The sequence below is a fragment of the Sulfitobacter sp. PS-8MA genome, assembly GCF_040933935.1.
Taxonomy (GTDB): Bacteria; Pseudomonadota; Alphaproteobacteria; order Rhodobacterales; family Rhodobacteraceae; genus Sulfitobacter.
The window spans coordinates 1,201,678-1,256,552 of the sequence record NZ_JBFQYJ010000006.1 but is presented as its reverse complement, the minus strand read 5'-3'; the positions used below and the strand labels follow the sequence as shown (position 1 = coordinate 1,256,552).

56 protein-coding genes and 2 tRNA genes (2 of these 58 only partly in view) are annotated in these 54,875 nt (G+C 62.0%); 25 read left to right on the top strand and 33 right to left on the bottom strand.

Features of this window, described 5'->3' with window-relative positions:
• The 4 genes in view from AB4M76_RS10100 to AB4M76_RS10085 are tightly spaced (at most 36 nt apart) and all read left to right on the top strand, a layout consistent with a single transcriptional unit that may run on beyond the window.
• Window positions 1-1,402 carry the 3' portion of a murein L,D-transpeptidase gene (locus tag AB4M76_RS10100; RefSeq protein ID WP_368442418.1) on the top strand. It extends 155 nt beyond the left edge of the window, so the window shows 1,402 of its 1,557 coding nt (coding positions 156-1,557); the start codon falls outside the window, past its left edge; the stop codon is at window positions 1,400-1,402.
• A 36-nt stretch (window positions 1,403-1,438) separates the two neighbouring features.
• Window positions 1,439-2,545 (top strand): UDP-3-O-(3-hydroxymyristoyl)glucosamine N-acyltransferase, encoded by a 1,107-nt coding sequence (gene lpxD / locus AB4M76_RS10095; RefSeq protein WP_368441709.1) that lies wholly within the window; start codon window positions 1,439-1,441, stop codon window positions 2,543-2,545.
• Between the two features lie 30 nt (window positions 2,546-2,575).
• On the top strand, window positions 2,576-2,833 hold the full coding sequence (locus tag AB4M76_RS10090) for an acyl carrier protein (RefSeq protein WP_368441707.1): 258 nt from the start codon (window positions 2,576-2,578) through the stop codon (window positions 2,831-2,833).
• A gap of 4 nt (window positions 2,834-2,837) precedes the next feature.
• Window positions 2,838-4,046 carry a beta-ketoacyl synthase gene (locus AB4M76_RS10085; protein WP_368441706.1) on the top strand — a complete coding sequence of 403 codons (1,209 nt, stop codon included), beginning with the start codon at window positions 2,838-2,840 and terminating at the stop codon, window positions 4,044-4,046.
• Window positions 4,047-4,103: 57 nt separating this feature from the next.
• Here AB4M76_RS10085 and AB4M76_RS10080 read toward each other — a convergent pair whose 3' ends face one another.
• Window positions 4,104-4,769, bottom strand: a complete 666-nt coding sequence (locus AB4M76_RS10080) for an invasion associated locus B family protein (protein ID WP_368441705.1) — start codon at window positions 4,767-4,769, stop codon at window positions 4,104-4,106.
• A 467-nt stretch (window positions 4,770-5,236) separates the two neighbouring features.
• Here AB4M76_RS10080 and AB4M76_RS10075 point away from each other — a divergent pair, with 467 nt between their 5' ends.
• On the top strand, window positions 5,237-6,766 hold the full coding sequence (locus AB4M76_RS10075; RefSeq protein ID WP_368441704.1) for a helicase HerA-like domain-containing protein: 1,530 nt from the start codon (window positions 5,237-5,239) through the stop codon (window positions 6,764-6,766).
• 80 nt (window positions 6,767-6,846) lie between these two features.
• Here the strand turns inward: AB4M76_RS10075 and AB4M76_RS10070 are convergent, their stop codons facing one another.
• The 5 genes from AB4M76_RS10070 to AB4M76_RS10050 form a co-directional block, all read right to left on the bottom strand.
• On the bottom strand, window positions 6,847-8,151 hold the full coding sequence (locus tag AB4M76_RS10070) for a branched-chain amino acid ABC transporter permease (RefSeq protein WP_368441703.1): 1,305 nt from the start codon (window positions 8,149-8,151) through the stop codon (window positions 6,847-6,849).
• Complete coding sequence (locus AB4M76_RS10065; protein WP_368441702.1) at window positions 8,148-9,158, bottom strand: branched-chain amino acid ABC transporter permease; 1,011 nt, start codon at window positions 9,156-9,158, stop codon at window positions 8,148-8,150. Before AB4M76_RS10065 ends, AB4M76_RS10070 begins: the two co-directional genes overlap by 4 nt.
• Window positions 9,159-9,160: 2 nt before the next feature.
• Window positions 9,161-9,982 (bottom strand): ABC transporter ATP-binding protein, encoded by an 822-nt coding sequence (locus AB4M76_RS10060; protein WP_368441701.1) that lies wholly within the window; start codon window positions 9,980-9,982, stop codon window positions 9,161-9,163.
• On the bottom strand, window positions 9,979-10,761 hold the full coding sequence (locus tag AB4M76_RS10055; RefSeq protein WP_368441700.1) for an ABC transporter ATP-binding protein: 783 nt from the start codon (window positions 10,759-10,761) through the stop codon (window positions 9,979-9,981). Before AB4M76_RS10055 ends, AB4M76_RS10060 begins: the two co-directional genes overlap by 4 nt.
• 389 nt (window positions 10,762-11,150) lie before the next feature.
• Window positions 11,151-12,335, bottom strand: coding sequence for an ABC transporter substrate-binding protein (locus tag AB4M76_RS10050; RefSeq protein WP_368441699.1), 1,185 nt, complete (start codon window positions 12,333-12,335; stop codon window positions 11,151-11,153).
• A gap of 186 nt (window positions 12,336-12,521) precedes the next feature.
• Here AB4M76_RS10050 and AB4M76_RS10045 point away from each other — a divergent pair, with 186 nt between their 5' ends.
• Window positions 12,522-13,610 (top strand): PQQ-dependent sugar dehydrogenase, encoded by a 1,089-nt coding sequence (locus AB4M76_RS10045; protein WP_368441698.1) that lies wholly within the window; start codon window positions 12,522-12,524, stop codon window positions 13,608-13,610.
• Here the strand turns inward: AB4M76_RS10045 and AB4M76_RS10040 are convergent.
• Complete coding sequence (locus tag AB4M76_RS10040) at window positions 13,607-14,611, bottom strand: GlxA family transcriptional regulator (protein ID WP_368441697.1); 1,005 nt, start codon at window positions 14,609-14,611, stop codon at window positions 13,607-13,609. The two genes, AB4M76_RS10045 and AB4M76_RS10040, sit on opposite strands and share 4 nt — an antisense overlap.
• 189 nt (window positions 14,612-14,800) lie before the next feature.
• Between AB4M76_RS10040 and AB4M76_RS10035 the strand changes: the two genes are divergently transcribed.
• Window positions 14,801-16,171 carry a class II 3-deoxy-7-phosphoheptulonate synthase gene (locus tag AB4M76_RS10035; RefSeq protein ID WP_368441696.1) on the top strand — a complete coding sequence of 457 codons (1,371 nt, stop codon included), beginning with the start codon at window positions 14,801-14,803 and terminating at the stop codon, window positions 16,169-16,171.
• A 93-nt stretch (window positions 16,172-16,264) separates the two neighbouring features.
• On the opposite strand, the gene AB4M76_RS10030 is transcribed toward AB4M76_RS10035, so the two are convergent.
• Entirely contained in the window at window positions 16,265-17,002 is a 738-nt protein-coding gene (locus AB4M76_RS10030) for a PAS domain-containing protein (RefSeq protein ID WP_368441694.1), read from the bottom strand.
• A gap of 177 nt (window positions 17,003-17,179) precedes the next feature.
• Here AB4M76_RS10030 and AB4M76_RS10025 point away from each other — a divergent pair, with 177 nt between their 5' ends.
• The 12 genes from AB4M76_RS10025 (at window position 17,180) to AB4M76_RS09970 (ending at window position 28,023) form a co-directional block, all read left to right on the top strand.
• Window positions 17,180-18,058, top strand: coding sequence for a YicC/YloC family endoribonuclease (locus AB4M76_RS10025; protein WP_368441692.1), 879 nt, complete (start codon window positions 17,180-17,182; stop codon window positions 18,056-18,058).
• Window positions 18,059-18,061: 3 nt separating this feature from the next.
• Entirely contained in the window at window positions 18,062-18,709 is a 648-nt protein-coding gene (gmk, locus tag AB4M76_RS10020) for a guanylate kinase (RefSeq protein ID WP_368441691.1), read from the top strand.
• Window positions 18,706-19,227 (top strand): gamma carbonic anhydrase family protein, encoded by a 522-nt coding sequence (locus tag AB4M76_RS10015; protein ID WP_368441690.1) that lies wholly within the window; start codon window positions 18,706-18,708, stop codon window positions 19,225-19,227. Before gmk ends, AB4M76_RS10015 begins: the two co-directional genes overlap by 4 nt.
• A gap of 1 nt (window position 19,228) precedes the next feature.
• Window positions 19,229-20,281, top strand: a complete 1,053-nt coding sequence (locus tag AB4M76_RS10010; RefSeq protein WP_368442417.1) for an ATP-binding protein — start codon at window positions 19,229-19,231, stop codon at window positions 20,279-20,281.
• Window positions 20,282-20,422: 141 nt separating this feature from the next.
• Window positions 20,423-21,463, top strand: coding sequence for a substrate-binding domain-containing protein (locus AB4M76_RS10005; protein ID WP_368441689.1), 1,041 nt, complete (start codon window positions 20,423-20,425; stop codon window positions 21,461-21,463).
• Window positions 21,464-21,531: 68 nt separating this feature from the next.
• Window positions 21,532-23,028 (top strand): phosphate ABC transporter permease subunit PstC, encoded by a 1,497-nt coding sequence (pstC, locus tag AB4M76_RS10000; protein WP_368441688.1) that lies wholly within the window; start codon window positions 21,532-21,534, stop codon window positions 23,026-23,028.
• On the top strand, window positions 23,025-24,380 hold the full coding sequence (pstA, locus tag AB4M76_RS09995; RefSeq protein WP_368441687.1) for a phosphate ABC transporter permease PstA: 1,356 nt from the start codon (window positions 23,025-23,027) through the stop codon (window positions 24,378-24,380). The genes pstC and pstA overlap by 4 nt, the downstream gene beginning before the upstream one ends.
• Window positions 24,381-24,394: 14 nt before the next feature.
• Window positions 24,395-25,192: a phosphate ABC transporter ATP-binding protein PstB gene (pstB, locus tag AB4M76_RS09990; RefSeq protein WP_368441686.1), complete on the top strand. Its 798-nt coding sequence runs from the start codon at window positions 24,395-24,397 to the stop codon at window positions 25,190-25,192.
• 4 nt (window positions 25,193-25,196) lie between these two features.
• Window positions 25,197-25,904 (top strand): phosphate signaling complex protein PhoU, encoded by a 708-nt coding sequence (phoU, locus tag AB4M76_RS09985; protein WP_368441685.1) that lies wholly within the window; start codon window positions 25,197-25,199, stop codon window positions 25,902-25,904.
• A 4-nt stretch (window positions 25,905-25,908) separates the two neighbouring features.
• A complete protein-coding gene (gene phoB, locus AB4M76_RS09980; RefSeq protein ID WP_368441684.1) occupies window positions 25,909-26,598 on the top strand; it encodes a phosphate regulon transcriptional regulator PhoB in 690 nt (229 codons plus the stop codon).
• 241 nt (window positions 26,599-26,839) lie between these two features.
• Window positions 26,840-27,277, top strand: a complete 438-nt coding sequence (gene aroQ, locus AB4M76_RS09975; RefSeq protein WP_368441683.1) for a type II 3-dehydroquinate dehydratase — start codon at window positions 26,840-26,842, stop codon at window positions 27,275-27,277.
• The gene (locus AB4M76_RS09970) at window positions 27,277-28,023 is read left to right on the top strand and encodes a LuxR family transcriptional regulator (RefSeq protein WP_368441681.1); all 747 of its coding nucleotides are present in this window, start codon (window positions 27,277-27,279) and stop codon (window positions 28,021-28,023) included. The genes aroQ and AB4M76_RS09970 overlap by 1 nt, the downstream gene beginning before the upstream one ends.
• 251 nt (window positions 28,024-28,274) lie before the next feature.
• Here the strand turns inward: AB4M76_RS09970 and tsf are convergent, their stop codons facing one another.
• The 5 genes from tsf to AB4M76_RS09945 all read right to left on the bottom strand — a co-directional run bounded on the left by tsf (window position 28,275) and on the right by AB4M76_RS09945 (window position 32,205).
• Window positions 28,275-29,150 carry a translation elongation factor Ts gene (gene tsf, locus AB4M76_RS09965; protein ID WP_368441680.1) on the bottom strand — a complete coding sequence of 292 codons (876 nt, stop codon included), beginning with the start codon at window positions 29,148-29,150 and terminating at the stop codon, window positions 28,275-28,277.
• A 97-nt stretch (window positions 29,151-29,247) separates the two neighbouring features.
• The gene (gene rpsB, locus AB4M76_RS09960) at window positions 29,248-30,126 is read right to left on the bottom strand and encodes a 30S ribosomal protein S2 (RefSeq protein ID WP_368441679.1); all 879 of its coding nucleotides are present in this window, start codon (window positions 30,124-30,126) and stop codon (window positions 29,248-29,250) included.
• A gap of 154 nt (window positions 30,127-30,280) precedes the next feature.
• A complete protein-coding gene (locus tag AB4M76_RS09955) occupies window positions 30,281-31,117 on the bottom strand; it encodes a lysophospholipid acyltransferase family protein (RefSeq protein WP_368441676.1) in 837 nt (278 codons plus the stop codon).
• Complete coding sequence (locus tag AB4M76_RS09950) at window positions 31,114-31,872, bottom strand: GNAT family N-acetyltransferase (protein ID WP_368442416.1); 759 nt, start codon at window positions 31,870-31,872, stop codon at window positions 31,114-31,116. The genes AB4M76_RS09955 and AB4M76_RS09950 overlap by 4 nt, the downstream gene beginning before the upstream one ends.
• Before the next feature lie 147 nt (window positions 31,873-32,019).
• On the bottom strand, window positions 32,020-32,205 hold the full coding sequence (locus tag AB4M76_RS09945) for a DUF3553 domain-containing protein (RefSeq protein ID WP_368441675.1): 186 nt from the start codon (window positions 32,203-32,205) through the stop codon (window positions 32,020-32,022).
• Between the two features lie 30 nt (window positions 32,206-32,235).
• Here AB4M76_RS09945 and AB4M76_RS09940 point away from each other — a divergent pair, with 30 nt between their 5' ends.
• Complete coding sequence (locus AB4M76_RS09940; RefSeq protein ID WP_368441674.1) at window positions 32,236-32,838, top strand: histidine phosphotransferase family protein; 603 nt, start codon at window positions 32,236-32,238, stop codon at window positions 32,836-32,838.
• 3 nt (window positions 32,839-32,841) lie between these two features.
• Here AB4M76_RS09940 and AB4M76_RS09935 read toward each other — a convergent pair whose 3' ends face one another.
• The 8 genes from AB4M76_RS09935 to AB4M76_RS09900 all read right to left on the bottom strand — a co-directional run bounded on the left by AB4M76_RS09935 (window position 32,842) and on the right by AB4M76_RS09900 (window position 39,954).
• Window positions 32,842-34,107 carry a glutamate-5-semialdehyde dehydrogenase gene (locus AB4M76_RS09935; RefSeq protein WP_368441672.1) on the bottom strand — a complete coding sequence of 422 codons (1,266 nt, stop codon included), beginning with the start codon at window positions 34,105-34,107 and terminating at the stop codon, window positions 32,842-32,844.
• A gap of 30 nt (window positions 34,108-34,137) precedes the next feature.
• Window positions 34,138-35,244, bottom strand: a complete 1,107-nt coding sequence (proB, locus tag AB4M76_RS09930) for a glutamate 5-kinase (protein WP_368441671.1) — start codon at window positions 35,242-35,244, stop codon at window positions 34,138-34,140.
• On the bottom strand, window positions 35,232-36,266 hold the full coding sequence (gene obgE, locus AB4M76_RS09925; protein ID WP_368441670.1) for a GTPase ObgE: 1,035 nt from the start codon (window positions 36,264-36,266) through the stop codon (window positions 35,232-35,234). The genes proB and obgE overlap by 13 nt, the downstream gene beginning before the upstream one ends.
• A gap of 30 nt (window positions 36,267-36,296) precedes the next feature.
• Window positions 36,297-36,833, bottom strand: coding sequence for a GNAT family N-acetyltransferase (locus tag AB4M76_RS09920; RefSeq protein ID WP_368441669.1), 537 nt, complete (start codon window positions 36,831-36,833; stop codon window positions 36,297-36,299).
• A 293-nt stretch (window positions 36,834-37,126) separates the two neighbouring features.
• The gene (rpmA, locus tag AB4M76_RS09915; protein WP_067262095.1) at window positions 37,127-37,396 is read right to left on the bottom strand and encodes a 50S ribosomal protein L27; all 270 of its coding nucleotides are present in this window, start codon (window positions 37,394-37,396) and stop codon (window positions 37,127-37,129) included.
• Window positions 37,397-37,408: 12 nt separating this feature from the next.
• Entirely contained in the window at window positions 37,409-38,095 is a 687-nt protein-coding gene (locus AB4M76_RS09910) for a 50S ribosomal protein L21 (RefSeq protein WP_368441667.1), read from the bottom strand.
• Window positions 38,096-38,302: 207 nt separating this feature from the next.
• A complete protein-coding gene (locus AB4M76_RS09905) occupies window positions 38,303-39,115 on the bottom strand; it encodes a DUF2059 domain-containing protein (protein WP_368441666.1) in 813 nt (270 codons plus the stop codon).
• Entirely contained in the window at window positions 39,112-39,954 is an 843-nt protein-coding gene (locus AB4M76_RS09900; protein ID WP_368441664.1) for a DUF2059 domain-containing protein, read from the bottom strand. The genes AB4M76_RS09905 and AB4M76_RS09900 overlap by 4 nt, the downstream gene beginning before the upstream one ends.
• Before the next feature lie 145 nt (window positions 39,955-40,099).
• Here AB4M76_RS09900 and AB4M76_RS09895 point away from each other — a divergent pair.
• A tRNA-Ser gene (locus tag AB4M76_RS09895) sits at window positions 40,100-40,189 on the top strand.
• A gap of 250 nt (window positions 40,190-40,439) precedes the next feature.
• Here AB4M76_RS09895 and AB4M76_RS09890 read toward each other — a convergent pair.
• Window positions 40,440-40,778 carry a hypothetical protein gene (locus tag AB4M76_RS09890; RefSeq protein ID WP_368441663.1) on the bottom strand — a complete coding sequence of 113 codons (339 nt, stop codon included), beginning with the start codon at window positions 40,776-40,778 and terminating at the stop codon, window positions 40,440-40,442.
• A 101-nt stretch (window positions 40,779-40,879) separates the two neighbouring features.
• Between AB4M76_RS09890 and AB4M76_RS09885 the strand changes: the two genes are divergently transcribed.
• Window positions 40,880-41,479: a hypothetical protein gene (locus AB4M76_RS09885; RefSeq protein WP_368441662.1), complete on the top strand. Its 600-nt coding sequence runs from the start codon at window positions 40,880-40,882 to the stop codon at window positions 41,477-41,479.
• Between the two features lie 227 nt (window positions 41,480-41,706).
• Here the strand turns inward: AB4M76_RS09885 and AB4M76_RS09880 are convergent, their stop codons facing one another.
• The 3 genes from AB4M76_RS09880 to AB4M76_RS09870 form a co-directional block, all read right to left on the bottom strand.
• Window positions 41,707-42,171, bottom strand: coding sequence for a PRC-barrel domain-containing protein (locus tag AB4M76_RS09880; protein ID WP_368441661.1), 465 nt, complete (start codon window positions 42,169-42,171; stop codon window positions 41,707-41,709).
• Window positions 42,172-42,368: 197 nt separating this feature from the next.
• Window positions 42,369-42,824, bottom strand: coding sequence for a PRC-barrel domain-containing protein (locus AB4M76_RS09875; RefSeq protein WP_368441660.1), 456 nt, complete (start codon window positions 42,822-42,824; stop codon window positions 42,369-42,371).
• A gap of 345 nt (window positions 42,825-43,169) precedes the next feature.
• Window positions 43,170-44,786: a winged helix-turn-helix domain-containing protein gene (locus AB4M76_RS09870; RefSeq protein WP_368441658.1), complete on the bottom strand. Its 1,617-nt coding sequence runs from the start codon at window positions 44,784-44,786 to the stop codon at window positions 43,170-43,172.
• A 124-nt stretch (window positions 44,787-44,910) separates the two neighbouring features.
• Between AB4M76_RS09870 and AB4M76_RS09865 the strand changes: the two genes are divergently transcribed.
• A complete protein-coding gene (locus AB4M76_RS09865) occupies window positions 44,911-45,270 on the top strand; it encodes a hypothetical protein (protein ID WP_368441657.1) in 360 nt (119 codons plus the stop codon).
• Window positions 45,271-45,403: 133 nt separating this feature from the next.
• On the opposite strand, the gene AB4M76_RS09860 is transcribed toward AB4M76_RS09865, so the two are convergent.
• Entirely contained in the window at window positions 45,404-46,240 is an 837-nt protein-coding gene (locus tag AB4M76_RS09860; protein ID WP_368441656.1) for a methyltransferase domain-containing protein, read from the bottom strand.
• A gap of 298 nt (window positions 46,241-46,538) precedes the next feature.
• Here AB4M76_RS09860 and AB4M76_RS09855 point away from each other — a divergent pair, with 298 nt between their 5' ends.
• The gene (locus AB4M76_RS09855) at window positions 46,539-46,835 is read left to right on the top strand and encodes an antibiotic biosynthesis monooxygenase (RefSeq protein WP_368441655.1); all 297 of its coding nucleotides are present in this window, start codon (window positions 46,539-46,541) and stop codon (window positions 46,833-46,835) included.
• 78 nt (window positions 46,836-46,913) lie between these two features.
• Window positions 46,914-48,383: an aspartate aminotransferase family protein gene (locus tag AB4M76_RS09850; RefSeq protein ID WP_368441654.1), complete on the top strand. Its 1,470-nt coding sequence runs from the start codon at window positions 46,914-46,916 to the stop codon at window positions 48,381-48,383.
• 338 nt (window positions 48,384-48,721) lie between these two features.
• Here AB4M76_RS09850 and AB4M76_RS09845 read toward each other — a convergent pair.
• The 7 genes from AB4M76_RS09845 to AB4M76_RS09815 all read right to left on the bottom strand — a co-directional run.
• Window positions 48,722-48,811, bottom strand: a tRNA-Ser gene (locus AB4M76_RS09845).
• A gap of 74 nt (window positions 48,812-48,885) precedes the next feature.
• The gene (locus AB4M76_RS09840; RefSeq protein WP_368441653.1) at window positions 48,886-49,608 is read right to left on the bottom strand and encodes an alanyl-tRNA editing protein; all 723 of its coding nucleotides are present in this window, start codon (window positions 49,606-49,608) and stop codon (window positions 48,886-48,888) included.
• A complete protein-coding gene (locus AB4M76_RS09835) occupies window positions 49,605-51,926 on the bottom strand; it encodes a DUF3772 domain-containing protein (RefSeq protein WP_368441652.1) in 2,322 nt (773 codons plus the stop codon). Before AB4M76_RS09835 ends, AB4M76_RS09840 begins: the two co-directional genes overlap by 4 nt.
• An 8-nt stretch (window positions 51,927-51,934) precedes the next feature.
• Window positions 51,935-52,969 (bottom strand): cysteine synthase A, encoded by a 1,035-nt coding sequence (locus AB4M76_RS09830; protein WP_368441651.1) that lies wholly within the window; start codon window positions 52,967-52,969, stop codon window positions 51,935-51,937.
• 14 nt (window positions 52,970-52,983) lie between these two features.
• Window positions 52,984-54,117: an NUDIX domain-containing protein gene (locus AB4M76_RS09825; RefSeq protein WP_368441650.1), complete on the bottom strand. Its 1,134-nt coding sequence runs from the start codon at window positions 54,115-54,117 to the stop codon at window positions 52,984-52,986.
• A 3-nt stretch (window positions 54,118-54,120) separates the two neighbouring features.
• Complete coding sequence (locus AB4M76_RS09820; protein WP_368441649.1) at window positions 54,121-54,561, bottom strand: TrgA family protein; 441 nt, start codon at window positions 54,559-54,561, stop codon at window positions 54,121-54,123.
• 33 nt (window positions 54,562-54,594) lie between these two features.
• Window positions 54,595-54,875: the end of a class I SAM-dependent methyltransferase gene (locus AB4M76_RS09815; RefSeq protein WP_368441648.1), read on the bottom strand. 931 nt of this gene lie beyond the right edge of the window; only the last 281 of its 1,212 coding nucleotides appear in the window; the start codon falls outside the window, past its right edge; the stop codon is at window positions 54,595-54,597.

The window sequence follows — 54,875 nt, the reverse complement described above, 5'->3', positions numbered from 1 at the left end:
CCGCCAGCGGCGCGCTGAATTGCTGCGGGCGATCAGTACCGCCGAGGCACATGGCCTGCCGCTGTCGCGCTACGATCCCGATTCGGTTCTGGAGATGCTCCGCAATGTGCAGACGCCGCGCGAGCGGGGGCTGGCCGAGGTCGAGTTGAGCAAAGTCTTCCTCAAATACGCCCGTGACATTCAGACCGGAATGCTGATCCCCAAACGTGTGATCAGCCAGATCGTGCGCGAAATCCCCTACCGCGACCGCAAGACCTACCTTGAAGACCTGCCGAAATCCTCCCCCGCGGCCTTTTTCCGTGCGCTGCCGCCGCGCAGCCTAGAGTATAACGCGCTGCTGAAAGAGAAAATCGCGATGGAAGAGCTTCTGGCGCAGGGCGGCTGGGGGCCGACGGTGCCGGCCGGCAAGCTGGCGCCGGGCGACCGGGGCAATGACGTCATCGCGCTGCGCAACCGGCTGATTGCGATGGGCTATCTTGAGCGGTCCAATGCGGTGGAGTATGACCCCACGTTGACCGAGGCCGTGCGTCAGTTTCAGGAGGCGCATGGGCTGAACACGGATGGGGTCGCCGGGCCCGCCACGATGAAGCAGATCAACATCGGCGTCGAGAAACGCCTGCAATCGGTCATGGTGGCGATGGAGCGGGAGCGCTGGTTCAACACCGACCGGGGCAAGCGCCATATTCTGGTGAATATCCCTGACTTCTCGGCCAAGATCATCGACGATGGCAAGGTCACCTTTCAGACCCGTTCCGTCGTCGGGGCGGCACGCGAAGACCGGCCCACGCCTGAGTTTTCGGACGTGATGGAACATATGGTGGTGAACCCGAGCTGGTATGTCCCGCGCTCGATCGCGACCAAGGAATATCTGCCGCAGCTCAAGCGCAACCCCTATGCGGTGAATCACATTGAGATCACCGACAGCCGGGGCCGCAAGGTGAACCGGGGGGCGGTGAACTTTAACCGCTACAGCGCGCGCAGCTTCCCTTTCTCCATGCGCGAACCGCCCAGCAAGTCCAATGCTCTGGGTCTGGTGAAATTCATGTTCCCCAACAAATACAACATCTACCTGCATGACACCCCCGCCAAGAGCCTGTTTGACCGCGACGTGCGCGCCTTCAGCCATGGCTGCGTGCGGCTGGCCGAACCCTTTGAGTTCGCCTATGCGCTGCTCGCCCCCCAGTCGGATGACCCCGAGGCTGAGTTTCAAGCGGTGCTGCGCACAGGACGCGAGACCCGGGTCGTGCTCGAAGAGCCGGTGCCGGTGCATCTGATCTATCGCACCGCGGTCACCAATGCGCGGGGCCATACGGAATACCGCGATGACGTCTATGGCCGTGATGCGCGAATCTGGTCGGCGCTGTCGAAGGCGGGGGTGGTCTTGCGGGGCGTTCAGGGGTAACCCTCGGGGCTCAACAACCAAAGGGCCGGGCGCGACATGACATATAGTGTTCAGCAAATAGCAGAGGCTCTCGGCGCGCAGGCCGAGGGCGATACCACGCTTCAGGTGACCAGCGTGGCAGAGCCGGCCAGCGCCAAGCTTGGCGAGATCGCGCTGGCGACGGACCCGCGCTATGCCAGCAGTCTCGCCCAAGGCAGCGCCGAGGTTGCGATGCTCTGGGAAGGCGCGGATTGGCGGGCGTTGGGGCTGAAAGCCGCGATCCTGCCGAACCGTCCGCGCTATGCCCTGTCGGGCCTTACAAGGATGCTGGACAAGGGGCAGGGCTTTGCCCCGGGGATACACCCATCGGCCATCATTGATCCGGGGGCGGAACTGGGGGTGGATGTTTCGGTCGGCCCATTGGCGGTGATCTCTGCCGGGGCGCGGATTGGCGCCGGAAGCGTCATCGGGCCGCTTTGTTTCGTCGGTGTCGATGCGCAGATCGGCGAAGGCAGTTTTCTGCGCGAACATGTCAGCATCGGTGCGCGGGTCACCATCGGGCCGCGTTTCATCGCGCAGTCGGGCGTCCGGCTGGGGGGCGACGGGTTTTCCTTTGTCACCGCAGAACTCTCCACCGTCGAAAAGGCGCGCCAGACCCTGGGCGATCAGGGTGATGCAGCGCCGCAGCCCTGGTCGCGGATTCATTCGCTGGGCTCGGTCACGATCGGGGCCGATGTCGAAATGGGCATGGGCTCGACCATCGACAATGGCACGATCCGCGACACGCAGGTTGGCGATGGTACCAAGATCGACAACCTTGTGCATATCGGTCACAACGCCGTGGTGGGCCGCAACTGCCTGCTCTGCGGGCAGGCCGGCGTCGGCGGCTCCACCCGGGTGGGCGACAATGTGGTGCTGGGCGGGCAGGTCGGTCTGGCCGACAATATCACCATCGGCGACCGGGTGATCGCGGGCGGCGGGACCATCGTGCTGTCGAACGTGCCCGAAGGCCGCACGATGCTGGGCTACCCGGCCACGCAGATGTCGAAACAGACCGAGATTTACAAGGCCCTGCGCCGCTTGCCACGGCTGCTGCGCGATGTGGCGGCCCTGCAGAAGGTGGTTTCGAAAACTGACGGTTCAAAAGCCGATAAGGGCGACTAAATCTGCGCCGACCGAGGGGCTGGGGAAGAGATGAGCACAGAAGACCAGGTTATCGCCATTCTCGCCGAGCAGGCCATGGTTGCGCCTCAGGAGGTCACGCCAGACAGCACGCTCGACGCGCTCGGGATCGACAGTATGGGCGTGGTCGAGGTCATCTTTGCCATTGAAGAGACCTTCGACATCGTCGTGCCCTTCAACGCCAATACCCCCGCCGAGAGCGGTTTTGACATCTCAACCGTGCGCAGCATCGTGGCCGGGGTGGCGCGGCTGAAAGCGGAACAGGGCTAAGGCGATGAAACGCGTGGTCATCACCGGCGCGGGCAGTGTGAACGCGCTTGGCCTCACGGTGCCGCAAACGCTCGCCGCCCTGCGCGAGGGGGTCTGCGGCATCCGCCCATTGGCGTTTCGAGATGTGGAACGGCTGTCGATCCGCATCGGCGCGCAGGTGCATGGCTTTGACGCCGCCGCCCGCTACAGCCGGGGGGAACTTGCCCTCTACGACCCTTTCACCCAATTCACCCTCGCCGCCGCGGAAGAGGCGATTGCGCAGTCCGGGCTCACATTCGAAGGCGCATTGGCCGACCGCGCCGGCGTGGTGCTGGGCACGGCGGGGGGCGGGATTTCCACCGGGGATGACAGCTACCGCACGGTCTATGGCGAGGGGAAGAACCGGGTGCATCCTTTCGTGGTGCCCAAGCTGATGAACAATGCCGCCGCCAGCCATGTCAGCATGACATGGAACCTGCGCGGGCCGTCTTTCACCGTCTCCACGGCCTGCGCCTCCTCCAACCATGCGATGGGGCAGGCTTTTGCCATGGTCCGCGCTGGCATGGCGCCGGTCATGGTCACCGGCGGATCGGAATCGATGCTGTGTTTCGGGGGTGTGAAGGCTTGGGAAGGTCTGCGCGTGATGAGCGGTGACGCCTGCCGCCCCTTCTCGGCCAACCGCAGCGGCATGGTGCAGGGCGAGGGGGCGGGGATCTTTGTGTTCGAGGACTATGACCACGCGCGGGCGCGGGGGGCGGAGATCCTCTGCGAAGTCGCGGGTTTCGCCATGACCTCGGATGCCAGCGATATTGTCATGCCGTCGCAGGACGGGGCCGCGCGGGCGATGCGGGGCGCGTTGCAAGATGCGGCGATCAACCCCGAGGAGGTGGGCTATATCAACGCCCATGGCACCGGCACCACGGCCAATGACAAGACCGAATGCGCGGCAGTGACCGAGGTCTTCGGCACCCATGCAAAGGACCTGATGATCTCTTCGACGAAATCCATGCATGGCCATATCATCGGGGGCACCGGGGCCGTTGAACTGCTGGCCTGTATCATGGCGCTGCGCGACGGGGTGGTGGCCCCCACCATCGGCTATGAGGCGCCTGACCCCGATTGCGCGCTCGATGTGGTGCCAAATGACGCGCGCGACGCCCGCCCGGAGGTGGCGCTGAGCAATGCCTTTGCCTTTGGCGGGATGAATGCGGTTCTGGCGCTGCGCCGGGTCTGACCCATGAAAAATGCCGCCCCCGGCGGGAGCGGCATCTCATCTCGATCTATCCAAATCTTACTGTTCGATCACCGAGACTTCGTCATAGCTGGCGGTGAACCCGTCAAGCGACAGGGTCAGATTGACCTTCTGGTCCGGTGCCAACGCCGGCACGATCGTCAGAACCGCTTCGTTGCCACGCTTGAAGGCGGCGACATCGGCATCGGTGAGGCCCATGCGCACATAGCAGCCCACCGGGTTGCAGAAAGCATAGGGGTAACGACGGGCCTTGCCCCCATCAACCGAAAGCGTCAGCTGCGCCGGCAGCGCCGTTTCAAGCGGCACGACCACCGTGGCACCGGCCTTGGCTTTGCCCCCATCGGGCAGACGGAAAAGCGAGACTTCCGCCACCGGCGCGCCTTCGCCATCGGCAAGCAGCTGGTACATCTGGCAAGGGTCGACCTCTTCCTCGGTCTTGATGCAGCGCATTTCCCAGGCACCGATTTCCTTCTTGGTGTAGGGTTTGCCCAGGTCGGGATCCTTGTCGGCGTCTTCGCCCAGGCTCAGCTTTTCTTCGATCTGAGCGGCATTGCCGCTGGTGCCGGGCTGCGGCGCGCTGTCTTCGGTTTGCGCTGTGCCGGGCTCTTGCGCCGTGTCAGACGATGCGGTCTGGGCAAAGGCGGTCATTGGGGCCGAAAGTGCAAGCGCTGCACAAAGCGGCAGGGCGGTCAAATACTTGCTCATGTCATATCCACGTTTGTTGCGTCAGCGCCCCTTAGCATGGCGCGCCGGGATTGTCAGTGGCTCCGGCCCCATTTCAACCGCAAGACACGCGATTTCATGCCGATGGTCACCGCCCGCGAACCTAATCATGTCAATGGGTTAGCCCGGCAAAAGCAAAAAGGGGACGCAGCGCATCCCCTTTTCGTGTTCACTCTCCCCGTCGGACTGGGCCGACTTATTGATGCCACGTTAGGCAAGCCGGTGAGTTCGGTCAACTAGAAATATCAAAGGCGTGCAGAAAGCGAGCCCATCTCGCGATGCTAGAAAAAGGGCCGCACCCGAAGGCGCGGCCAGTCTGACAGGGAGGAAGTCATCCCGCCACAGAAGGACATGAAGGGCGGGACAGGATGACTATGGCGCGCAAAGGTTAAGTTTGTATGCTTTTGTGGAACGGACAGATTTGTAGAATTGACAGGAAGGCCATTGGCGTGAGCACAGACATCTTTATCGGCGGCGGCGGGCCGGACTATGGGACAAAGCAATGTCTCGATCTCGGCTATGCCAACCGGCACGGGCTGATCGCGGGGGCCACCGGCACGGGCAAGACGGTGACGCTGCAAATCCTCGCCGAAGGCTTTGCCAATGCCGGGGTGCCGGTGTTCCTGTCGGACGTGAAAGGCGACCTGTCCGGCCTTGCGGTCGCGGGCAGCGAGACCGCGAAACTACACGCTCCCTTCAGCGAACGCGCCGCGAAAATCGGCTTCGATGACTACGCCTATCAATCCTTCCCCGTGACCTTCTGGGATCTCTTTGGGGAGCAGGGCCATCCCGTCCGCACCACCGTTTCCGAGATGGGGCCGCTGCTGATCGCTCAGCTGCTCAGCCTCTCTGAAGCGCAGGAGGGCATCCTCAACATCGCCTTTCGCGTGGCCGATGAGGAAGGCATGCCGCTTTTGGACCTGAAAGACCTGCAAGCGCTGCTGGTCTGGGTGGGCGAGAACGCCAAGGATCTGGCGCTGCGCTACGGCAATGTTTCCACCGCCTCGGTCGGCACGATCCAGCGGCGGCTGCTGGTGCTCGAAAATCAGGGCGGCGCAGAGCTCTTTGGCGAGCCAGCACTGGCGCTCACGGACCTCATGCGCTGTGATGCCGAGGGGCGCGGGCGGATCAACATTCTGGCCGCCGACAAGCTCATGGCCTCGCCGAAACTCTATGCCACCTTCCTGCTCTGGCTGATGTCCGAATTGTTCGAGGAACTGCCCGAGGTCGGTGACCCCGACAGGCCCAAGCTGGTGTTTTTCTTTGACGAGGCGCATCTGCTTTTCGACGACGCGCCGAAGGCGCTGGTCGACAAGGTCGAACAGGTCGCGCGGCTGATCCGCTCCAAAGGGGTCGGCGTCTATTTCGTCACCCAGAACCCCGCCGATGTGCCGGATGACATCCTCGGCCAGTTGGGCAACCGCATCCAACACGCGCTGCGCGCCTTTACCGCCCGCGACCGTAAGGAACTGCGCCAGGCCGCGCAGACCTACCGCGAGAACCCGCGTTTCGAGACCGAAGAAGCGATCCGCGAGGTCGGCGTGGGCGAGGCGGTGACCTCCATGTTGCAGCGCAAAGGCGTGCCGGGCGTGGTGGAACGCACGTTGATCCGCCCGCCGTCGTCACAGCTTGGCCCGATCACGGTTGGGCAGCGTGCGTCGATCATCGCGCAATCCGATCTCGCCGGGAAATATGAGGCGGTGCAAGACCGCAGATCGGCCTATGAAATGCTCAAGGCCCGCGCCGAAGCGGCGGCCAAGGAAGCCGAGCAGGCCGAGGCCAAAGCGGAGGCCGACAGCGAAACCCCCCGTGAATTTCAAAAGGCCCGCCGCTATGGCGGCGCGCGCAGCCGTTCGCGCGCCCCGAAAGCCGATGGCTTTGGCGATGCCATCGCAACCGCCGTGATCAAAGAGCTCAAGGGCACCACCGGGCGCCGCATCGTGCGCGGCATCTTGGGCGGGCTCTTCAAGGGGCGCTGACCCGGCAGGACAAACGAAAGGGGCGCGGCTCAAACGCCGCGCCCCTCTCTTTTAAAGTTTGGCATCTTGAGCGCCGCGTCTTACCGCTCCGGGATCAGCCCGCGCGGGCTGAACCGCAGCACCAGCAAGAGCACCATACCCATCGTCAGCAGACGCATATGCGCCGCACTTTCGATCAGATGCGCTTTCAGGGCAGAGGTCTCGGCCATGCCCGCGGTGATGAGGTTCATCAGCCACAGCCCCATCGGCTCGACCTGCACCCAAAGGAACCAGATCAGAAAACCGCCAAGGATCGCGCCGAAGTTATTGCCAGACCCGCCGACGATCACCATCACCCAGATGAGGAAAGTGAACCGCAGCGGCTGATAGGTGCCCGGCGTCAACTGGCTGTCCATCGTGGTCATCATCGCGCCCGCAATGCCGCAGATCGCGGAGCCAAGGATGAAGACCTGCAAATGCCGCGCGGTGACATCCTTGCCCATCGCCTCCGCCGCGACCTCATTGTCGCGAATGGCCCGCAGCATCCGGCCCCACGGCGAATGCAGCGCCCGCTGGCTCATCCACAGCAGGATGATCAGCACCACGGCAAAGAGCGCAATATAGAGCAGTTTCACCCAGAGCGTCGAGGCTTCGACCGGGTCAAAACCAAAGCCCGCCGCCCGCTCTACAAAGCTCGGGTCATTTTGCAGATCGATCTCGTAAGGCACCGGGCGCGGCAGGCCGATGACGTTCTTGACGCCGCGGCTCATCCAATCCTCGTTCTTCAGGACGGCGATGATGATCTCGGCAATGCCCAGCGTGGCAATCGCCAGATAATCCGAGCGCAGACCCAAGGCCGTCTTGCCAATCAGCCAAGCCGCGCCGGCGGCAAAGAGACCGCCCACGGGCCAGGAGATCAGCACCGGCAGACCAAGCCCGCCGAGGTAGCCGCTCTGCGCCGGGTTGATCGCCTCCACCGCTTCGACCGCCGGGTCGAGCACGGCGCGGAAGACGAAAAAGCCGACGACCAGCACCGCGATCACCGCAAGGGTGCGCGCCAGCCCGGGGGCCATGCGCTTCATCAGCATGACCGCCGCGCCCACCGTGCCAGCGCCGAGCAGAAGCGCGCCGACGATGGCGAAACCGCCTGTGGTCCAGGCGCCTTGGGTGGGCGGCATGGAGATCAGCACCGCCGCGAGACCGCCGAGCGCCACAAAGCCCATGATGCCGACGTTGAACAGCCCCGCGAACCCCCATTGCAGGTTCACCCCAAGCGCCATGATCGAGGAGATCAACCCCATGGCGATGATCAAAAGCGCCGAGTTCCAGCTTTGGGCAAAGCCCGTGTAGATGATCATCAAGGCGATGATCGCGAAAAGGATCGTGTTTTTCACAGTCTGGGTCATACCGATTTCCCCTTGAACAGCCCGGTCGGCTTGATCAGCAGAACGATCAGAAGAATGACGAAGCTGACCGCAAATTTGTAATCCGTGCTCATAAGTTGCACGAGCCCGTCAGGCTCCAGCCCTTCGGGCATGACGTAGCCCAGCACTTTCTTCCAGGCATAGGTGATCGTCACCTCGCTGAAGGCGATGACAAAACCGCCCGCGATGGCCCCCACCGGGCTGCCCAGCCCGCCGACGATGGCCGAGGCAAAGATTGGCAGCAGAAGCTGGAAATAGGTGAAGGGTTTGAACGATTTATCAAGCCCGTAGAGCGTGCCCGCGATGGTCGCCAAGGCCGCCACGATCATCCAGGTGATCATCACCACACGTTCGGGGTTGATCCCCGAGAGCAGCGCCAGATCCTCATTGTCCGAATAGGCGCGCATGGATTTGCCCGCGCGGGTCTTGTTGAGGAACCAAAACAGCAGCGCCACAACGATGATCGCGGTGACGATGGTGATGCCTTGGGTGGTTTTGAAGGCGAGACCTTCGCGCAGGCCCGTCATCTCCTTGAAATCCCGCGCCGACATGATGAAACGCTGGCCGTCGAGGAAGTTCTGGTCATCCGCGCCGATGATGAAACGGGTCAGCCCGTTGTAGATGAAGGTCACCCCAAGCGAGACGATCACGAGGATCACCGGCTTGGCCTTTTGCTCGCGGTAGAACTTATAGACCACCCTGTCGGTGCCCAAGAGCAGCAGCATGGTGAAAGCGATGCCAAAGGGCAGGGCCAGGAGGGCGGTGGGCAGGAAGCCAAGCCCGATCCCCATGGACTGGAACAGCCATGTCATCAGAATCGTCGCCATGGTCCCCATGGCCATCGTGTCGCCATGGGCGAAGTTGGAAAACCGCAGGATGCCGTAGACCAGCGTCACGCCAAGCGCGCCGAGGGCCAGTTGCGATCCATAGGCGATGCCCGGAATCAGGACATAGTTCGAAAGTGCAATAAAAGCGTTGAGCAGATCCATGTTCAGCCCCCCAGAAACGATTTGCGGACTTCAGGATCGGCCAGAAGCTCTTTGCCGGTGCCGGTATAGGCGTTGCGCCCCTGCACGAGCACATAGCCCTTGTCGGCGATCTCAAGCGCCTGACGGGCGTTTTGCTCGACCATCAGGATTGGGATGCCGGTGCGGGCAACCTCGATGATCCGGTCGAAAAGCTCGTCCATCACGATGGGCGAAACGCCCGCCGTGGGCTCATCGAGCATCAAAACCTTGGGCTGGGTCATCAGCGCCCGGCCCACGGCGACCTGCTGGCGTTGACCGCCCGACAGCTCGCCCGCGGCCTGCAGCCGCTTTTCCTTGAGGATCGGGAAGAGGTCATAGACCTGTGCCATCGTATCGCGGAAATCATCGCGGCGGATAAAGGCGCCCATCTCAAGGTTCTCTTCCACCGTCATCGAGGTGAAGATGTTGGAGGTCTGGGGCACGAAACCCATGCCCTTGGCCACACGGTCCTGCGGGCTGAGGCCGGTGATGTCCTCCCCATCCAGTCGCACATGGCCCTTGCGCATGTCGAGCATGCCAAAGACCGCCTTCATGCCGGTGGATTTGCCCGCCCCATTGGGGCCGACGATCACGGCGATTTCGCCGCGGTCCACCGCGATGGTGCAGTCATGCAGAATGTCGGGGCCCGCGCCGTAGCCTGCGGTCATACTGTCGCCGATGAGGAAGGGGCCGCCGGGGGCGGGGTGGGTTTTGCCGCTGGCGCGGGGCATGATGCTGCCTTGGCCTTTGGGGTTGCCGACCGACCAATCTTTGTTGCCGCGGTCGCCGTAGGGATCGTTGCTCATGCGCCTACCTTATCCTTGTTTTTCAGGCCGGTGCCGAGATAGGCCTCGATCACCTGCTCGTTCGCCTTGATCTCGTCCAGCGTGCCTTCGGCCAGCACGCGGCCTTCGGCCATGCAGATCACCGGGTCGCAAAGGCGGCCGATGAAATCCATGTCATGCTCGATCACGACAAATGTGTAATTGCGTTCTTGGTTCAGCCGCTGGATCGCGTCGCCGATGGTGTTCAGGAGCGTGCGGTTCACACCCGCGCCGACCTCATCCAGAAAGACGATCTTGGCGTCGACCATCATGGTGCGGCCCAGTTCCAACAGTTTTTTCTGACCGCCCGAGATCTGCCCGGCCTTCTGCTCGGCCAGATGTTCGATGGTGAGGAATTCCAGCACCTCATCGGCCTTGGCGCGCAAAGCGCGTTCCTCATTGGCGATGCGTTTGGTGCCGAACCATGTGTTCCACAGCGTCTCGCCCGACTGGTTGCCGGGCACCATCATCAGGTTCTCGCGGCAGGACATGGAGGAGAACTCATGCGCGATCTGGAAGGTGCGCAAAAGCCCCTTGTGGAACAGCTCATGCGGCGGCAGGCCGGTGATGTCCTCCCCGTCCATGGTGACCCGGCCCGAGGTGGGCGACAGGACCCCTGCGATGACGTTGAACAGCGTGGTCTTGCCCGCCCCATTGGGGCCGATCAAACCGGTGATCGATCCCTTTTGAATAGACAGGCTCGCCCCGTCCACGGCGTGAAACCCGCCGAAATGTTTATGTAAGTCGTCTACGACGATCATATGTCCATCCCCATGTCCGCCACCTTGTGGCTGGTTTTTATTGGTCGTTACGTCACGCGTCGTCCGACTATCGGACAACGCCCATGATTACAGCGAGATGCGATATTGGAAAGGGACCGTTTTGGTCAGATGACACCGAAAACGCGCCCGCGCCGTGATCTTGGCGCAGGATGCAACCTGCGTGTCGGCCTTTGCGCCTCCCGCGCAAAAAGCCATGGCCTTGGCGGCCACCACATTATTATTCATCTGTCTCTCCCTAACGGGACATGTTTCCCACATCCTCGCGGGGCGGTTTGTAGAGACTGAGCTTGCGAAAGAAAAGTCGATTTGCAAAAGCAAAGGCCCGATCGCAGCGCGACCGGGCCCAAGTTGGTTCAATGGAACAAGGATCAGCGGTAGCCGACCGTGACCATCTTGCCGTCTTTCATCTCGATCTCGCGGTAGCTGCCCGCGCTCTCACCCGGTCCGATCAGCTCAACCGCCGAGGCACCGACATAGTCGACATCGCCACCGTCCTTGATGATCTGAAGCGCTTTGCCCAGCTCACCCGGCAGGATTTTCTCGCCCGGTGCGTTGGCGACTTCCATGACCTTTTCCTTATACTCGGCCGGATCATTGGAGCCTGCGGCCTGCATGGCCAGCAGAATCAAGGCTGCCGCGTCATAGGATTCAGGCGAGAAGGCGTTGGTCGGCTCGAAACCGGCTTCTTCGCCCATCTTCTTGTAGGTGTCGGGGCCTTCGCCCGCCGCACTTGGGTTCTGACCAAAGGAGCCATCCGCGCTTTCGGCGAACTTCTCTTCCAGCGTGTCGGAGACCATGCCATCGGGGAACATGAAGGTATCAAAAGCACCGGCGTCCAGCGCGCCGTTCACGATGCCCGCGCCGCCCTGATCGACATAGCCGGCCACGACCAACACTTCACCACCGGCCGAGGCCAGTGCGCCGACTTCGGCAGAGTAATCCGCTTTGCCGTCTTCATGCGATGTGTTGATGGTGACGGTGCCGCCGGATTCTTTGAAGGCGGTCTCGAAGCTGTCGGCCAGACCTTTACCATAGTCGTTGTTGGTATAGGTGACGGCGACTTCGCTGATGCCACGGTCGTTCAGGATGTCGGCCATAACCTGACCCTGACGCGCGTCCGAGGGCGAGGTGCGGAAGAACAACCCGTTGTCTTCGACATCCGACAGCGCCGGCGATGTCGCGGAGGGCGAGATCATCACGATGCCGTTCGGAATGGCGACGTTTTGCAGCGAGGCGGTGGTCTCGCCCGAGCACATGCCCCCCACGATGCCTTTGACGCGGTCCGAGGTGATCAGACGCTCAGCAGAGGCCACGGCCAGACCGGCGTCGATACAGCCGGTGTCGCCCCGCTCGGAGGACACGGTGGCACCGTCGAGGAAGTTGCCGCTCTCGTTGACTTCGGAAATCGCCAGTTCAGCGCCCGCCGCCATGTCATTGGCCAGCGATTCCAGCGGACCGGTGAAGCCCAGCAGGATGCCGATCTTCGTGTCTTCCGCATGGGCGCCCGTGCCAAGCAGCGCAACAGCCGTTGTGGCCATCAGAATTTTTTTCATTTGGTTTCTCTCCCTTAGTTGAACTTTCGTTCTATAGGGACGTTAGGTCGTGGTTTCGGAAAAGAAAAGGCGATTTATCGTGCTTTTGCGCAGGCGGCTTGTCGCTCGCTTTATCGGCTGCGGTGGACAGGGCGCGGGCCTCGGCTAGATCCAGTGGCACAGCGTCCCATTGCGAAAGGAGCCGTCATGTCTATCGCCCGCACAATCGCCACAGTGAGCCTTGCCGCCTTGAGCGCCGTCGGAATTGCCGATGTGGCCAAGGCGCTGACCATCGAGCCGATGATCGAAGACCTGCAAGGCCCATGGGGTGTCGCGCCCTTGCCGGAGGGCGGGCTGCTGGTGACAGAGAAGGCCGGGCGGCTGATCTATCAAAAGGACGACACCCGCCATGATGTCTCCGGTCTGCCAGAGATCGCGGTGGTGGGGCAGGGCGGGTTGCTCGACATTACCCTCGCCCGGGATTTTGAACAGAGCCGGATGCTCTTCCTTACCTATGCGACACCGCAAGAAGGCGGTGGCGCGGGCACGGCGCTTGCCAGCGCACGCCTTTCCGATGACGCCAAGCGGCTTGAGAACCTCACCGAGCTTTTCGCCATGAAACCCGGCAGCACCGGCGGCCAGCATTTCGGCTCACGCGTGGTGGAAGCCCCTGATGGCACGCTGCTGATGACCATCGGAGAGCGCGGCAACCGGCCCGCCGCGCAAGACCGCAGCACCCATAACGGCAGCATCATCCGGGTCGACCGCGACGGCTCTGTGCCCGATGACAACCCTTTCATCGACATGCCCGGCGTGCTGCCTGAAATCTGGTCCTACGGCCACCGCAACCCGCAAGGCGCGGGGCTCGACCTCGAAGGGCGGCTTTGGGTGTCGGAACATGGGGCGAAAGGCGGCGATGAGGTGAACCGCATTGTCAAAGGCGCAAACTACGGCTGGCCGGTGATCTCTTACGGCGAGCATTACTCGGGCGAGAAGATCGGGGAGGGCACGGCGAAAGAGGGTATGGAACAGCCCGCTTTCTATTGGGACCCGTCCATCGCGCCCGCGGGGCTTATGGTTTATTCCGGGGCGCAGTTTCCCGACTGGAAAGGCGATATCTTTGTCGGCGCGCTGAAATTCGACTATATCGCGCGGCTCTCCGGTGACCCGCTTGAGGAAGTGGAGCAGATCAAGACCCCCGAAACCGCCCGCGTGCGCGATGTGGTCGAAGGGCCGGATGGCGGCATCTGGTTCATCTCCGAAGACAGGGGCACGGTGTACCGCATCACCCCCTAGACCGTGGTCCGCGTCGCATGGCTGCCGCGTTCGCGGTAGGGTGTCGTTTCATAATGGGCGCGGTAGCATTTGGAGAAATGCGAGGGCGAGGCAAAGCCGCAGGCCAGGGCCACGTTGATCACGCTCATATCGGTCTGCATCAGCAGGTTTCGCGCCTTTTGCAGGCGCAGTTCCATGTAATAGCGTTTCGGCGAGCGGTTCAGATAGCGCCGGAACAGCCGTTCAAGCTGCCGGGTCGACATGCCCACTTCCTGCGCGAGAATAGAGGGGCTGACCGGCTCTTCGATGTTGCTTTCCATCTGGCGGATCACCTGGCTGAGCTTAGGGTGCCGCACGCCGATCCGGGTCGGCACGGAGAGGCGCTGCGTGTCCTGATCGGTGCGGATGGACGCATAGATCAACTGATCCGCCACCGCATTGGCGATCTCTTCGCCATGATCATCGGCGATCAGCTTGAGCATCAGATCAAGCGAGGAGGTGCCGCCTGCCGTGGTCAGCCGATTGCCATCCGCCACGAAGACGGATTTGGTGAGAAAGACCTCTTCGAAATCCTCGGCAAAACTGTCTTGGTTTTCCCAATGGATCGTGGCCCGTTTGCCATCCAGCAGCCCGGCCTTGGCCAGCGTATGCGCCGCCGTGCAGAGCCCGCCGACGATCAACCCCTTGCGCGCCTCGCGGCGCAGCCATGCCAGCAGCTTTTTCGTCGTCGCCGCCTGAACGTCGATGCCACCGCAGATCATCACCGTGTCATCACGGGACAATTCCTCTAGCCCCGCGTCCAATGCGAAAACCGCACCAGCCGAGCAGGTGCAGGTGCCGCCATCTTCGCCCACCACCTGCCATGCGTAGGCTTCGCGCCCGATCATCCGATTGGCGATCCGCAGACATTCCACCGCCGAGGCAAAGCTGAGCAGGGTGAAATTCTCAAGCAGCACAAAGACAAAACGCCGGGGTTTGTCGGTGTCGCGGGGGATGCGGGTGGCCGAGCGTGGGTGGGACATCGCGGCGTCTTTCAAATCAGATCGTAACTGACAGCGGTGCCACGGCCATCAGACTTGCGGCGAACTTTGCTCACGGCCCTCACGCAAGGTCAAGAGCCGTGATTTCGCTTCTGGTCACTTTCCCCGCGCTTTTGTATAGGTAAAGCTGACCGGAGCCCGAGTTTCGGTAAGTTGAGCGGAGAACAGACGATGACAGACTGGAGCACTTCAAGCTGGCGCAGCAAACCGCGCGTGCAGATGCCTGATTACCCTGACCAAGCTGCTTTGCAGGCGGTTGAGGAACAGCTTGCGCGGTATCCGGTCCTTGTCTTTGCGGGCGAAGCGCGCCGTCTGAAAAAACATCTGGCAGCAGCCGGCCGGGGCGAGGCGTTCTTGCTTCAAGGCGGTGACTGCGCCGAGAGCTTTGAGCAATTCAGCTCGGACGCCATTCGCGACACTTTCAAGGTGATGTTGCAGATGGCCATCGTGCTGACCCATGGGGCCAAGGTGCCGGTGATCAAACTGGGCCGCATGGCCGGGCAATTCGCCAAGCCGCGCTCGGCCCCGACCGAAGTGGTCGATGGGGTGGAACTGCCCAGCTACCGGGGCGACATCATCAATGATCTGGCCTTCAGCGAGACCGCCCGTATTCCCGACCCGCAGAAGATGCTGCGCGCCTATACCCAGGCTGCCGCCACGCTGAACCTCTTGCGCGCCTTTTCGACCGGGGGCTACGCCGATGTGCATCAGGTGCATGGCTGGACCCTGGGCTTCACCGATGACGAGAAGGCCGAGAAATACCGCGAGATCGCCAACCGCATCTCTGACACGCTGGATTTCATGGCCGCCGCCGGGGTGACTTCGGAGACCGCGCATACGCTACAATCGGTGGAATTCTACACCAGCCACGAAGCCTTGCTGCTGGAGTATGAAGAGGCGCTGTGCCGCCGCGACAGCCAGACCGGCAAATGGCTGGCAGGCTCGGGCCATATGATCTGGATCGGCGACCGCACCCGGCAGCCGGACGGGGCGCATGTGGAATTTGCCCGCGGTGTGCAGAACCCGATTGGCCTGAAATGCGGCCCGTCGATGACCAGCGGTGATCTGAAACAGTTGATGGTCAAGCTGAACCCCGAGAACGAAGAGGGCCGCCTGACGTTGATCTCGCGCTTTGGTGCGGGGCAGGTCGGCGATCACCTGCCGCGTCTGGTCAAAGCGGTGCAGGAAGAGGGCGCCAATGTCGTCTGGACCTGTGATGCGATGCACGGCAACACGATCAAATCTTCGAGCGGCTACAAGACCCGGCCCTTCGATTCCGTGCTGCGCGAAGTGCATGAGTTCTTTGCCGTGCATAACGCCGAAGGCACCGTCCCCGGCGGTGTGCATTTCGAGATGACGGGCCAGGATGTGACCGAATGCACCGGCGGCGTGCGTGCGGTGAGCGACGAAGACCTGTCCGACCGCTACCACACCGCCTGCGATCCGCGCCTGAACGCCAGCCAATCGCTGGAACTGGCGTTCTTGGTGGCCGAGGAACTGTCGAACCGGCGCTCGACCCAGACCACCCGCGCGGCGGGCTAGCTCGGCCGCGAAAGACAACGGACGCCGCTGGCATTCTGCGCAGCGGCGTCTCAGACGTCTGGCACGGGGCCATCCGCCAAGGGTGGGGCGCGGTTATTCCTCGTCGGATTTCACCACGCGCAGATAGGGCGGCAGCCGCCGGGAGGCGGCGCGCCGAAAGGCGGCTTTATCCTCCGCAAAGCCCGGGATTAAGCCTATGCGCGGGTCTCTGGTCAGGGGCGCCGCCGGGCGGGTCAGACTGCCGCGCCGCTCTTGGTGGGTCAGATCAAAACGGCGGGGCGTCTCGCCGATCTGGCCCATGGCCACCAGACAGCCAAGCGCGCGGCTGACGTCCCCCAGATCGCTTTTCAAGGGCATCAGCAACATGCGCGCTTCAAGGGCGGGCTGATCATAAGAGCCCGCGGCACTCAGATGCAGCGTGGTCTGGCTCGGCAATTGAAACACCTCTTCCAGCGCCTCGCTGACCAAAGGACGGGCGGTGCTGGTGAAAAACGATGTCACCGGCATGCCGCGCACTTCCATCCCCATCAACTCGCGCAGATGGGTGCCCGCAATGCGCAACCGTGCCATGCCGGGGGCCACCCGTTCGGCGATAAAAGCATAGGGCAAGGCGTCTTCGATGCCACGCGGATCAATGTCCGAGCGGCAGGGCATCAACCGGTTGCCGCGCAGCGCTTCCCAATAGGCTTCGACCTGCGCCAGTGGGCCATAGCCTTCGTATGTTCGGTGATCAGCCATGCGGATCACATTTTGCGCCTTCTGGCCTGTCTTGTCCATCGCACTCACCCTCCCCATCGCGCCCCGCGCCCCCGGCGGTTGGTTCGCAATCATTACCAACTCATTAATAGGGCATCAGAGCCGCCGATTCTTCCGATATCGCGGCGATTGGTTAACGCGCATCAAGGCTTGGCCGGACCCGCTTCGGGGCCGGGGGGCTTGCTCCCTTTGCCGGTTTCACCGTAAGGCAAGACAGCAGCCAGAATGGGAAACACGCCAATGATCAGGTCGATGACAGGTTTTGCCGCAGGCTCGGGCAGCTTCGACAGTTGGAGCTGGTCGTGGGAGCTGCGCGCGGTCAATGGCAAGGGGCTGGACCTGCGTCTGCGCGTGCCGGACTGGATCGAGGGGCTGGAAACCGCGCTTCGCAAATCTTTGACAGCGGCCGCCGCGCGCGGGAATATCACCTGCAATCTGCGGATTTCCCGCAACGAAAGCGACGGCGCGCTTCAGGTGAGCCGCGCGCAGGTCGATGCGCTTCTGGCGGCGCTGCATGACATCGAGGCCCGTGCGATGGATGCCGGGGTGTCCCTCGCCCCGTCGCGGGCCAGCGATCTGCTGACCCTGCGCGGCGTCTTGGAACAGGCGGAGGAGGCGCAAGACACCGAAGGGTTGCGCGCCGCTTTGCTGGAGGAATTCCCCGCGCTTTTGGCCGATTTCAACGCCATGCGCGAAGCCGAAGGCGCGGCATTGGCGCAGGTGATGCACGACCAACTCTCCGAGATCGACACGCTCGCCGCCCGCGCCGCCGCTTTGGCCGAGGCGCGCAAAGACGAGATGGCCGCAACGCTACAGCGCAATCTGGCGCGGGTGTTGGAGAACAGCGAGGGGGCCGATGCGGACAGAGTGGCGCAGGAACTGGCCCTGATCGCGGTCAAAGCCGATGTGACGGAAGAGATCGACCGCCTCGCCGCCCATGTTGCCACCGCCCGCGATCTGATCGGGCAGGGCGGTCCGGTAGGGCGCAAGCTCGATTTCCTGATGCAGGAGTTCAACCGCGAGGCCAACACGCTCTGCTCCAAGGCGCAGAGCAGCGAATTGACGACAGCCGGTCTGGCCTTGAAGGCCGTGATCGACCAGATGCGCGAACAAGTACAGAATGTGGAGTAAGACGTGAGCAAACAAAGCCGACGCGGCCTATTGATCATCCTCAGCTCGCCCTCGGGCGCGGGCAAATCGACCATGGCGCGGGCGCTGCGGGAATGGGACCCGACGATCAATTTCTCGGTCTCCGCCACCACCCGCGCCCCGCGTTCGGGCGAAGAAGACGGCAAGGATTACCGCTTTGTCGGGGAGGATGATTTCCGCCAAGCCGTGGCCAAGGGCGAAATGCTGGAGCACGCCCATGTCTTTGGCAACTTCTACGGCTCGCCGAAAGCGCCGGTGCAGGATGCGATTGATCAAGGGCAGGACATCCTCTTTGACATCGACTGGCAGGGCGCGCAGCAGATCCGCAACTCGGACCTGAACACCCATACGCTGTCGATCTTCCTGCTGCCGCCCTCGATCACCGAGCTGAAGCGCAGGCTCGAAGGCCGGGGCCAGGACGATGCCGCGACCATTGCGAAACGGATGGGCAAAAGCTGGGACGAGATCAGCCACTGGGACGGCTATGACTTCGTGCTGATCAACGACGACCTCGACCAGACCGAGGCGCGGCTGAAATCCATCATCACCGCCGCGCGGCTGCGGCTTAGCCAGCAGCCCGCGATCAAGGACCATGTCCGCCGCCTGCAATCCGAATTTGAGGAGTTGAAATGACCCTTTACGCTTTAGCCGACGCCCGCCCCGACGTTTCGCCCGATGCCTGGGTCGCGCCCGATGCCAATATCATCGGCAAGGTGACCCTTGGCCCGGCGGCCTCGGTCTGGTTCGGCAGCACCCTGCGCGGCGACAATGAGAGGATCACCGTGGGGCGCGGCAGCAATGTGCAGGAGAACTGCGTCTTTCACACCGATATGGGCTATCCGCTGACCGTGGGCGAAGATTGCACCATCGGCCATAAGGTCATGCTGCACGGCTGCACCATCGGGGATAATTCGCTGATCGGCATGGGGGCCACGGTGCTCAATGGCGCCAAGATCGGCAAGAACTGTCTGATCGGTGCGGGCGCCTTGATTACCGAAAACAAGGTCATCCCCGACGGTTCTCTGGTGATGGGCGTGCCGGGCAAAGTGGTGCGGAAACTGGACGAAGCCGCGATCCAGGCCCTGACCGCCAGTGCCAAACACTATGCCGAAAACGCCAGCCGCTTCCGGCGCGATCTCGAACCTCTTTGACATGGGCGACACGCCTGTCACCCTGACCGAACTGGTCGCGGCGCTGCCGCTGGCAAGCCTGACGATCGATGCGGATGAACGGATCACCGCCCTGAACGGCGCTGCCGAAGCATTGCTGGGCAAAGGCTTGGCGGGGCGGCATTACATCACCGCGCTGCGGCAGCCGGGACTGGTGGCGGCGGTCGAGAAATGCCTTGCCGGGCAGGGGCCGCAGCAGGCGCGTTACGTCACCGCGGCGGGCGAGAGCGGGGCCACCTTTGACGTCAGCCTGCGGCCTTTGGGTGGCGACGGTGTGGTCTTGCTGAGCTTCAATGACATCACCGAAATGGCGCAGGCAGGCCAGATGCGGCGGGATTTCGTGGCCAATGTCAGCCATGAGCTGCGCACCCCGCTGACTGCGCTCATGGGCTTTATCGAAACCCTGCAAGGCCCGGCGCGCGAGGATGCGGCGGCCCGGGAACGTTTCTTGGAGATCATGGGCAAAGAGGCCGAGCGCATGAACCGGCTGGTGGGCGAGTTGCTGTCTCTGAGCCGGGTCGAGGCCGAAGAGCGGGTGCGGCCCGATGCGCAGGTCGACCTGCGCGATGTGTTAAACGCGACCCTGCGCAACCTCGCGCCTTTGGCCGCCGAAAGGGACGTCACCCTCGCGCCCGACCTCGGCGACACCCCGGCGACCGTGCTTGGCGATGCGGACCAGTTGATGCAGGTTTTCACCAATCTTATCGAGAATGCGATCAAATACGGGGGGCGCGACAACAGCGTCGAGATCACCCTCCGGATCACCCCCCAAGACACCGCCATGCGCGGCGCTGCGGTACATGTGAGCGTCAGGGACCACGGCCCCGGTATTGATCCGCTGCATATCCCGCGGCTGACCGAGCGATTCTACCGTGTCGACAGCCACCGAAGCCGCAGTCTGGGTGGCACCGGGCTGGGGCTGGCCATCGTCAAACATATTCTGAACCGGCACAGAGGGCGGATGCGGGTCACCAGCACCCTAGGCGAAGGCGCTGATTTTAAAGTGATTTTACCACTTCAGAGAGACATGTCCTAAATTTCTGGACAAATTTTCGGGGCCGCGGCCCCCTGTCATGAAACTGTAACAGACCTGTCACATAAGCGCAGCACGGCCTTCATAGACCTTGGGCCAGATCACCATGGGGTGGTCGCCAATTCGCATCTGACAGGAGACCTCATGTCCCTCGCAAAACTCACAACCTCCGCCCTGGCCATTGCCGCCGTATCCGCCACCGCTGCTGCCGCGCGGGATCAGGTTCAGGTCGCCGGCTCTTCGACCGTGCTGCCCTATGCCTCCATCGTCGCCGAAGCCTTTGGCGAGAACTTTGACTTCCCGACACCGGTCGTGGAATCGGGCGGCTCTTCGGCGGGCCTCAAGCGTTTCTGCGAAGGCGTGGGCGAGAACACCATCGACGTGGCCAATGCCTCGCGCCAGATCAAAGAGGCCGAAGTGGCGGCCTGTGCCGAGAACGGCGTGACCGACATTATCGAAGTGCGCATCGGCTATGACGGCATCGTCTTCGCCTCTGACATCAACGGCAACAGCTTTGAGTTCACGCCGACCGACTGGTACAAGGCGCTTTCCGCCAATGTCGTGGTCGATGGCGAGGTGACCGAGAACCCCTACACCACATGGGATCAGGTGAACCCCGACTTCCCCGCCCAGCCGATCCAGGCCTTCATACCCGGCACCAAACACGGCACCCGCGAAGTCTTTGAAGAGAACGTGATCCTCGCGGGCTGCGAAGCCACAGGCGATTTCGAGACATTCCTTGAGGCCGCCGGGGGCGACAAGAAAGCGGCTGAAAAAGAGTGCATCAGCCTGCGCAGCGACGGCAATTCGGTGGACATCGACGGCGACTATACCGAGACGCTGGCGCGGATCGAGAGCAACAAAGACGGCATCGGCGTCTTCGGTCTGGCGTTCTACGAGAACAACACCGACAAGTTGCAGGTGGCCACCATGGGCGGCGTTGAACCCACCACCGAGAGCATCGCAGCCGGTGACTACCCGGTGTCGCGCCCGCTGTTCTTCTACGTCAAGAAAGCCCACATCGGTGTGATCCCCGGCCTGAAGGAATACGCTGAATTCTTTGTCGCTGACGAAGTGGCCGGCCCCGATGGCCCGCTCGCCGAATATGGCCTCGTATCGGACCCCGAACTGGCCGAGACCCAGACCGTCGTGACCGAGGAAACCGTGATCGGCGGCGGTTCCTAAAGCCAAACGGACAACACCGGGGGCGGGCGACCGCCTTCGGTTTTGCGTTTTGATCCACTGGGGGACATGTGGGACAAATTCTATCAACAGCTGCGCTACTGCCGCTGGTCGCGCTGATCGCGGCGCTGGCTCTGGGCGGTTATCTGATTGCCCGCCAGCGGGCGATGGTCTCTGCCGGAGGGGACAGCCGCAGGCTGCATTCCCTGCCCAGCTATTATGGCTACAACGCCGTGATGAATGTGGCGGTGCCGGCGCTTCTGGCTCTGGGCATCTGGCTCCTGCTGCAGCCGATGCTCGTGCAATCCTGGGTCGCGGGGATGATCCCGGCCCAGGCCGTGCCGGAGGGGTCTTCTGTGGCGCTCGTCATGAGCGACCTGCGCCGTCTGGCCGAGGGGCTGGATGAGGCGGTGCAGGCGGGGGTGATGACCGGGGCCGAGGCCGCGGCGCTGACCGTCTCCGATGATCTGAGCACTTGGCTGGCCGGTCGCGGCGTTGCCCTTGGCGCCGAGGTCAGCCCCGAGATTCTGAACGCCGCGCAGACCTACCGCGAGTTGAATGTCACGGGTTATCTCGGGCGCAATATCGTGGTGGTGCTTTTGGCCCTCGCCGGGCTGCTGTTGGCCCTTCGCCAAAGCCACGCCGAGTTCCGCGCCCGCAACCGGGTGGAACAGGGCGTCAAAGCGCTGCTGATCCTGGCGGCCTCTCTCGCGATCCTCACAACCGTTGGCATCGTGCTCTCGATGCTGTTTGAGACGGTCAACTTCTTCAAGCTGCACCCCTGGACAGACTTCTTTTTCGGGTCTTCCTGGGCGCCAAACTTCCGCGGCGACAGTGACCTGTCGATCCTGCCGCTGCTTTGGGGGACGCTTTACATCTCGCTCATCGCGCTGCTGGTGGCGGTGCCGATCGGGCTTTTCGCCGCGATTTACCTCAGTGAATACGCCGGCCCCAAGGTCCGCGCCACGGCCAAGCCACTGTTGGAAATCCTCGCGGGCATTCCCACCATCGTCTACGGTCTTTTCGCGCTGCTGACGGTGGGGCCGTTTCTGGTGCAGATCTTCGGGCGCGGCGAAGAGGGGCTCTTGGGCGTTGACTGGATGTCGGGGGCGACCTCGGTCCTGACCGCGGGGCTGGTGATGGGCATCATGCTGATCCCCTTTGTTTCCTCGCTCTCCGACGACATCATCAACGCGGTGCCGCAGTCGCTGCGCGACGGCTCTTTCGGGCTGGGCGCGACCCAGTCCGAGACGATCCGCCAAGTGGTGCTGCCTGCGGCCCTGCCTGGCATCGTGGGCGCCGTCTTGCTGGCCGCCAGCCGCGCCATTGGCGAGACCATGATCGTGGTGTTGGGGGCAGGGGCCATTGCCCGCATCTCGGCCAATCCGCTGGACGCCATGACCACCATCACCACCCGCATCGTCAGCCAGTTGACCGGGGACAGCGATTTCGCCAGCCCCGAGACCCTGGTGGCCTTTGCCCTTGGCCTGACCCTCTTCGTCCTGACCTTGGGTCTGAATGTGCTGGCCCTCTACATCGTGCGCAAATACCGGGAGCAGTACGAATGAGCGATATTCCCAACCCCGCAGCCCCCATCGCGGACCCGCGCGGCGCCTCCTTGCTGGTGCAAGACGGGCGCAGCAAACGCCGCAACGCAGCCGAGGGACGCTTCAAGATCTATGGTATCCTCGCCATTTCCATCGGCCTGCTGATGCTGCTGACACTGCTTTTTACCATCATTTCGCGCGGCACGGGCGCGTTTCAGCAGACCTATGTCACCCTGTCGGTGCCGCTGCTCGAAGAGAAGCTCGACAAGAAGGGCAATCGCGATCTGGCGGATATCAAGAAAGTGTCGACCTTTGGCTATACGCCGCTGATGACCGCTGCTTTCGAAGCAAAGGTCGCAGAAGCGGGCATCGATACCACGCTGAAGCCCAAGGCCATGGCCGACCTTCTGTCAAAGGACGCCGCCGCCCAATTGCGCGACCATGTGCTGGCCAACCCCGAGTTGATCGGCAGCGCGGTCGAATTCGAGTTCCTGACCAACAGCCGGGTTGACGGCTATCTCAAGGGCCGCGTGAGCCGCGACAGCATCGCCAATGACAAGAACATCAGCGCCGCGCAGCTTGATCTGGTCGATGCGCTGATTGCCGATGGCAGCATCGAGAAACGCTTCAACCTCGATTTCATCCTCGGCGCCGATGCCTCTGACGCCCGGCCCGAAGCGGCGGGCATGGGGGTCGCGATGCTGGGCTCCTTTGCCATGACGCTGGTGGTGCTTGTGCTGGCCCTGCCCATCGGCGTGGCGGCTTCGATCTACCTTGAGGAATTCGCCCCGAAGAACTGGATCACCGACATTATCGAAGTGAACATCAGCAACCTTGCGGCGGTGCCATCCATTGTCTTCGGCATCCTCGGCCTCGCGGTGTTCATCAACTACATGCATCTGCCAAACTCGGCCCCGCTGGTCGGTGGTCTGGTGCTGACGCTGATGACCCTGCCGACGATCATCATCTCGACCCGCGCCTCGCTGAAAGCCGTGCCACCATCGATCCGTGACGCGGCTTTGGGGGTCGGGGCATCGAAGATGCAATCGGTGTTCCACCATGTGCTGCCGCTGGCGGCCCCGGGCATCCTGACGGGCACGATCATCGGCCTTGCCCAGGCGCTTGGCGAAACCGCACCGCTGCTGTTGATTGGCATGGTCGGCTTCATCGCCTCCAACCCGCCCGAAAGCCTTGCCGAAGGGCTGATGGCCCCGAACTCCGCCATGCCCGCGCAAATCTACGAATGGGCAAAACGCGCCGACCCGGCCTTCTACGAACGCGCCTGGGGCGGCATCATCATCCTGCTGGTGTTTCTGATCGCCATGAACGCCATCGCAGTGCTGCTGCGCCGCCGGTTCGAGCGCCGCTGGTAACAAGGGACGGGACAATGAGAGATACGCAAATTCTGGAGCATAATGTGACAAACCACCCCGTCAAAATCGCCGCGCGCGACGTGCAGGTCTACTATGGCGACAGCCAGGCGATCCGTGATGTGAACATCGATATCAACGATAAAACGGTCACCGCCTTCATCGGTCCATCGGGCTGTGGGAAATCGACTTTCTTGCGCTGTATCAATAGGATGAACGACACAATTGATGCAGCCCGCGTGACCGGTGACATCCGCATCGACGGTGAAGACATCTATGACAAACGGGTCGATCCGGTGCAGCTGCGCGCCAAGGTCGGCATGGTGTTTCAAAAGCCAAACCCATTCCCGAAATCGATCTACGACAATGTAGCCTACGGCCCCCGCATTCATGGGCTGGCCCGCAACAAGGCCGACCTTGATGGCATCGTCGAACAAGCGCTACGGCGCGGGGCGATCTGGGACGAGGTGAAGGACCGGCTGCACGCCCCCGGCACCGGGCTCTCCGGCGGCCAGCAACAGCGGCTTTGCATCGCGCGCGCCGTGGCGACCGAACCGGAAGTGCTCTTGATGGACGAGCCATGCTCCGCCCTGGACCCGATCGCCACGGCGCAGGTCGAAGAGCTGATCGACGAGCTGCGCCAGAATTACTCGGTCGTGATCGTGACGCACTCCATGCAGCAGGCTGCCCGCGTGAGCCAGAAGACCGCCTTTTTCCACCTCGGAAACCTTGTGGAGTTTGGCGATACCGATGATATCTTCACCAGACCCCAAGACCCCCGCACGGAAAGCTACATCACAGGCCGGATTGGATAAAACCATGTCAGAACAACATATTGCATCAGCCTTTGACCGTGATCTCGAAGCCGTTCAGGCGCAGATCCTAAAGATGGGCGGACTTGTGGAGGCCGCCATTCTGCGCGGTGCCCAATCGCTTGAAACCCGCGACGCCGAACTCGCGCAGGAGGTCAGGGCAGGGGACAAGGCGATTGACGCGCTTGAAGAACAGATCAACGAAAGCGCCGCCCGGGTCATCGCGCTGCGCGCGCCCACGGCGATTGATCTGCGGCTGATCCTGAGCGTCATCAAGATCAGCGCCAACCTCGAACGGATCGGGGATTATGCAAAGAACATGGCCAAGCGCAGCACCGTGTTGAACCAGATGGAACCGGTCAGCGACAGCACCGGCGCGATCCGGCGCATGGCCGGCACGGTTGAGGCCATGCTGAAAGACGCGCTCGACGCCTATATCCAGCGGGACGCGGATCTAGCCCGCGATGTGATCGCCCGCGATGAAGATGTCGACCAGATGTACAACGCGCTGTTCCGCGAATTCCTGACCTTCATGATGGAAGACCCGCGCAATATCACGGCCTGTATGCATCTGCATTTCATCGCGAAAAACGTGGAGCGCATGGGTGATCATGTCACCGCGATTGCCGAACAGGTTGTCTATCTTGTTACCGGCGAGATGCCAGAGGAAGATCGGCCCAAGGCGGACCGGACCTCGGTCGCGGCAAAGACCTAAGACGATGGCCGCGATACAACCACAAGTGCTGCTGGTCGAGGATGAGCCGGCGCAGCGCGAAGTGCTGGCCTATAATCTTGAGGCCGAAGGATTTGCCGTGCGCCGCGCCGAGAATGGCGAAGAAGCGATGATGCTCATTGCCGAGGCGGCGCCTGATCTGATCATTCTCGATTGGATGATGCCCCTGATGAGCGGCATCGAAGTCTGCCGCCAACTCAAGACCCGGCCCGAGACCCGCGCCATTCCGATCATCATGCTGTCGGCCCGGTCCGAGGAAGTCGATACCGTGCGCGGTCTGGACACCGGGGCCGATGATTATGTCATCAAACCTTACAACATCCGCGAGCTCATGGCCCGCGTGCGCACGCAACTGCGCCGCGCGCGGCCTGCGGCGACAGGTGTCGTATTGACCTGCGCCGACATTACGCTCGATCCGGAGCGCCACCGGGTCAGCCGCGCCGGGGAAGAGCTGAAACTTGGCCCGAAGGAATACCGGCTGCTGCTGACGCTGATGGAAAAGCCCGGTCGGGTGTTCAGCCGTGAACAGCTTTTGGATCACGTCTGGGGGCGCGACATCTACGTTGATACCCGCACGGTCGATGTGCATATCGCGCGACTGCGCAAAGCGCTGGCGACCTGCGGGGGTGATGATCCGATCCGCACGGTGCGTGGGGCTGGGTATTCCATCGAATAGCGGGATTTGCGCGCGCTGCGTTAACGTTTTATTTACATAATACTGATTATGAGTGCGACATCTGTGTTTGGCTGGGAACTGCAATAATGCCCCCATCCGAACGCCTCGCGTCGCCAGTTTACCGCATAGACTGCACGATAGCTGCGTTGTTCCCGCCACAGGCGAACTGTAATCACAGCTGATGCTAGACAGCGCCACCCGGGCTCCGCTAACAGTGTATAAACGATCTAAGCGAGCCTTTATGCCTTCCGTCCTCATTTTGAATGGCCCGAACCTGAACCTTTTGGGCACACGACAGCCTGAGGTCTATGGCAAGACGACCCTTGCCGACCTCGAAACCCTCTGCACCACAGAGGCTGCCCGGTTGGGACTGCGCATGGCTTTTGAACAATCGAACCACGAAGGCGCGTTGATTGACCTGATCCACGCCGCGCGCGGTGTTCATGACGGGATCATCCTCAACGCGGGCGCCTATACCCATACGTCAATCGCGCTGATGGATGCCATTGCCTCGGTCGAACTGCCTGTCGTCGAGGTCCATCTGAGCAATATCCACGCCCGCGAGAGCTTTCGCCATACCTCCTATATCGCGCCGGTCGCGGTTGGACAGATCTGCGGGTTCGGTGCTTATGGGTATGTCATGGCCCTGCAGGCCCTCGGCAAGCGGCTGATAAGCTAATGAACCTGCGTGATTACTTGCACGTAGTCGCGCGTAGCTCGACGATCGAAGCGCTATGGGAAGCGCATGTCGCGCAGATGCGCAGCTTTGGATTTGATCGGCTGATTTACGGCTTCACACGCTATCTGAGCCCGAATTCCATGGGGGATCCGGAGGATTTTGTTGTCCTGAGCAACCATGACCGGGCCTATCTCGACCAGTTCTTTGGCGCCGGATTGTACCACCGGGCGCCGATGGTTCGCTGGGCTTTGGAGAACGAAGGCTCCTGCAGCTGGGGCACGCTGCGCGGCGGTGCCGAATGCAGCGCCGAAGAGGCTAAGGTGCTGGAATTTAACCAAACTATGGGCGTTACCGCCGGCTATACGGTCAGTTTCAAGACCGCGTCTGCCCGCGCCAAGGGCGCCATTGCGCTGACCGCGAAACGCGGCATGACGCAGGAGGAGGTCGATCAGCTTTGGGCGATGCATGGCGCGGATATTCAGTTGATGAACGAGATCGCGCATCTGAAAATACTCTGCCTGCCCTATAGCAATCCGGCCCGCAGCCTGACCCAGCGGCAGCGTGAAGCCTTGGAATGGGTCGGTGACGGTAAGACCACGCGCGACGTTGCCATGTTGATGGGGCTGACCCCTGCAACGGTGGAAAAACACCTCAAATTGGCCCGCGAGGCCTTGGCGGTGGAGACCACGGCCCAGGCTGTGTTGAAGGCCGCCTTTGCAAATCAAATGTTCAAGGTAAAAAGCTGAATTCCGGGTATGGAATCCCGGACTGTTAACCGCGCCCTTCCCAAAGCATCTTAACAACAGCTTACGGCAGATTCGTCGCTGAGCTACGGCTTTTCAACCCTTGCAATACCAAGGCTCTTTTCAAGCCGCCGGTCTCAGTCAGGTATATTTTCGCCTGACGGGACCGACTGTATTTTTCTAACCAATGTTCTCGTAAAAAAAGGCGGCCCACATGAGTGAGCCGCCTTTCTGGTCTTAGTGAAGCGCAGGGCTTAGCCCTTGGCAGCTTTCGCCACTTCGGCTGCGAAGTCTTCCTTGACGACTTCGATGCCTTCGCCAACTTCCAGACGCACGAAACCGGTGATGGTGGCGCCTGCTTCTTCGGCGGCCTTGCCGACGGTCAGGTCCGGGTTCACGACGAAGGACTGGTTCACCAGCGTCACTTCGGACATGTATTTCTGCATGCGGCCGGTGATCATCTTCTCGATCACGGCTTCGGGCTTGCCGCTTTCACGGGCGATGTCCATCTGGACCTGCTTTTCTTTCTCGACAACCGCCGGGTCCAGATCAGCCTCAGAGAGCGACGCCGGGTTCACAGCGGCGATATGCATCGCAACCTGCTTGCCAAAGGCTTCGTCGCCGCCCTTCATGGCGACCAGAACGCCGATCTTGCCCATGCCGGGTGCGGCAGCGTTGTGGACGTAGGAGACAACGGTCTCGCCTTCGATGCTCTGCATGCGGCGCAGGGACATGTTTTCGCCGATCTTGGCGATGGCGTCTGTCAGAGTGGTCTCAACGGATTTGCCGTTGATCTCTGCCGCTTTCAGCGCTTCGACATCATCGACTTTCAGCGCCGCTTCGGCGATGTTGCTGACCATGGACTGGAATTCAGCGTTCTTGCCGACGAAATCGGTTTCGGAGTTCACTTCAACCGCAACACCGTGACCGCCTTCGACCTTGACGGCCACAAGACCTTCGGCAGCCGTGCGGCCGGATTTCTTCGCCGCTTTGGCCAGACCTTTGGTGCGCAGCCAGTCAACCGCGGCTTCCATGTCGCCGTCGTTTTCTGTCAGTGCCTTCTTGGCGTCCATCATGCCTGCGCCGGTGCTGTCGCGCAGTTCCTTGACCATGGATGCTGTGATTGCCATCTCTTGGTTCTCCTTTGGAAATAAGGTCGGGCCAGCGGCCCGTGATATTGGGAAATCGGGGCAGGTCGCCCTGCCCCGTGTTTCTGATCCGTGCGGCTTAGCTTTTCGCTTCAGCGACGGTCTCTTTTTTGGATTCGATGTCCAGCGGTGCGTCTTTGGCCATGGCATCGTCATGCAGGGTCTCTTCGGAGGCATTGCCGATTTCGACGCCGGTGCTTTCGCCTTCGCTGACAGCTTCTTCCTGCGGTGCCTCTTCCATGGCGCCAAGGTCAACGCCTGCCGCGCCCAGCTGGGCGGACATGCCGTCAAGCGCCGCGCGGGCGGCCAGATCGCAGTAGAGCGCGATGGCGCGGGCCGCGTCGTCGTTGCCGGGGATGATGTAGTCGATGCCATCGGGCGAGCAGTTGGTGTCAACCACGGCCACAACCGGGATGCCCAGCTTGTTGGCTTCGGCGATCGCCAGGGCTTCTTTTTTCACGTCGATGACGAAGAGCAGGTCAGGACGACCGCCCATTTCGCGTATACCGCCCAGCGAGGCTTCCAGTTTGAACTGGTCACGCTCCATGCCAAGACGCTCTTTCTTGGTCAGGCCTTCAAAGCCGCGCTCGGACTGTTCGTCGATCGACTTCAGACGGTTGATCGACTGCGAAACGGTCTGCCAGTTGGTCAGCGTGCCGCCGAGCCAACGGTGGTTCATGTAATACTGGGCGCATTTCTCTGCGGCTTCGGCGATCGGCTGGGCGGCCTGACGCTTGGTGCCGACGAAGAGAACGCTGCCGCCTTTGGCGACGGTGTCACGGATCACTTTCAGCGCATCGTCCAGCATAGGGACGGTCTGCGTCAGGTCCATGATGTGGATGCCATTGCGTGCGCCGTAGATATACGGGCCCATGCGGGGGTTCCAGCGCTGTGTCTGGTGACCAAAGTGTACGCCTGCTTCAAGCAGCTGGCGCATGGAGAACTCAGGAAGAGCCATGTCTTTATACCTTTCCGGTTTAGCCTCATCGGGGGTATGACAGCCTCATGCTGCCAACCGGCGGACGATCTGGGATTTCTCCCCAAAAGGCCCAACCCCGACTGCGGGTTCAAGTGGGGCGCATATATGTCAGCGCGGGCCGCAGCGCAAGGGCTTATTGCGTGGCACTCGGCAGATCCGCATGCCCGGCCCGCACCTGCGCTTCACAAGCCCGCGCCAGATCTTTGCGCCCGGTAAACCCCGCAACCGGCAAGGCGCTGTGGTAGATCACTTCCACCGCGCCCTGACGTGGTGCTGCCAGCGTGGTGAGGAAATGCGCCCCGAAGGACATATCGCCCCACCAGCCATAGAAGCGCGGATCGGCGTCCTGCGGCGCGTGGTAGATCACGGTGACCGGCTGCACCGCGATCTGGTCACGCAATATGGGGTCAAAGAAGGCTTCGAAAAGCGTGGTTTTGAACGGCAAGACCTGCCGCCCGTCGGTGCTGGTACCTTCGGGGAAAAACAGCAGCTTATGCCCGGCCATGAGACGGGTGCGAAAGACCTCCGTCTGGCTGCGCGCTTCGGCCCGGTCGCGGCGGATAAAGACGGTGCCCGTCGCCCGCGCCAGCCAGCCGATGCCGGGCCATCCCGCGACCTCGGATTTCGACACGAAGTAGACCCGCTTCGCCGCGTTCAACGCGAAAATATCAAGCCATGACGTATGGTTGGCCACCACGGCACCGCGTCCTGCCATGGGCGCACCGCGCTGGATGAACCGCATTCCCAATATGCGAAAGGCGTTCCGGCAGACGAATTGGGTAATATAGGGCGTTACGGGCCGCCGCACGCCACAGAGGGGCTGTTCGATGAGCCTCAGGAGCAGCAAGACCCCCAGCCCGCCGAACACCAGCAGCGCCAGCGGAAGGCCCCGCAGCAGCACCAGAATGAACCCCGCAGGTGTCAGCCGAAAACGCGGCGGGGGCTGGTCACTGTCCCATGTCGTGCTCATGCGGCCGCCCCGCGGTAAATCCGCACCCCGCGCGGGCTCATCCGCTGGGTGTCGAGGATCAGGCAGACATCGGTGGTGTTGAAGTCATGGTCGACAAAAGCGCCCTCGCCCACGGTGCCGCCAAGGCGCAGATAGGCGCGGATAAGGCTCGGCAAGGCCGAGGTCGCGGCCCGGCGGTCCAGCGCGGCATCGGGGATCAAATCCATCCGGTGGAAGGTCTTGGCCCGCACGCGCAGTTCCGGCGGGGCCAGGTGCCGGTGGTGCAAGAGCGACAGCGGCTGCGCCAAAGCGGTCGGCTCCGTGCCGAGAAAACTTGCCACGCCAAAGAGCACTTCGATCTCATGATCCGCCACATATTGCGCCAGCGCCCCCCAGAGGTAATGCATCGCCGCACCGCCGCGATAGGCCGGGTGCAGGCAGGACCGCCCCAACTCCAGCAAGCGTCTGCCGGAGTTGCGCAAGGGAGTCAGATCGTATTCCTGCTCTGAATAGAACCCCCCTGCCCGCGCCGCCATATCATCCCGCATCACACGGTAGACCCCGGCCAGATTGCCATTGCGCTGATCGGTCAGCAACAGATGGTCAAAGAACGGGTCAAAGCGATCTTTCTCAAGCCCTGCCGCATGATCGACAAGCGCGCCGCCGCCGCCCAATTCCTCGATGAACACCTGATAACGCAAGCGCTGCGCGGCCTCTACATCGGCCTCGCTTCGGGCCAGTCTGACCTGAAAATCTGCTGCAACTGCCCGCGGCATTGGCCATTCCTGCGCCTTGGTGAACGTCCCCGCCTGATAGGCAATCGGCCCCGGCAGCGCAACACTTGCCAAAGCCCAATGCCCTGGGTTACTCTTCTTTAGGTTGCTCTTTGGAAGTATTGTACAACGTTAAGGTTTTAAAAAGGATCATCCTTCATCAAAGACGGGGATCAACCCCAAACGGAAGCTGTCTATGACTACTTTGCCATGGTCGCGAAAGTTGACCGTTACCTTGCCGCCGATGTTGCTTTGCACCTGTCCGGTGCCCCAGTCGGGCCGATCAGGATGCTGCACCAACATGCCCGGCGCCAGCAGCGCGTTTAGATCTTCCATATGCAATCCTATCCCGATCGGAGGGCCATCATGGGCAAACATAACCTAGATCTGCCTGCCCTCATTGGCAGCCGCATCTGTCATGATTTGATATCGCCCATCGGCGCGATCAACAATGGGCTGGAATTGCTAAACATGTCCGGCACCGGGGCCGCGCCGGGGCCGGAACTGGACCTCATCGGTCAAAGTGTGGAAAGCGCCTCGGCCCGGGTCCGGTTCTTTCGCATCGCCTTTGGCGCGGCGGGCGAGCAGAGCATGGGCAATGGTGAGATCATCTCGATCCTGCGCGATCTTTTCGCTGGCACAAGGTTTGAGGTCGAATGGCAGATCGATGCGCCGCAGCCGCGCTCCGCCGTGCGGATGAGCTTTCTGGCGCTGCTCTGTCTGGAAAGCGCCTTGCACCACGGCGGGCATATCCGGATCGAAGAGGCCGGCGGCCTGTTCACATTGACCGCCCGCGCCGACAAGATCGGCATCGAACCCTCCTTCTGGGGGCTGCTGACCGATCCCGAACAGGAAACCCAGCTACAGCCCGCGCAGGTCCAATTTGCTCTGCTCCCGCTGCTGGCGGCGGACATGGGCCGCCAGGTTGCGTTTCAGGTGAGGGATACAGAGCTTAGGCTGACATTCTGACGCCTAGCCGCGCACCGTGCCATCGCCCCGCACGAGGTATTTGAAACTGGTCAACTGGGCCGCACCCACCGGCCCGCGCGCATGGAGCTTGCCGGTTGCGATGCCGATCTCGGCGCCCATGCCAAACTCCCCGCCATCTGCGAATTGGGTAGAGGCATTATGCATCAGAATGGCCGAATCCAGCCCGTTCAGGAACTGGGCGGCGGTCTCGGCATTCTCGGTCAGGATACAATCGGTATGGCCAGAGCCATATGTCCGAATATGCGCCATGGCATCCTCCACATCCCGCACCGCGCGGGCGGCGACGGTCATATCCAGATATTCGCGCCCCCAATCGTCAGGCTGCGCGGCGACAGTGCCGGGGATGGTCTGCAAGGCCGCATCCGCCCGCACCTCGACGCCCGCATCGATCAGCGCCCGGATGACCCCCTGACCGATGGTCGCAGCGATTTTCTCATGGATCAGCAGACATTCGGCGGCACCGCAGATCCCGGTACGGCGGGTCTTGGCGTTCAACGCGACTTTCAACGCCTTTTCCGGGTCGGCGTCGGCGTCGATATAGATATGAACGATGCCTTCGAGATGGGCAAAAACCGGCACCCGGGCCTCGCGTTGGACCAAGCCGACCAAGCCCTTGCCGCCGCGCGGCACGATTACGTCGATCGTATCGGTCATGGTCAACATCTCACGCACCGCGGCGCGGTCTCGGGTCGGGACCAGTTGAATTGCCGCTTCGGGCAGCCCGGCACCGCGCAGACCTTCCTGCAGACAGGCATGAATGGCGCGGGAGGAATGAAGGCTCTCAGACCCGCCGCGCAGGATCACGGCATTCCCGGCCTTGAGGCAAAGCGCACCGGCGTCGGCGGTCACATTCGGCCGCGATTCATAGATCACGCCGATCACCCCGAGCGGGGTGCGCACGCGCTGGATGTTCAACCCCGAGGGCTGGTCCCAATCGGCGATGACCTCGCCCACCGGATCGGCCTGTTCAGCGACCGAGCGCAGCCCGTCCACCATGCTTCGGATGCGCGGCTCGTCAAGCATGAGCCGATCCATCATCGCCTCCGACAGCCCTTTCTCGCGGCCAAAGTCGAGGTCCTTGGCATTTGCCTCGATAATGTCTTTCCGATTGCGCCACACCGCCTCGGCGGCCCCGATCAAAGCTGCGTATTTACGCTCCGCGGTGGCGCTGGCGAGATGCGTCGCTGCCGCGCGTGCTTCGGCGCCGATTTCGGCCATCAGTGCTGGGATATTATCCTTATCGTACATCGGCTTACTGTCCTGTCTTAATATTTCGCGTCAAAGCGCCATATCATCGCGGTGGATCAAGGCGGCGCGCCCGGGATAGCCCAGAATGGCTTCGATCTCGGTGCTTTTGCAGCCTTTGATCTCCCCCGCTTCGCCCGCTGAATAGCGGCTCAGCCCATAGCCCACCAGATGCCCCGCAGGGTCATGCATCGCGATGCTGTCGCCACGCTCGAACGTGCCCGATATCGCCGTGATCCCGGCGGGCAACAGGGATTTCCCGCGGCGCAATGCGCCGACCGCGCCCGCGTCCAATGTCACCGTTCCGCGCGGCTGCATGGCCGCGATCCAGCGTTTGCGCGCCGCTTGCGGGTCGCTTTGGGCGGTGAACCAAGTGGCGTTCGCGCCATTTTCCAACGCGGTGAGCGGGCGCATCACGAAACCATCGGTGATCGCCATGGCACAGCCCGATGCGGTGGCGGTGCGCGCCGCCATGAGCTTGGTTTTCATGCCACCTTTGGACAGGCCGGAACCCGCGTCCCCCGCCATGGCTTCGATCTCGGGGGTGATCCTGTCGATCCTGTCGTAGCGTTTCGCCGTCGCGTCCTGCGCGGGGTTTGCGCTGTAGAACCCGTCGACGTCCGAGAGCAGGATCAACTGATCCGCCCCCACGGTCACGGCAATCTGCGCGGCCAGCCGGTCGTTGTCGCCAAAGCGGATTTCATCGGTGGCGACGGTATCATTCTCGTTCACAATTGGGACCACGCTGAGGGACAAAAGCTGTTCCAGCGTGGCGCGGCTGTTCAGATAGCGGCGGCGATTGGCGCTGTCTTCGCGGGTGACAAGCACCTGCGCAGTGGTGATGCCATGCGGTGCCAGCACCTCTTCATAGGCCCGTGCGAGGCGGATCTGCCCGACCGCTGCCGCCGCCTGCGCCTGTTCAAGGGGCAAGACGGTCGAAGGCAGCCCCAAGACGCCGCGCCCCAAGGCAATGGAGCCAGAGGAGACCAGCACTACATCGCAGCCCATGGACTTAAGCCAGGCCACATCCTGCGCCAATCCGTCGAGCCAATCACGGCGCAGGGCGCCGCTATGTCGGTCCACCAAAAGGGCGGAGCCGATCTTGATGACGACGCGGCGGGCGGTGGTCAGGGTTGCCAAGGCTCTTCTTCCTCAGTCGTGCGGTACCGCAGCCGCCCGTCGTCAATGTTCTGGCGCAGGGTCCGGAGCACGTCAGTCACCCCTTCGCCTGCCACGCCGGACATCATCATCACCGGACCACCGCAGGCTTTTTCCAATTCTTCCAAACGGGTTGCGCGGTCTTCTTCATCCAAAGCGTCAACTTTGTTAAGCACCGTGACGCGGGGTTTCTCGGCCAGATCACCGCCATAGGCTTCCAGCTCGCCGATGATCGTATGGTAATCCTCTGCCACCGTCTCTGAGGTGCCGTCGATCAGATGGAGCAACACCGCGCAACGTTCGACATGGCCAAGGAAAAGATCGCCCAGACCCCGCCCCTCGGAGGCGCCTTCGATCAGGCCGGGAATGTCGGCCACCACAAATTCAGTGTTGTCCACCCCGACCACGCCGAGGTTCGGGTGCAGCGTGGTGAATGGGTAATCCGCGATCTTGGGCCGCGCGTTGGAGGTGGCGGCCAGAAAGGTCGATTTGCCGGCGTTGGGGAGCCCCAGCAGCCCCACATCCGCAATCAGTTTCAGGCGCAGCCAGAGAGTGCGTTCGACCCCTTCCTGTCCGGGGTTGGAGCGCCGCGGCGCCTGGTTGGTGGAGGATTTGAAATGCAGGTTGCCCCAGCCGCCATTGCCGCCCCGGGCCAGTTGCACACGCTGGCCAAGTTCGGTCAGATCCGCGATCACCGTCTCTTGATCTTCATCAAGGATTTCGGTCCCCACGGGCACGCGCAGGACGATATCGTCTCCATCCTTGCCGGTGCGCTGCTTGCCCATGCCGGGCTGGCCGTTCTTGGCAAAGAAATGCTGCTGATAGCGAAAGTCGATCAGCGTGTTCAGCCCGTCCACCGCCTCGGCCCAGACCGAGCCGCCGGTGCCGCCATCGCCGCCGTCCGGGCCACCGTATTCGATGTATTTCTCACGCCGGAACGAGACGCAGCCGCCACCCCCGGCGCCGGAGCGGATATAGACTTTGCACAGGTCGAGAAACTTCATGATCTTGCCTTTCAGGCGCGGGGTGCGGTCCTAGAGCTTGCGGCTATAGGTCCATGTGGGTACGGCAGCATCGCGGGCCAGGCAATAGGTTTCCGCGTCACCGAGATAGACAAATCCCGCATTGGTCAGCACTTTGGCCGAGGCCGGGTTGTCATGGAAGACAGAGGCGAAAATCGCGTCATTGCCCAAGGGGTTCGCATCGACCAGCGCCTGCACCGCGTCAGAGGCGAGATGGGTGTTCCAGAAGGCCGGAGCGACCCAATAGCCGACTTCCGATTGGTTGCGGTCCAGCCGGGTGAGGGAGATGACGCCCATGACTTCGGAACTGTCCGCACGGGTGCCATCCATGACCCAGACGTCCTCTTCCCGGTCAGCGGACATGGCGCGGGTGATATAGGCCTCGACACTGCCCGGCGGCAGCGGATGCGGGATCGAGGATGTGGCCTTGGCGACGCGCGGGTCGCTGGCATACATCTCGATCATGCCCATATCGGAGCGGCGCACCGGGCGCAGGTCGAAACGCTCGGTCTCGATCACCGGTTGATTAACTATAGATTCCATCTGCATCGTCATGTTCCTCCTCCGAACAGACCGAATAGGGGGCCGGTGGTCAGCATGACCACCCCTGCCCCGATCAGGCAAGACTGCCGCAAAACAGGGGCGCGACATCCGGCACAAACCTCCCTACCGGATGTAACAACCTTATAAAATGCACGCGGCAAGTGACCCTGAGGGTCAAAATTTCTGGCGGGCCGAAACGGCCCTTTGGTTACCAAATACATGGGAATATTCCCGGAAAAAGAAAAGGGACCGGCGCTGTCGCCGATCCCTGAATTTTTTCAAACCCTTTGGGGTACGGCTTATTCAGCGGCCTCCGCGCGTGGCAGAACCGAAATAAACGTGCGGTTTTTCAGACCTTTGTGGAAGGTCACAGCGCCGTCGACGGTTGCAAAGATCGTGTGATCCTTGCCCATGCCAACGCCTTCGGCGGGCCAGAACTTGGTGCCGCGCTGACGCACGATGATGTTGCCGGGGATGACGGCTTCGCCGCCGTATTTTTTCACGCCAAGGCGACGACCAGCTGAGTCGCGCCCGTTACGGGATGAACCGCCTGCTTTTTTATGTGCCATCTCGGTCTCTCCTTAGCCTTTGGTCTTTTCTTTGGCCTGATCGACCCAGCCTTCGCGCTGGATGCGGCCTTTGAAAGACAGTTTCTCGTCAACTTCAGCGATATCCGCTTCGGTCCATGCTGCGATCTGAGCAAAGGAGGTGATCCCCGCTTCGTGCAGCTTTTTCTCAAGTGCCGGGCCCACGCCGCTCAGCGCCTTCAGATCGTCCGCGCCGGCTTCCGACATCTGGTCGGCTTTCTCGGCCTTCGGAGCAGCCTTGCTGGCTTTCGCCTTCTTGGCCTGTTTGATCTGTGTCGCATCATCGGATTTGCCGGTGATCGCGGCCACGGCGGCGGCGCTCACGGAACCGGTGCCAACAGCAGCAGCAACGCCCGACTTCTCTGCGCCGGAGGCGAGGATGTCGGTGATCTTGATCAGGGTCAGTTTCTGACGGTGACCCTTGGTGCGCTTGGAAGAGTGCTTCCGGCGGCGCTTGACGAAGTTGATGACCTTTTCGCCTTTGATCTGATCGACGACTTCGGCCTGAACGCCGGCGTCCTTGACCATGGGCGCGCCCAGCACGGGGCTGTCGCCGCCCAGCATCAGCACTTCGTTGAACTGGACTGTTTCGCCAGCATTGGCCGCAATACGTTCAACCCGCAGCATATCGCCGGATTGCACCTTGTATTGCTTGCCGCCTGTCTTGATGACCGCAAACATGCGTCTTCCTTTTCTGTCATCCGCGTTCTGTGGCCCCCCGCTTGGGTGTTAGTGGATGGGCTTTCCGGCCAATCCGCCTCGAACAGCGCGCCCCAATGGGCGTCATTAAAAAACATTCCCGTAAACGGATAGGCCGCCGGGATGCGGGCTTATGGGCAGATTATCGGGTCAAGTCAAGCAGGTTTTCGGCGCCGCCCTGCCCCCGGCCTAGAGTTCCTCGGCTGTCATATTGAGCGCAACCGTACGGCCCAGAGCGTAGGAGATATCCTCATAGGCCGCGCCGAAGCCTTTGAACAGCCCGCGATTGACGGCCCGCCCCGCCTCGGTCTGCGCAAAATCAATGTAGCGCGCCAGATCGGCGTCCTGCAACGGATGATAGGCAAGCAGCATATAGGCATAGAGCCAAGCGCGGGTATCCTCGGTCACTTGGTCAAGATCAGCGCTCACATCTGCCAAAAGGTCCTCTTCGCTCTCCGTCAAAGCGCCGCCGTCTCGCAGGCCGCGGAGAAACTGGAAATTGCTGTTCAGCGCCGTGCTTACATTGCGGTCAATCATGTCGCCGGCGCTGATCAGCCGGGCGATCTGGGCCAGACGAGGATCGTCTGTTCCGTCCAGCTCCGCAAAGCGCGCCCGCGCGGCCTCCTCTACATCCGGTTGCGCGACCGCGGCGCGGGCGGCGTTTTCCATTTCGATCACCCGCCCCCCGAGCTCGGAAGAATAAAAGCCAATCGCCGCCTCAAGCGCCTCCTCCGTCAACGTCTCTTCCAAGGCGCGGCGCACCATTTCGATCATCCGGTCCGCGTCATAGATCGCGTCGATCTGCATCTGCCAGCCCGGGCCGCCCTGCCCGCCCAGCATCTCTTGGTTGAGCGCATCGGCATGCGCCTGCCCTTCCTCCTGCAGTATCGCGGCGACGTCGCGCAGCTCCAGCAGATCCATCAGCACGGTCATGCGCGCATCCGCCCAGGCCGGCAGCGCGAGCAGCCACAGCAGGGGCGCGATGAGCAGACGGCGCGTCATAGGTCTTGGCTGGGTTGCATGGCCGACAGCCGCGTCGCAATGGTCTCAAAACGGTTCGCCATGATCTCATATTGCACGGCATTCATCAGCGTATAGACTTTCTGCATCTTCGGATGTTCCAGCGCTTCCGCATAGGCGCGCAACTCGTCATCCGAAAAGGCTTGGTAAGTATAGGCCGCCGAGGCCAGCGCATTGGCCGCGATCTGCTCGCCCATCTGCTCCGCCTGTGCCGCCATCGCGGCCCGCAGGTCCGGCTCTTCCATCTGCAATTCGATCACCCCTGCCCCGGCGGCGGCGAGCAGGAAACGGATCTGCACCTCCTGTATCGCGCGGACCGAGATGCCTTCGACATCGCTCGCGACATTGAGCCGTTGCAGGATTTCGACGCGGGGGGAGCCAATGCGCTGCAGGCCCGCGATGATCTCCGCCCCGCTTTCGGTCTTTAACCCGTCGTCCTCGGTCATATGCGCCTTGTTCTCCACCGCGACCAGCCGCTGGCCCAGATCACTGGCATAGAAATCCGCCGCATGCGTCAGCAGATCATCGCTGAGCGTCTCGCTCAAGATATCCAGCGCCATGTCATGCATCAGCTCAGTGTCGAACACCTCGCCCACCAAGCGCGACCATTCTGAGCCGAAATCATCAGCCTCAAGTCCCAGCATTTCCGGTGCGGAATCAGCCGACAGCCGAATGCTCTCAAGGGCCACGTCAAAACCGGTGACTTCCAGAAACCGCTCCAAAGCCCCCCGCTCCGCCGCCCGCAAAGGCAGTGTCGCGGCCAGCACGAAGGCGAGCGTCAGCGCAAGGGCTGGGACAAAGGATAGGGTGAGGCGGCGCATCGGCTGTCCTTTCAAGCGTTTGTGCCCTTGAACTTAGGCGTTCACTCCCGCAGCGCAATGAAAATTCCGGAAGTTTACCTTTCCGGGCAAAACGCCTCTTGCCACTGCCTTGAATCACGACTAAACGGGCCACCCAGACCCCCGCGGAGAGGTGCCGGAGTGGTCGAACGGGGCGGTCTCGAAAACCGTTGAGCCTTCACGGGTTCCCAGGGTTCGAATCCCTGTCTCTCCGCCACTATCCCCCTGATATATAAGATTCTATATGTCAGGAGGTCTGTGCGCTCCTGATAGGCTTATTACACTAGGAAAGAGCTAGAATAACGCCTCTTCCATTCCCTGACCCCTGCTCTAATTGGGATTAAACACCCCGGGCATTCCTCGTCGCAAAGCTTCATAGGTTTCGATGGCATCGCCTCACCATGACGCGCTGTCGTGGATTGTGAACGCCACGCCCATGGAGCAGCTCAAGGCAAAGCCCGGCCCGTTCAATCACTGTTCGACCCCCAGAAGCATCTGTCGAAATCGACATATTCTATCATCGTCTCCGACTGCCCCACCGGCACCAGACGGGAGCAGCCTTCCAATGCATTGATGCCCTCAAAAACCGAAACCACGCCGGTAGCCCCGGGTATCGCGCCTGCGGCACAGAGGCTTTCACCCGGAGCGATCTCTTGCACCAGCCGCCCGGCACCGGGGGCTTCAACGACGAACAGATGCGTCCGTTCGCTCTCATTGCGCAGACAAAGAGCCTCTTCATCGATGCCCGGCGCTGCGTTTAAGCTAAACGGGAGGAGCATCGCAAAGGCGGACAGGGTCAGGGTCATCAGGTGCATGCAGCCACTCTGGGCGATAGCGATGCGGCCCGTCAAATCAAGTCGCCGCAGAAGCCCCTTTTTCTACATCAACCTATCGTGATGCGGGGAAGATGCGAAACCTGCGCTACGTTGAAGCATCAACAGAGGAGGAAACGGACATGAAACGCCATCAAAAATTCCTGGCCGGCTGCGCGGCCCTCGCCATGGGGGCCGGTCTGGCGCATGCGCAAGATGCGACTTTCGGAACCGACATAGATGCAGATTACGCTGCCCGCCTTTGGTCCGCGATGGAGGAGATGAACCTCGCCGGTGATGGTATGCTGCGCAGCTTTCCTTATGAGGGGGTGGAGCCGCATGGTATGATGCTTGAGACTTTTTACACCACGGCCAGCATCGACGATCATTCGGGCGACCTTGTCATCAAGCGAAATTATGGCCCGGAAGGCGTGACTGCCGACGAGGTGCTGAGTGATCCGGACAAACATCTTGCGGCGATTACGGTGATGTTCCGGCGCGAAGCTGGCTTCGACCCGGAGAACGCGGATTGGTTCTGGGTGAAATACCTGCCCGACGGCACGCTGGACAAAAACCCTAAGGGCATGCGTCTTGCGGGCCGCGTGGCCAAGGGCATGGACGCGGGCTGTATCGCTTGTCACTCAGGCGCGGGGGACGACATGTTGTTCACGACCGATCATCTACCCGGCCAGTGAACCGACGGGATATTGCGTTCGGAGACGGAGTGAGGGTTATCGATGTCATCCTTCCGCATCGGCTGAAACAGCCCGCTGCCGCGCCTCCAAGAAGGATTCTAAAGGACCGCGCGGCGGGCAGTTGTCCAGATTGCTCCGGGAACTCTGGTAGCGAATAGCCTTTGTGGCCTTCAGGGCATGGGGATTTCAGTCTAGGTTAATCGTTCTAAAGGGCTTCCCGGGTGCGCTTACCAACCCCATGCCTGATCGACCTCTTGGCGGGCTTCCAGTTGCTCCTCGCGGAGCCGCGTTACGAATGAGACATCGCCAACATTATCGCCGACCGCACGCAGATCCTTCATATCGATGACGACTTCTTCGTCACCTATATCCAGCCAACCCCCGATCTCTGCGATGAGGCCAACGACACGGCCGTCTCTGGAGATGATGATATCTTCCACCTCGCCGATTTCCTCCCAACCGGGATCGACTGCGTCAAAATAGTCGACAGTAGACCATTCGCTTTCGTCATATTCAGCATCGAAGGTATATATCGCAGAGCCGATCATGCCTTCGGCTCTCAGCGTATTTGGCGAAGTTTCATTCGTGATGATGCCGCTATAGGTTCTGCGGTCGCCAGCATGCTGGTCAGCAGTCGCCGCGCCAGCGGCTGCGATGATGAGTGCAAATGTAGAAACAGCAATGCGTTTCATGACATGGACCTCCTTGATCAGAGTTGCGTTACATCGATAACGAGTGCGCTTTGACTGAGGTTCCAGAACTTCGATATAACGGCCCGTGCCACTCATTTCCCGCCCTTTTGATCTGGTCAATATCAGCGCACAGAAAACCCCGGCACATGAGGCCTGGCCGGGGTGTTGTAGCGTTCAGCGGCTGCGCGCCATCTGGTTTAATCCCAGAAACCTTCATCAACGCTTGGCAGCGCTTCCAGTTCTTCCTCGTTCAACCGCGTGACATAGGCGTAGGTCCGGTCGTCCACGGCCACCAGATTCACGTCGGGCACGGAAATCATGACGTGTTTGTCACCAAGATCCAGGAAACCGCCGACTTCCGCCACGATGCCGACCATCTGACCATCTTTGGAAAGAACGATATCCTCGATCTCACCGATTTCGTTCCAACCGGCATCGATGGCGTCATATTGCGTGCCGACATTCCACTCATCGTTGGCTTCACCAATGGTGTAGACCTCGCCGCCCGTGATATCACGCGAGCGGATCAGGTCGCCGCGCATCTCATTCATCGCCGCGCTATCGATATTGGAATAGTCGGTCATATGGGCCTCTGCGAAGGCGGCGGTGCCTGCGAGGGTGAGGGCGAGTGTGCTTGCTGTAAGCGTCTTCATGTAAGGTCTCCTTTTTCGTTATCTGCTTGAGTAACAACGGGCGGCTTGAAGGATCGTTCCTTAAATGGCCAAATCAGACCGAGGCCGAACACGTTGCCGGGAGAGGTATGCCGGGCGGCACCCCGCACCTGTGGTCGAGTGAATGCCGCATTCGTCGCAATTTTGCCGACGGCACTCCTGGCCACCCGCTACGTTCAAGAATTGCGGATTGCGGAAGCGTCTGGTCTGCCAGAATGAACCAAGATGCCGCCCCGCGAAAACTCCGGCGCAATCGGCCATAGCGATGCCTCCGCCTTAAGCCGCCGGTCCCGCTCACTTTATGACGCATGCGGCAGCATCCCGCAGCTACGGTGGCATCCCCGAAGCTTCCAAGGCGGCGAGCCAGCGGTCGCGTAGACCCGGCGCGGTCCACATGCCCGTGATGACCGCCCGTTCCCGCGCAAGGGACCAGTTTGGGTGCTCCGAAAGAAAGCCAGCGACCGCGCTTTTCGCTTTCTCCTGGTTCCCCAGGCAATGGTGTATCGCAGCTAATGTCTTATTGGCGGCGGTAGGCATCGAAGGGGCGGCCTTGAATGTGTTGAGTGCGCCCGCGCAGGCGCCGTCTTGCCATTCGATCCGGGCCTTGGTCCAGTTCGTGTCATGGCCATAGAGCGGGTCAATCCGCTCGATCTCGGCTATTTCCGCGAGCGCCTCTTCGGTCTTGCCCGTAAAGGAAAGCGCTTGCGCCAAGGCGTTGCGCGCGAAGGAGGAGGACGGGTTGAGCGCGACGGCGCGGTGATAAGCGCTCACCGCCCCCTCGATATCTCGGTTGAACATCAAGACCCGACCCAAAGCGTGATAGGCCAGAAAATTGTTCGGATCGAGTTCCACGCCCCGGCGGGCCAGAGCCGTCATCCGCGCGCGCGTCGCGGCCTCGTCCCCTTCGATCCAGCCGTAGCGCAGCCCGATGCGGAGGGAGAGCGCCTGACCCAGATGGCCCCAGGCGGAATCCGGGTAATCCTTGATCGATTGCTCCTGTTCGCGGATGTTGATGAGCAGGTTTTCCCGACTGAAGTTCCGCATGATCCGGCTTTGTGCCGCGTTCGAGATCAGCAATGCGCTGACATCCCCCGCCGCCATACGCGCCTCTGCGGTATCAACGACCTTTGCCCCGACGGCGCTGGCGATCTTGCGGCTGATCCGGCTGTTTGCCCTTAGCAGATCGTCAAGCGGGACATCGAACTCCTCCGCCCAGACATGGGCAGCGGTCCTGCCATCGATAAGCTGCGCTGTCGTGCGAACCCGTTTCCCGTCATATTGCTGGCTGCCTTCCAGAATGAAATCCGCCCCGAGTTGATCAGCGATTTCAGCTATCCCGAGATCGGAGTTGCGAAAAACATGGCTGGACCGCCGCGAGATGACCGAGAACTGGGGAAAGCGCGCCAGAGAGGTGATGATATTCTCGCTGACCGCATCGTTCAGGAAACCTTGGTGTTGCGGCGGGCTGTAGTCGTCGAAAGGCAGGACGGCGATTACCGGCGGACGTGACGCAGGGCTCGGCCGGAACAGGACAAGGGCAAGAGCCGCGATTGCGAGCAGCAGCAGGACCATGGCAACGCGATGTCTCGACAGGGGCCGGGACGCAGGCGCTTTCGCGGGCGGAACCAAGCGATAGCCTTCGCGGGGCACTGTCTCAATGATGCGTTTCTCGCTGTCGTTCAGCACCCGGCGTATTTCGGCAATACATTGCGCGACACTGTCATCCGAAACGCTGCGCCCGGACCAGACCTTGGCGATAAGAGCCTCGCGCGTCACGGTCTCCCCCATAGCCGCAGCAAGCACCGCCAAGACCTGCCGGGACTGGTGCCGCAGGTCCAACTCCCTGCCACTCCGCGTAAAAACCCGAGCGGTCGCCTGATCCAGAACCACGGGGCCGAGATCAATTTCGGAAGATTTCAATGATCTTCGTTTGGCGAAACGCATGCGGTGCCCCTCCCATGGGAGTATAGCACCGCGCAGCATTCCTAGGGCAGCCTTTTCGGGAATTGCGATCTCTACCCCAGTTGCGGGCGCTATGGACCTGCATTCAAACGCAAGGAGAAGGAAGATGACCCCCCTGAACATGACCCAAATTGCAGTCGCGGCCGTCTTGGCCACAAGCTGCGGCGCGGCCGCCGACCAGTTCGCGATCCGTACAGCAGCGCCCGTCAAGGCCGCCTCCCCGCAGCTGCTGGACGCGCTGCATATACGCGAGATTGAAACTGTCACAATCAATGGCGCACACTTCATCGTGCTTGAGGCGAAGAATGAGGGCTATGCTGAAGCCTATATATTTGCGAATGGCATTGTGGCCGAAGCGCTTTACCGTATCGGTGCCGACTGGACCGGCACGGGGATGTCCGCGCTGCCAATCGAACAACGCGAAGGGTTCTTTGCGCCGACACTCTGTGAGTTCTGCACAGGCTGAGCGATATGGCACGCCGTCCCGAACATCGCCGAGCGACCGGGCATCGCCAGACCGGTCGCTTTTCCGTGCGCCGCCGGCAGAGAAGATCTCAGGCTAGATCGTCCGCCGACCTCTCAAGTTTCGTGAACGGCCCTTATTCCGCGACGACGGCCGAAGTGACCACCGCCGGGATCGGCACATCCCAGCTTGGACCAGCGCCATGGTTCTGCAGCACTTTCGCCACGACGGCAGCGCGGATCGCCGCTGCACATTCGGGCGGCTGAGGGCGCAGCAAGGCGCCGCCCCGCGCGGTGCCATGCAAGAAGAAATCATAAGGCGCGCCGGGATCCTGCACCTGCCACTTCGATTGCACAATCTCCTGGCGGCATTCGGCAAAGCCCGCCGCTTCCAGCACCGAAAAGGCCAGTTCCGGATCGGCATAGTCATTCGCCCCCGGCCCCGGCGGCAGGGCGATATCCGGCGAGCCATGCGCATCGATGGCACCAAAGACATAGCCAAACGCCGTATCCACCTCGGGCCCGCACCAGACCGAAAAGGCGATCCTTCCGCGCCGCCGCAAGACCCGTCTTACCTCCGCCAGAACCCGCGGCGGGTCCGGCACATGCGGCATGCCAAAGCCGATGGTCACGGCGTCATAAACCCCTCCGGCAAAGGGAAAGTCCATCGCATCCCCTTCGATGAAATGGGCCGCCGGCACGGCAGCGCGCGCCATGTTCAACATGGCAGGTGAAAAATCGAGCCCGGTCACCTTGGCCCCTGCCGCCGCCAAGCCCGCCGACACATTGCCATGGCCACAGCAGAGGTCGAGCACCTGCATGCCCGGCTCGGCCCGCACCGCATTGACCATGGTCGGCACCACCATATCGGCCGCTTTGGCAAAGACCTCAGCATAGGCCCGCGCAAGCTCCGCTCTGGCCCACTCCCGCCGTTCCAGAGCCGCGAACGTGTCGCTTTGAGGGGCTTCGGGCATCGTTACTCCTTTCGGTTTGCGGGCCAAGCAGCTTTCACGGCCTTGCGAAAAAACGAGGCCAGAAAGCAGCGCAACCGGCGAAGCGCGTCTCCGCTTGGATCAATGCGACCCCGGCATCAGGCAGGCGCTTTCGATCCCCACAGCGGGGCACCCACCCCAAAGGAGCATACCAGAAACCGGCCCGTTGAGGGATGGCAAACCACCGCAGCGCGGCGCAATCGCCCTGACAGCAGACAGAACCCTCTATCTGTGCTAGAGTCAGGGCAGTTTCTGGGACTGCTACGCTGGGGGGTGCGGCATGATCATGCGAATATTCCAAGTGGTGACGCGACCGGGGAAAGAGAAAGAATTCGCCACTTTCTTTTACGACACGGCCATTCCTCTGATGAAAAATACCGACGGTATCGTGAGCGTCTTGCCCGGCGCGCCGCGCAGCGAAAGCCCCCGTGAGTTCAGTTTCGTGATGATTTGGGCCGATCTCGCCGCCCTCAAAGCCTTTGTTGGGGAGGATTATGAGAGTCCGCATATAGACCCTGCCGAAGCGGAACTGGTCGAGTCCAGATCGATCAAACACTACAATCTGGTGGAGGGCTGACAGGAGCGCCCTGCCCTGCTGGCGCAGCAAGGCCGCCAGTGCGCTGAAACAGATCACGCGGTTGCATCGGAGAACGCCATGAATGAGACCTATCCGGTGAAGGAGGAGGAAAGCCTCGATCCGCCAGACTGGGATGAGATGCGCGATACCGCCTACAGGGTGGTCGACGATGCCATAGCGCATCTGCGCGACCTGCGCGACCGCCCCCTCTGGCAGGACATGCCCCCTGCCGTTCGTGCCTATTTCAAATCGCCCCTGCCGATGGCGCCAAGCCCGCTGAACGATGTCTATGCAGACCTACAGGCGAACCTGATCCCCTACCCGATGGGCAATATTCATCCCCGCTTTTGGATGTGGTATATGGGATCAGGAAGCTTTACCGGCGCGCTAGGCGAGTTCCTCGCAGCCATTGATGGCTCGAACCTCGGAGGGGGCAATTTCGCCGGCGCCCTGATGGACGGGCAAGTCATCGGCTGGCTGAAAGAAATGATGGGGTTTCCCGAGACAGCGGGGGGCACATTGGTCAGCGGCGGCTCCATGGCGAATATCCTGGGACTTACCGTCGCGCGCAATACCATGGCAGGAATTGATGTGCGCGCCGAGGGTATAGCTGCGCTGAAACAGCCGATGTCCTTCTACGGCTCGGATCAGATTCATAGCTGTCACCAGAAAGCCGTCGAGCTTTTGGGCTTGGGGAACAAGGCGCTGCGGCGCATACCAACAGATGCAGATCTGCGCATGGACCTCGGCGCACTCAGCGCGCAGATACGCCGGGATCGAGAAGAAGGCCGTCTGCCGGCCTGCGTGATCGCAACAGCCGGCACGGTCAATACCGGCGCGATTGACGATCTTCACGGTATTCGCCAGATCTGCGATGACGAAGGTCTGTGGCTCCATGTCGACGGTTGCATCGGGGCATTGCTGGCGATCGCACCCGATAACAGACATCGTGTGGACGGCATCGAAGGCGCAAACTCGATCGCACTCGACCCGCATAAATTGCTCCATGTCCCGTTTGAGGCCGGCTGTGCGTTGATCCGTGATGCAGGCCAGCACCGCGACGCCTTTGCCGTGCATCCCGAGTATCTCGAAGAGAAACCGCGCGGCATCGCCGCGGCGGAATACCTGCAGGACTATGGCCTACAGACGTCTCGGGGCTTCCGAGCCCTCAAAGTGTGGCTGATGCTGAGAGAACATGGGGTGGCGAAATTCGGCCGCCTCATCGATCAGAACATCTCGCAAGCCGCCTATCTGACCGGCCTGATCGAAGAGGACGCCAAGCTCGAACTGGCGGCGCCGTCGACAATCAACATCGTCTGTTTCCGCTATGTAGCCTCGGGCCTATCCACCGCCGCTTTGGCAAAGCTGAACACCGAGATCATGATCCGCCTTCAAGAAAGCGGTACCGCCGCCGTCTCGGACACGACGGTGCAAGGGCGCCACTGCCTGCGGGCCGCTTTGTGCAACCACAGGACAAGGCGAAGCGACATTCGGATGTTCATTCGCGAAGTGAAGTCGCTGGGACGGGAGATTTTGGAGACGGATTAGCGGGGGTGGTTTCAATAGGGATCCGGGTGGCTGAATGTAAATGAGCAAGAACCTTTGGGGCAAGGATTGCTCTGGTTGAATAGCTGGTCTTTGTCTGAGTCGTGGCCTAGGCGCCCGGACCCGAAGTGCTGAGCCAAGATGGCACATTCTATTTGTTCTTCAGGCTCTTAAACCCGATTCATTAAATCGGCGCAGTCATCAGCCTCAGAAAATATCGGATCTAAAAGACTGCTTCCCGCTTGGCGACCGGCGAAGTGCTCAGCCCTGTCCGCATCCCCCCAAAAGAACGAAAAATCCAGCTCTAGCCGACCTAAAAGAACGCGTTTCTGGGGGGATAATGGCGGAGCGACAGGGATTCGAACCCTGGAGACGGTCTCCCGCCTACACACTTTCCAGGCGTGCGCCTTCGACCACTCGGCCACCGCTCCGTTGATGCGGGGTTTAGCTTGGGGGCGGGAGGAGTTGCAAGAGCGAAATCCCCGGTTTTGGCGGATAATTTTTCTCAGGCATCAAGATGCACATAGACCCGGCGGTTGAGCCGGCCCTTTTTCTCGATCTTGCCCAGACGCAGCGCGCCGATTTCGCCGGTGCGGGCCACATGGGTGCCGCCGCAGGGTTGCAGATCAATGGGAGCTGTCGCCTCGCCGATCCGAACCAGGCGGATGTCGCCCCGGCCCCGTGGCGGGGCGACGGACATGGTCTTGACCAGTTCCGGGGCGTCGTCGAGTTCCTCTTCGGTGATCCAATCCTCGCTCACCTTGGCATCGAGCGAGACATAGTGGTTCAGCAGGTCTTCGAGGGCTTCGCGGTCCTGCGGCGCATCGGGCATGTTGAAATCAAGCCGCCCGTGCGTCGCCGAGATCTGCCCCCCGGTCACCGCCTCGGGGATCACCACGGACAGCAGATGCAGCGCAGTGTGCACGCGCATGTGTTTATGGCGGCGGTCCCAGTCAAGCTCCTGGGTGACATAGGCGCCCACGGGCGGCAGAGCGCGGGGTTCGGCGGGCACCAAGACAATGCCGCCGGTATCGCGGTCGCGCACGGTGGTGGCGATGCTGAGCTGCTGGTTGTCCCAGCTGATCCAGCCGCTGTCGCCGGGCTGGCCGCCGCCTGTGGGGTAGAACAGGCTGCTGTCGAGGATGATGCCGCCCTCGGGCGTCAGCGCTGCCACGCGGGCCTTGGCGTCGCGCAGATAGCTGTCTTCGCGGTAGAGTTCGCGGGTCATTCCTGTGGCTCCGACTGTTGGTGTTTCAGAACTTCCGGATTGCGCAGCCATAGATCGCGCTGTGCGAAGGGGATCTCGATCCCTTCGGCTTTGAACCGTTCGGCGATGGCATGGTTGATGTCGTTCTTGACCATCATCATCCAGTTCACATCGCGCAAATAGCAGCGCACTTCAAACTCCAGCGCATCGGCCCCGAAGTTGAGGAAAAGGATCGCGGGCGCGGGGTTTGCCAGCACGATGGGCTGCGCCTCGGCGATCTCTTGCAACAGCGCTTCCACCCGTTTCGTGTCCGTGCCATAGGCGACGCCCACGGGGACGATCAGGCGGCCCACGGTATTGCCCCGGGTGAAGTTCGTCACCGTGCCGCTGATCAGATCGGCATTGGGCACGATCACATCGGTGCGGTCAAAGGTCTCGATCCGGGTGGAGCGCACGGAGATGTCGCGCACATAGCCCATCTGGCCGCCCACTTCGATCCAATCGCCTTCGGAGATCGGGCGTTCGATCAGCAGGATGATGCCCGAGACAAAGTTCGACACCACGTTTTGCAGACCGAAACCGATCCCGACCGAAAGCGCCCCGGCGACATAGGCCAGCGCCGAAAGGTCGATCCCTGCCCCGGTGATCGCCAGCAGCGCGGCAAGGAAAATACCGACATAGCCAAGCCCCGAGACAATGGCGTTCTGGCCGCCGATATCCATCCGCGTCTTGGGCAGTACATTGTTGCGCAGCGCCCCCTGCACCGCGCGGGTCACGGCGTAGCCGATCACGAAGATGATCGCGAAAGACAGGAAATCGGTCGGGCGGATGCGCGTCTCGCCAAAGGAAAAGCCCCGGCTGAACAGCGCCCAAAGCTCGGTGAGGTCGGTCACCCGCGCGCCCCAGGCCAGCGCCATGAGCGGCAGCGACAAGAGCAGCAGCATCATGCCAAAGAGCACCGGCATCAGCGCCTCGCGCGCCTGCACCCCCTGCCCGGTCACCGCGCCATAAACATCCGCGAGGAACCGCTGCAAGGACATTACGAGGCCCAGCAGAACCAGCGTGGTCACATAGGGCGGCAGCAGCGAGACGGCGGCGTTGTAATAGCCGGTGACGAGCAGCAGCGGGGCCACCACGGCGACGATCACCGCCCCCAGCCCCAGCCCGCGCACGACGCGGCCGAAGGTCGAGCTGCGCATGTCTTCGCTCTCAGGCGTGTCGGTCTGCGGATCGGCATAGCTGCGCAGGATTTGCCCGATGCGGAAAAGGGCAAAGGCGCTCAGCAGCATCACCGGCAGGCGCAGCACGGCTTCGGTGGTTTCCGCCGGGGCATTGCCTTCGAAGATCGCCGCGATCAGCGCGCCAAGGATGATGGTGACGGTGATGATGCTGACGTAAAAGCGGATCGCCTTGCGCTGTTCGCGCGGCAGAAGAATAAGCGCCTCGTCCTCATCGCGGGAAAACACCCGTTCCGCGACCCAGCGAACGCCGAGCATGGCGCCCCCGATGACCGGCAGCAGACGCACCAGCGCATTGCCGCGCGGGCCGAGCAGACCGGTGGCATGGACCGCCATGGCAAGCAGGACCAACCCGCCCGTCGGCAGAATGATCCGCAAAAGCGACACCACAAAGCGCCAGATGCCAAAGCCGCGCGCGCCAAACTGTTGCAGGCGGTTGACGATCATGGTCGACCAATCATGGCCCTTGAAGATCAGAACCAGCCCCAGAATGCTCAGCAAAAGCACCGCAGGCAGGGAGCCGCGCAGGGTCTTGCGGGCCTCGGTGACGTCATCGGGCGCTTCGGCGGCGATGTCGCGGGCGGCGGCGCTCAGGTCATCCAGCGCGATGCGCCAATGGGCCGGGTTCAGCGGCGTGCCGACGACTTCGAGCAATTGCTCGGTCTGGCGGTCCCGCAAAGCGGTGTCGATCTGACCGATCAGCGCATCGGCCCGCAGAAACGCCGCTTCGGCCCGCTGCACCGGGGCCAGAAGCGTGTTCAACTGCTGCGTCAGCTCGGCCCGGTTGGCGGCAACTTCGGGCGGTTCGGGTTCTGCGTTTTCACCTTCGGGCGGCGTACCCAAAGCGGCGAGCTGCTCGCGCAGGGTCGCGATGCGGGTGGCATTCGCCCCCCGCGCCGCGTCAAACTTCTCGCGATACTCCACCAACCGGGCGCGGAGCACCTCCAGCATGTCTTCGGTGGTGTCGTCTGAATCCACCGCCTCTTCGGCGGTGGTGGCCAGCCTGTCCCACTCATTGAAATCGAGCGTTTCGGGGTCTTGGGCAAATGCCGCGCCGGTCAGCCAGACCAAGAGCGCGGCAAGGCTGAAAATACGTCGCATCACTGGGGTCATGTATCCTCAAATACGCCGGGGATGGATTGCGGGGCGCTGTCCAACCAGCCCGGTGTCGGCAGCCCCTTTTCGCGCAGGAATTCGGGGTTGAAGAGCTTGGACTGATAGCGCGTGCCAAAGTCGCAGAGCACCGTCACGATGGTATGGCCGGGCCCCATGTCGCGCGCCATGCGGATCGCACCGGCCAGATTGATCCCCGATGATGCGCCCAGGCAAAGCCCCTCATGTTCCAGCATGTCAAAGACCTCTGGCAGGGCTTCCGCGTCGGGGATGTTATAGCTGAAATCGGGGGTGAAACCTTCGAGGTTCGCGGTGATCCGCCCCTGCCCGATGCCTTCGGCAATGGAACTGCCCTCGGCCTTCAACTCGCCTTCGGTATAATAGCTGTGCAGCGCCGCCCCATCCGGGTCCGCCAGCGCGATCTTGACGCCCTTGGGCTGAAGCGCCATCGCGACGCCCGCCAATGTGCCGCCAGAGCCCACGGCGCAGCAGAAGCCATCGACCTTGCCGCCGGTCTGCTCCCAGATCTCGGGGCCGGTGGTTTCAATATGCGCCTGCCGGTTGGCGGTATTGTCGAATTGATTGGCCCAGATGACACCCTCGGGCGTGGTTTTCGCCAGTTCCTTGGCCAGCCGTTCGGAATAGCGCACAAAGTTGTTGGGGTTCTTGTAAGGCGCGGCAGGGACCTGCACCAGTTCCGCCCCCGCCAGCCGCAGCATGTCCTTCTTCTCCTGAGACTGCGTCTCGGGGATCACGATCACGGTCTTGAACCCCATCGAGGCGCCGACCAGCGCAAGCCCGATGCCGGTATTGCCCGCCGTGCCTTCGACGATCGTGCCGCCGGGCTTCAACTCGCCGCGCGCGATGGCGTCGCGGATGATGAACAGCGCCGCACGGTCCTTGACCGACTGGCCGGGGTTCATGAACTCCGCCTTGCCCAGTATCTCGCAGCCGGTTTCCTCGCTCGCCCGGCGCAGCCGGATCATCGGCGTGTTTCCAATGGCCTCGGCCAGATCAGATGCAACAAGCATAATAGCCCCCAATATCAAGTTGCTTCCGGTGTAGCCTCCGCCTCTTCAGACCTCAAGCGGTCACGGTGGCGGGCCAGCCAATAGGCGCTTGCAACCAAAGGCGCATTGGCAAGCGCCTGCGCATCAGCCAGCGCCATCAGATCGCCAAAGGACATGAGGTGAGAGCGGATATCCTCATGCTCTGACGCCAGACCCCCGGTGCCCGTGACCGCGTCGGGCAGATCGGCCAAGCCCACGAAGATGTGAAAGAACTCGGTCGCATTGCCGGGGGAGGCATAGACATTGCCCACGGGCTCCAGCCGCCCAAGCGCGATCCCCGCTTCCTCCTGCGCCTCGCGCCGCGCGGCCTGCTCCGGGCTCTCGCCGACATCGATATGGCCCGCGATCGGCTCCAGCTGCCAGCAGGTCTTGTCGCCCCGCGCCAAGGGCCCCATGCGCAGCTGCTCGACCAGTAGCACGCGGTCGCGGCGCGGGTCATAGGGCAGCACCAGCGCCGCATCGGCGCTGACGAAAACCGCGCGCTCTACCTGCGGGGACAGGCCGCCGGCGAAGGTTTCATGGCGCAGGTCGAATTCATCCAGGGCAAAGAAATTCGCGTAGACCCGTTCGCGGCGGGCAATCTCGATCTTGCCATTGAGCGTCCCCGGATCATGGCGCCCCTGCTCTGCCAGCACCCGCTGGTGGGCGCGGCGGCGGATCATCGGGAACATGGCATCGACCTCGGCCCGCGGCTTCTGGCCCATATAGCCCATCACCTCGCGCGCCGCATGGCAGGAAAGCGCGGCCCAATCGGCCTCCCAGGCGCTCAGCGACCACGGCCCGGCCGCTTGCCACCGCCCCGGCTGCGGCAGATAGACCTCGGCCCCCTGCCCGTCGGCGAGCGTGAGCGGCAGCAGATCATAGTCAAAGGCGCCCTCGTAGAAATCCAGCCGGGCGATGTCCTGCGCGCTCAGCCCTCGGATCAAGAGCCCCTCCGCCTGCGCGCCGGGTTCGGCGGCAATCGTCGGGAAGGGCCCTTCGGCTGCGGCAGAGACCCGGTAGCCGGGCAGCACCGCCGGGCTGAGATCAATGCCGGAGGCCTCTCGCCCCAGCACAATTTCGAGCAGCGGCAAATGCCGCAACGAGCCGTAAATAAACAGATTTCGCATAGATCAGGGCCAACGGTTATAAGCAAATTCAGTGAGCAACCCGCAGATAACAGCGCCCACGACAAGTGCAATGGCGATTGGCAGCGTGGCCACCATCAGCCCATATTCCGCGGCGATCTGAAACACCGCCACCAAAGCCTCAAAGGGATCGTCATAGCGGTTGCGCATCGCCCGGCGGAACATCTCATAGGCTGCCTGCACGCCGATCCCCCAAAGCATCAGCACAAAGGCACCGGCAAAACCGTTGTTGATCGCCGCCGTCGTGCCCCGCCCTGCCCGCGCGCCCATCACCGTCCAGCCGATGCCCAGCCCCAGCACCATATTCAGCGGCACGAAATAGCCGAAATCCGTGCTTTCGGGCATCAAGGGGATGACCATCCCCGACAGGACAAAGGCCAAGGCCGAAAGACAGACGGCCCCCATAAGTCTTGCGGCACTCGGCATTTTCCGGCTCCTCGCGGTCTTCCCGCGCGGTCTCTAGGCGGGTCGCCGTACCGTAATCTGCGTCACGTCGCAATTGCCACTGTCAAATGTCGCCGCGCAGGAAGTGAGGTAAAAATTCCACATCCGGCGAAAGCGCTCGTCAAAGCCGAGTTCGGTGATCTCACCCCATTTGCGGTTAAAGGTCTCATGCCAGCGCCGCAGCGTGATGTCATAGCTTTTGCCAAACTCGATTGAGCGGTCCACCACCAGCCCCGCGCGTTCCACCTGCTCGCGCAGCGCCGAGGGGCTGGGCAGCATGCCGCCGGGAAAGATGT

What these genes read in the sequence shown, in the direction of transcription:
- lpxD (WP_368441709.1), top strand. Translation starts at nt 1,439, where the DNA reads ATGACATATAGTGTTCAGCAAATAGCAGAGGCTCTCGGCGCGCAGGCC.
- AB4M76_RS10090 (WP_368441707.1), top strand. Translation starts at nt 2,576, where the DNA reads ATGAGCACAGAAGACCAGGTTATCGCCATTCTCGCCGAGCAGGCCATG.
- AB4M76_RS10085 (WP_368441706.1), top strand. Translation starts at nt 2,838, where the DNA reads ATGAAACGCGTGGTCATCACCGGCGCGGGCAGTGTGAACGCGCTTGGC.
- AB4M76_RS10080 (WP_368441705.1), bottom strand. Translation starts at nt 4,769, where the DNA reads ATGAGCAAGTATTTGACCGCCCTGCCGCTTTGTGCAGCGCTTGCACTT.
- AB4M76_RS10070 (WP_368441703.1), bottom strand. Translation starts at nt 8,151, where the DNA reads ATGACCCAGACTGTGAAAAACACGATCCTTTTCGCGATCATCGCCTTG.
- AB4M76_RS10065 (WP_368441702.1), bottom strand. Translation starts at nt 9,158, where the DNA reads ATGGATCTGCTCAACGCTTTTATTGCACTTTCGAACTATGTCCTGATT.
- AB4M76_RS10060 (WP_368441701.1), bottom strand. Translation starts at nt 9,982, where the DNA reads ATGAGCAACGATCCCTACGGCGACCGCGGCAACAAAGATTGGTCGGTC.
- AB4M76_RS10055 (WP_368441700.1), bottom strand. Translation starts at nt 10,761, where the DNA reads ATGATCGTCGTAGACGACTTACATAAACATTTCGGCGGGTTTCACGCC.
- AB4M76_RS10050 (WP_368441699.1), bottom strand. Translation starts at nt 12,335, where the DNA reads ATGAAAAAAATTCTGATGGCCACAACGGCTGTTGCGCTGCTTGGCACG.
- AB4M76_RS10045 (WP_368441698.1), top strand. Translation starts at nt 12,522, where the DNA reads ATGTCTATCGCCCGCACAATCGCCACAGTGAGCCTTGCCGCCTTGAGC.
- AB4M76_RS10040 (WP_368441697.1), bottom strand. Translation starts at nt 14,611, where the DNA reads ATGTCCCACCCACGCTCGGCCACCCGCATCCCCCGCGACACCGACAAA.
- AB4M76_RS10035 (WP_368441696.1), top strand. Translation starts at nt 14,801, where the DNA reads ATGACAGACTGGAGCACTTCAAGCTGGCGCAGCAAACCGCGCGTGCAG.
- AB4M76_RS10030 (WP_368441694.1), bottom strand. Translation starts at nt 17,002, where the DNA reads ATGATTGCGAACCAACCGCCGGGGGCGCGGGGCGCGATGGGGAGGGTG.
- AB4M76_RS10025 (WP_368441692.1), top strand. Translation starts at nt 17,180, where the DNA reads ATGACAGGTTTTGCCGCAGGCTCGGGCAGCTTCGACAGTTGGAGCTGG.
- AB4M76_RS10015 (WP_368441690.1), top strand. Translation starts at nt 18,706, where the DNA reads ATGACCCTTTACGCTTTAGCCGACGCCCGCCCCGACGTTTCGCCCGAT.
- AB4M76_RS10010 (WP_368442417.1), top strand. Translation starts at nt 19,229, where the DNA reads ATGGGCGACACGCCTGTCACCCTGACCGAACTGGTCGCGGCGCTGCCG.
- AB4M76_RS10005 (WP_368441689.1), top strand. Translation starts at nt 20,423, where the DNA reads ATGTCCCTCGCAAAACTCACAACCTCCGCCCTGGCCATTGCCGCCGTA.
- pstA (WP_368441687.1), top strand. Translation starts at nt 23,025, where the DNA reads ATGAGCGATATTCCCAACCCCGCAGCCCCCATCGCGGACCCGCGCGGC.
- pstB (WP_368441686.1), top strand. Translation starts at nt 24,395, where the DNA reads ATGAGAGATACGCAAATTCTGGAGCATAATGTGACAAACCACCCCGTC.
- phoU (WP_368441685.1), top strand. Translation starts at nt 25,197, where the DNA reads ATGTCAGAACAACATATTGCATCAGCCTTTGACCGTGATCTCGAAGCC.
- phoB (WP_368441684.1), top strand. Translation starts at nt 25,909, where the DNA reads ATGGCCGCGATACAACCACAAGTGCTGCTGGTCGAGGATGAGCCGGCG.
- aroQ (WP_368441683.1), top strand. Translation starts at nt 26,840, where the DNA reads ATGCCTTCCGTCCTCATTTTGAATGGCCCGAACCTGAACCTTTTGGGC.
- AB4M76_RS09970 (WP_368441681.1), top strand. Translation starts at nt 27,277, where the DNA reads ATGAACCTGCGTGATTACTTGCACGTAGTCGCGCGTAGCTCGACGATC.
- tsf (WP_368441680.1), bottom strand. Translation starts at nt 29,150, where the DNA reads ATGGCAATCACAGCATCCATGGTCAAGGAACTGCGCGACAGCACCGGC.
- rpsB (WP_368441679.1), bottom strand. Translation starts at nt 30,126, where the DNA reads ATGGCTCTTCCTGAGTTCTCCATGCGCCAGCTGCTTGAAGCAGGCGTA.
- AB4M76_RS09955 (WP_368441676.1), bottom strand. Translation starts at nt 31,117, where the DNA reads ATGAGCACGACATGGGACAGTGACCAGCCCCCGCCGCGTTTTCGGCTG.
- AB4M76_RS09950 (WP_368442416.1), bottom strand. Translation starts at nt 31,872, where the DNA reads ATGCCGCGGGCAGTTGCAGCAGATTTTCAGGTCAGACTGGCCCGAAGC.
- AB4M76_RS09945 (WP_368441675.1), bottom strand. Translation starts at nt 32,205, where the DNA reads ATGGAAGATCTAAACGCGCTGCTGGCGCCGGGCATGTTGGTGCAGCAT.
- AB4M76_RS09940 (WP_368441674.1), top strand. Translation starts at nt 32,236, where the DNA reads ATGGGCAAACATAACCTAGATCTGCCTGCCCTCATTGGCAGCCGCATC.
- AB4M76_RS09935 (WP_368441672.1), bottom strand. Translation starts at nt 34,107, where the DNA reads ATGTACGATAAGGATAATATCCCAGCACTGATGGCCGAAATCGGCGCC.
- obgE (WP_368441670.1), bottom strand. Translation starts at nt 36,266, where the DNA reads ATGAAGTTTCTCGACCTGTGCAAAGTCTATATCCGCTCCGGCGCCGGG.
- AB4M76_RS09920 (WP_368441669.1), bottom strand. Translation starts at nt 36,833, where the DNA reads ATGCAGATGGAATCTATAGTTAATCAACCGGTGATCGAGACCGAGCGT.
- rpmA (WP_067262095.1), bottom strand. Translation starts at nt 37,396, where the DNA reads ATGGCACATAAAAAAGCAGGCGGTTCATCCCGTAACGGGCGCGACTCA.
- AB4M76_RS09910 (WP_368441667.1), bottom strand. Translation starts at nt 38,095, where the DNA reads ATGTTTGCGGTCATCAAGACAGGCGGCAAGCAATACAAGGTGCAATCC.
- AB4M76_RS09905 (WP_368441666.1), bottom strand. Translation starts at nt 39,115, where the DNA reads ATGACGCGCCGTCTGCTCATCGCGCCCCTGCTGTGGCTGCTCGCGCTG.
- AB4M76_RS09900 (WP_368441664.1), bottom strand. Translation starts at nt 39,954, where the DNA reads ATGCGCCGCCTCACCCTATCCTTTGTCCCAGCCCTTGCGCTGACGCTC.
- AB4M76_RS09890 (WP_368441663.1), bottom strand. Translation starts at nt 40,778, where the DNA reads ATGACCCTGACCCTGTCCGCCTTTGCGATGCTCCTCCCGTTTAGCTTA.
- AB4M76_RS09885 (WP_368441662.1), top strand. Translation starts at nt 40,880, where the DNA reads ATGCGAAACCTGCGCTACGTTGAAGCATCAACAGAGGAGGAAACGGAC.
- AB4M76_RS09880 (WP_368441661.1), bottom strand. Translation starts at nt 42,171, where the DNA reads ATGAAACGCATTGCTGTTTCTACATTTGCACTCATCATCGCAGCCGCT.
- AB4M76_RS09875 (WP_368441660.1), bottom strand. Translation starts at nt 42,824, where the DNA reads ATGAAGACGCTTACAGCAAGCACACTCGCCCTCACCCTCGCAGGCACC.
- AB4M76_RS09870 (WP_368441658.1), bottom strand. Translation starts at nt 44,786, where the DNA reads ATGCGTTTCGCCAAACGAAGATCATTGAAATCTTCCGAAATTGATCTC.
- AB4M76_RS09865 (WP_368441657.1), top strand. Translation starts at nt 44,911, where the DNA reads ATGACCCCCCTGAACATGACCCAAATTGCAGTCGCGGCCGTCTTGGCC.
- AB4M76_RS09860 (WP_368441656.1), bottom strand. Translation starts at nt 46,240, where the DNA reads ATGCCCGAAGCCCCTCAAAGCGACACGTTCGCGGCTCTGGAACGGCGG.
- AB4M76_RS09855 (WP_368441655.1), top strand. Translation starts at nt 46,539, where the DNA reads ATGATCATGCGAATATTCCAAGTGGTGACGCGACCGGGGAAAGAGAAA.
- AB4M76_RS09850 (WP_368441654.1), top strand. Translation starts at nt 46,914, where the DNA reads ATGAATGAGACCTATCCGGTGAAGGAGGAGGAAAGCCTCGATCCGCCA.
- AB4M76_RS09840 (WP_368441653.1), bottom strand. Translation starts at nt 49,608, where the DNA reads ATGACCCGCGAACTCTACCGCGAAGACAGCTATCTGCGCGACGCCAAG.
- AB4M76_RS09835 (WP_368441652.1), bottom strand. Translation starts at nt 51,926, where the DNA reads ATGCGACGTATTTTCAGCCTTGCCGCGCTCTTGGTCTGGCTGACCGGC.
- AB4M76_RS09830 (WP_368441651.1), bottom strand. Translation starts at nt 52,969, where the DNA reads ATGCTTGTTGCATCTGATCTGGCCGAGGCCATTGGAAACACGCCGATG.
- AB4M76_RS09825 (WP_368441650.1), bottom strand. Translation starts at nt 54,117, where the DNA reads ATGCGAAATCTGTTTATTTACGGCTCGTTGCGGCATTTGCCGCTGCTC.
- AB4M76_RS09820 (WP_368441649.1), bottom strand. Translation starts at nt 54,561, where the DNA reads ATGCCGAGTGCCGCAAGACTTATGGGGGCCGTCTGTCTTTCGGCCTTG.